This window comes from Paenibacillus sp. J22P277, assembly GCF_059383675.1.
The window spans coordinates 114,008-171,477 of the sequence record NZ_JBXENS010000010.1 but is presented as its reverse complement, the minus strand read 5'-3'; the positions used below and the strand labels follow the sequence as shown (position 1 = coordinate 171,477).

Below are 57,470 nucleotides of genomic sequence, written 5' to 3'. Positions count from 1 at the left end.
TAGTGGCTCACGCTGCCCATGACGAACTCGCGGATCGCGCCGAACCCGCGATTGCCCACGATGATCAAGTCGCATAGATGCCGATTGGCGTAATCGACGATCGCTTCCCCCGGACTGCCTTCCAGAAGCGCCGTGCCGGCGTTCGGAATCGGGGCGAGCCGCGCTTCCACTTCCTTCAACTGCTCCTGCGCCTCCAAAAACTGCTCCCGCTGGATGGAAACCGGCACCGATACGACCGAATCGGCGACCGCAACCGCCGCCACGCTGTATACGTAGATTACCGTCAATTTGGCTTCGGGATAATGCCGAACCATGTCGATCGCTTTATCGAGCGCCTTCACGGATGGCATGCCTCCGTCGTACGCGACCAAAATATTAGAGAAACTCATCGTTACCCCTCCTTCTATCAATGCTGTCCCTTCCCTATTACCCAACGTCGAACGGGGCTTAAACATCCACGCCAATGGAACGCGCGGAACCAGGGTTTCGGGATGACTGCCGCAACGGGTGCCCGGGGCAACGGAATCCGCGAGGGGTAGCATCAAGTAACAGGCCTGAGCACCATACCATCGTCTGACATGCAGCCCCGTGGACGAAAAAAACTGCCGTCCTAAACGGACAGCAGTCTTTTGAACGCCCTGATCGTGCTCAGATGCATGGCCTCGTGATACAGGTTGAAGCTGAGGAAATGCTCCGGCTTCTCCAGATACATCCCCGCCGAGGTGGTATACGGCGATGCGACCGGCAATTGCAGATTGCCCTCAAGCGTGCGGCGGATGCGCGCGATCTGGCTGCCGAGACGGTCTCTCAGCTCGTCCAACGTCGGCAAAGCGATGTCCGCCGGCGCCGTAAGCGGCGAGCTCCCGGACTCGAACCGTTCCGTCCAGCCAGGCGGCACGTCGAGCGGCATGGCGTCGTATTTGAATGCAAACCGCTCCAGGACGACATAAATATGTCCCAGATGCCAGCGGATATTGTTGCGGAAACCGTCCGGAACGAGATCGGCCGCTTCCTCCGACACGCCCTCCGCCAGCTTCAGCGTTTGCGAACGCACGAATTCCAATTGGTTAAACACGTAATGATCCATTTTCGTCACTCCTTCATTCGCCTCATACTCGTACGGGCCCCATGCGTCCTCCGCACGTTAGCCGGCACGTTTCATCGGCCTTGATGTCCAAATTAGTATACGAGGTCCGGACAAGGCGCGTAAACTAAATATTTCGCAAAGTTCCGCTCCGAGAAGCGGGCGGCCAGCTTTCCGGTTGCCGTGGTTCGTCCGCCCTTGCACCCGAGCAGGCAAGTCTCGCAGCCGAACGAACACCTAGCCCGAACGCAAACCATGCACGACAAAAAAAGCCGCGGCAGCTGCACATCAGCAGCACCTCCGCAGCCTTTTCATCCGCCCGATTCCGCTCCGTCAGAAGCCGAAATCCAGCGTTTTCCCCGTCTCCGCGTACGTCTTGATGTTGCTGACGATGATCGGCCAGCTTTGCTTCGTGCTCTCGTAGGACGGATGGTTGTCCGGCCATTGGTCGTTCACGAGCGTCAGCTTCGTGGTGGCGCCGACGACCTCGAGCGTCAGCGAGACGCGCGTCTCCAGCTCCGCATGGTTGGCCCGGTAGGACGGGCCGGCATGCTCCGTGTAGCTCATGCGTTTACCCGGCTCGTATTCGAGCACCTCGCCGTAGACATGGATCGTATGCTCGCCTTCGTTGCCGGGTCCGACGTACTTGTAGGGAGAGCCGATCTCGAACGTGGATTCCAGCACGCTGCCGAAGAAGATCGCTTTGGTTCCTTCCGGCGTCACGAATACGTTCCATACGTCTTCGGGCTTGGCCCCGATATAAATCTCGTACTTGAGCGCTTCCATTTTGTTGCCCTCCATTCAAGCTTGGGGATGAGTTACTGCGGGAATTGCCATTGCGCTGCATGGACCGAAGTGCTAGTCTCGATTATAAGGGTTTCCGCAAGCCAGGTATTGTAAATACGCGACAACCGTTCGCCGAAGGAGGCACACGATGAGCGACAAGCCTATCCAGCAATCCGATCGCGGCATTTTGAAAGCGGAGTTGGCCCGGCAAAAGTTCGCGCTGCGGCGCATTGAGCCGTCGCCCGACCTCGCCCCCTATATCGAGCATTATTGGACCGTCCGTTGGGATTTGAGCGGACAAGCTCCCTACTCGCAAGTCATTCTCTCTTACCCCAACATCAACCTGTCGTTCGAACGCGACCATAACGGCCCTTTCGCGGGCGTATACGGCGTTCCGAGAAGCACCTACACCCGTTATCTGCAGGACGAGGGCGAAGTCCTCGGCATTAAATTCCGCCCCGGCGGGTTCCATCCGTTCTGGCGCCGGCCGGCGGCTCTGCTGACCGGACGAATCCTGGACGTGAAGGAGGTTTTCGGCGAGGAAGCGGGAGAGACGGCCGCGCGGATATTCGCGGCGGAGACGGACGAAGATCGCATCCGGCTGGCGGAAGCGTTCCTCCGCTCGCGGCTTCCCGAACCGGATGACCAGATCAGGCTGATCGGCGACATCGTGCAGCAGGTTATCGACGATCGAACGATTACGAAGGTCGAGGAAGTCGTCGATCGGTTCGGGCTGAGCAAACGATCGCTGCAGCGGCTGTTCAGCCGGTACGTCGGCGTCAGCCCCAAATGGGTTATCCAGCGCTTCCGCCTCCAAGAGGCCGCGGAGCTGATCGAGCAGGACCGGGGCATTCCCGACTGGACCCGGCTCTCGCAGGATCTTGGATTCTATGACCAGGCGCATTTCATCAAGAGCTTCAAAGCGATGATCGGCAAGTCGCCGGAAGCGTACAGCCGGGAGCTCAACCCGTCCTCGTCCGAGGAGGCCTAGACAATGGAAAAGGCTGCGTCCGACTGCATGCATACAGTCGAACGCAGCCTTTTTCGCGGCGATGTCGGCCCCTCCGGCGGCATCCAGGCCGATCGCAGCGGCACGGGTCTGGGGCAGCCGCTCCGTCACGCGACAGACGCGGCCGGCTTCCCCGGAAAAAGCCGGATCGCGACCTCCCCCGCTATCAACAACAGCACGATGGCGCCATATACAGCGGCTGCGTAGGCCTCCGGATACGACAAGCCCGTCCCGCGATCCAATGCGAAAGCGAGCGAATGCACCGCCAGATTGGTGAAACAAAACGCATAGCTGCGCGCCATCCACTGCCGGTGGCGCTCGATGCGTTTTCGGCGGATATTGAGAATCGCCAGTACCGTGAAAGCCGGCCAGATGATATTCAGCATATTGAACGCGAAGCTGACCGCCTCGCCTCCCGTCGCATACGGCGCCATATAGCCGGACGTCAAGGACACGACGAGCACGGCAATCAGGTACGCATATCCGTTTCGCTTGTGGAACCGCCGATAACGACGCCGAACCCAAGATGAGAAGTTCACCGCTCCGGACAGCATGGCGAGGCAGGCGAAGCCGAGATGCACCCGCATGACGGACAGCCAAACCGGCAAATGGATCGGATGGGCGGAATTGCCCTTATGACGCAGGAAGCCCGAGGCTTCGGGATCCTGGAGGACGTTTTTGTATAGCGCATAGACGACGAAAGCGGCCGCCGCGAACAGCAAGAGTACATAAGGCAGTTTGGATTTGGACATCGGTCTGTTGACCTCGTTCGTTAGAATACGATCGCCGCGATCGGCACCTGGTCCGGCACCGAAGCGACCCTGAAACCCAAGTATACCGTCCGGGCGGCGATTAAGAAAGCGGCCCAAGGGCTCGTAACTAAACGTTCACAGAGCCTTTTCCTCCATTGACCGTTCGCAGCGGATTCGCGCCGATTCGACACGCTTAAGCGCTGCCTCAGGCGGAGGAATAAAAGAATCAGCTCTCCCTTGGCCCGAAACGCTTGACGGAACGGATGCGCGCGCGTTCGATCTCGATCTGGCGGTTGCGCTGCGGACTGTTGGTCACGAGCGTCGACAGCAGCTTCTCCGCGGCCGCGGTCACTTCTTGAACGGCCAATTGGAAGGCCGCCTCGTTCGATTTGGAGGGCTGGTTAAAGCCCGACAGCTTCCGCACGAATTGCAGGGAAGCCGCCTGAATCTCGTCCTCCGTTGCCGGCGGGTCGAAGTTGAACAAGGTTTTGATGTTTCTGCACATGTCGCGTCACCATCCGTTTCATCGTTTTTTTAGCGAAATACGGGAAGCAGCAGCAGCCCCAGTCCAACCAAGGCGAACAAGCCTGCCAGGATGCGCTGGAAAACAAAATAGGCCGCGGGTGGCTCATGCCTCGCTCTCCATCCTTGCGCGATCTTCCACATGCGATATGGCCAGATCGCAGCTACCAACGCCGCTGCCGTCCAAAGCACGATAAAGATCGTAAACAGCACCGAAATCGCCTTTACCTCCGGCGGCATCTCCATCACGCTCCCATGCTGCCCATCATAGCATCGAATCACATATTTTGGAAAGTGACCGGGCGCGGCTGAAGCCGACAAAGGCTCCCCGGAATAGGGAGCCTTCTTCATCGTCGTATTAACTTACTTCGTGATCCGGAACAAGCGTTTTCTAAGCAGGAACACGCCGAGAAGGATGACGGCCAGGCCGGCCAGCCTTATGCCCATATGACTGCTTTCCCCCGTCTTCGGAAGCGTCGCTCCCGTTCCGGGGTCGATCGTGCCGAGCGGCACGTCTCCGACCGTGATCGTGATCAAGGTTTCTTCGGCATTGCCGTCCTTGTCCTTCACGATAATGGAGAAATTGTCTTTGCCCGTGTAGCCTTTGCCCGGCTTATAGGTCCAGTTGCCGTCAGGCTTCACCGTCACTTGGCCGTGCTTCGGACCTTGATTCACGACGGCGATGCCGCCGAGCGGCACGTCCACGCTGCTTTCGATCAGCTCGTCTTTGCCGGTCGTTTCATGAATCTCGGGTTGTTTCACCGGCTTCGCAGGCGTCGTCGCAGGACCCGTCGGCGTCGTTGGCGTCGAGGTATCCGGACCTGTCGGCGTTGTCGGCATCGAAGTGTCCGGACCCGTTGGCGTCGAAGTATCCGGGTCTGACGGCGTCACCGGCGTGGATGGATCCGTATCCGTCGGATCCGTCGTCGGATCGGACGGCGGCGTCGACGTCGGCGGTGCCGGCAATCTGTTATTGTCTACCGTCACCTCGATATCGGACGCTGAATCCACCTTGACCGGATGCTCTGTCGGATCCGTTCTGTAACCGACAGGCGCGGAAGTTTCGATCAGCACATAATCCCCGAATGGCAGGTCTTTGAACTGCACTTTGCCATCCGTGACCGCGGTGAGCTTACCTATAAGCGCGCGATCCGCTCCGACTTGGCTATAAAGCGCGAAAGTGGCTCCGTTCAACGGGCTATGCGTGTCGATATCCCGCTTCAACACCGTCAAATTGACCAGAATTTTAGCGTCATTTACGGTTAGATCGATATCGGTGTTCGAAACAACCTTGACGGGGTGCTCCGTTGCATCCAACTGGTAACCAAGCGGCGCCGCGGTTTCGATCGCGACATAATCCCCGACCGGCAGATTGTCGAACTGGGCTTTGCCGTCCGCGCCCGTCGTCAGCGTATCGACAAGCGTGCGAACCGCGCCCGATTGGCTGTACAGCTCGAAGGTGGCTCCGCTCAAAGCGGCATGCGTGTCTTTATCCTGCTTGAGCACCGTCAACGCGACCAAGATTTTGGAGTTGTCGATCGTCAAGCCGACATCGGTCGCCGAATCGATCTTGACGGGATGCTCCGTCGTATCCCGTTCATAGCCGGCCGGCGCGGACGTCTCGATCAGCACGTAATCTCCGAACGGCACATTCGTGAACGGCGCTTTGCCATCCGCGCCCGTCGTCAACGTACTCACCAGCGTTCGAACCGCGCCCGACTGGCTGTAAAGCGCAAAGGTCGCCCCGCTCAAAGCGGCATGCGTATCCCTGTCCTGCTTCAACACCGTCACCGTGACCACGATTTTGGCGTTGTCGACGGTCAAATTAACAGTCGTCGTCGAATCGATTTTGACCGGATGCTCCGTCGTATCCAGCTGATAGCCCGCCGGCGCAATCTTCTCGATTAATACATAGTCCCCGTACAACAATTTCTTGAACTCGATTTTACCGTCCGCGTCCGTCGTCAGCGTGTTCACGAGAATGCGGTCCCCGCCGGATTGGCGGTAGAGCGCAAAAGTGGCTCCGCTCAGCGCGAGATGCGAATCTTTATCCTGCTTCAGCACCGCGAGACCGCCGCGCACGCCGCTGCCCGTTCCGGAGCCGCTCGATACGCCGACGATAATGTCTTTCGTGGTTTCCTTCGTGACGCTATGCACGTTATTGCCGCTGAAGCTCACTTTATTGGAAACGGTGTCGCCGTTCTCGGCAACGATCAGCGATTGGTACTCCAATACGTACGCGCTCGTGATCGGATGCAGGAACGCGAGTTTGAAGAGCTGCTCGCCCGTCTCGAGATCCGTTTCGATCGCAAGCGTATAATCCGTGTCTTTAACAAGCTCCGTGCCCGTTTTCGACACGTCGCCGTTCGCGGCGACCGTCGTCGGATAGAGATGGAACGATTCCGGTATCAGCAGCTGATTGTCCGTAGGCTCGTCCGTCACGAGCGCATCGTTGACGGTCGATTGCCCGCGGTTGATATTAACGGTCCAGTCGATTTTGCCGCCGTTCTGCTTGCCGGTCTTGTTCACGTATTCGCCGCCCTGCGGAATGTTGACGGTGGCCTTCAAGTCTTGGGATTCCGGCGTCGTGCCGTCCAGCAGCTTGGCCGTGTTGCCAATCGACGCATCGATCAGATCGTCAGCAAGGCTAGTCGTGAAGACCATGATATAACCGGTCGTGATCGGGTTCTTGAAACTGATTTTAAGCAGATCGCTCGCATAGCTCATCGTGTAGTCGGCGGCATCCACTTCCGTCCCTTGACCGGGAGCGCCGTTAGACGGAATCGTCATGTTATACACATGCAGGGAGCCTGCAACCAGCGTCTGGCCGGCCAACAGTTGATCCTCGATGAAGGCGTTCGCCAGCGATTTGCGGTTATAGTTCGCGCCGACCGTCCACGTGATTTGTTTGGTCGTTGCGTTGTATGAACCTTTCTTGTAGCCGTTGGCCTTCGTCTCGTTGTTCGGATTGAACGTCGCGTCCGCCTTCAATTCAGTATGAGTCGCATTTTCGTCCCAAACCACCGTGGCGTGGTTCGGATAGGAGGCGTTATTCGTAATCCAGTCCGAATTGAGCCAATCATTGTTGTACGTCGTCGTATACGTAATGGTATAAGGCACGGTGATCGGTTCCGTAAATTCAATCCGGAAGCCGTCGTTGGCTGCCGGGGTCGGGCTTGCCGTATACGTAATGTTGTGCGCGGCGGCAGTCCCGCTGTCCGGCGTCACCGTCAGGGTTCCCGGAACCAGCTGCATTCCGCCGTTCGTAAACGTATCGGTTAGGACGGCATGGGTCATCGTCTGACTGTCTTCGTTCAAACGAATCTTCCATGACTCGGTCTGAGCGATATAATCGGTGCCCGTGGTACTCTTCTGCAGAATAACCTGGCGAATGCCACGGCTCGCGGTAGTCGACGTTCCGTTCGCGGATACCTTGTTCACGATGTTCGTCGTCGCCGATCCGTCTACGCGGCTCGAGGCTTTCGTCTGGTACTCCACTTTATAGGCGGTCGTGATCGCGTTCGCGAATTGAAGGTCAAAACCGTTCAGATGCTGGTCGGGATCGTTGGTCAGCGTCACCGCATAATCGGAACCCGGTATAGGGGAACCTTTCGTTTCATGACCGTTGATGTCCAGCGTGATCGGGTACACGACGACGGATCCCGGCACCAGGACCTGCACGTCGTTGAACGTGTCGACCAGCTTCGCATCGGTTTGCGGAATGGATTGCTCTTTATAGTTGTAATTGATCGCCCACGAGATCGTCTGGGTGTTGGAATCATAGCCCGTCGACGATTTCTCGAGCAGCTTGCCGTAGTTGACGTTGACCGTCGAGTTCGAGGCGGCTTCCGGCTCGGTGTCGCCTTTGAACTTGGCCGTGTTGGTAAAGGAGCCGGCACTGACATCGACGATGTCCGTCGTGAATTTAATACGGTAAGCCGACTTGATTGGGTTCTCCGGAGTAGCCGGATTATCGACGAAATGAACGCTCAGCACGCCATCCGTAACATCCGCCGTGTACCGGGACGGATCCAAGGCGCTTCCCGATGACACCGAGCCATCGAGATTCACCGTCAAGTCGTAGACTTGGACCGAAGACGTATCGGCCATCGAGAGACCCGCCGGCAGCTCGTCCGTCATGACGGCGTTGTTCACGGTATGCAGCATCTTGTTGACGTCGACCGTCCACTCGATCGTCTTCGGATTGAAGCCCGCGGGCACGCCGCCCTTCTCGATCGTGGACGTGACCGTAGGCTTGAAGTGGAGGGGAAACTCCAGCGGTCCGCTTTTTACCGGAATCGTGATCGTATATTCCGTGCTTCCGGTGATTTTCTGCTTGTCGAACTGCGAGGAAAACTTCAGAATTCCGGCTACGGCGTCATGCGATTCGATGTAATCGTTGAACGTCATGACGACATCGTGGTTCGCGGCCGTTGCCGTAAACGTACCCACGGATATATCTTCGTCCAGCATCAGATCTCCGTTAAGATCATTGAATAGCAGGAATTCGTCCGGAATGTGGAACGTATACGTATCGCCGGCAACGTAGCCATGTCCGTTAGGAAGGGACCAACTATAGTCCAGGTTTACTTTCGCGCCCTGGTCCAGCATGTCGGTCGGCAATACCGGATTATCATGGGCGTCGAACACCGTCAACGCCGCGCTGTCGATAATGTTGATGTCGTTCTCGATGGCAGCCGCATCCGCCTTCGAGAAGAATCCGATTCCGTTCGCCACCTGGAAAAGCACCAGCAGGGCCACGGCAAAGCCCGCTATTTTTTTGAAAACCATTTTTCGTCATCAACCTCTTTTCGTAATGAATCGTCTAGCGATTTGCGCAATTCTACCTAATAAAGGTAAACTAACTAGGCAGATAGCACCTATCCAGTTTATACTAGGATTCGACACGATCGCAACCAATTAAATCCATTTTCGTCCTTAAAAAGGCAGGTTTCGACACGATGATTAAAAAAATTGCACCTTATGCCCTAATTCTCGCAGGTCTTCTGATCTTTCTCTCTCCGACGATCAAGGACCGCTATGAAACCTATCAGCAACAGCGAATACTAGCGGCCTGGGAGGATAACCTCCGGCAGATCGAAGAAATGCCCGCCGATCCGCAGGACTTGTCCGACGAGGAGACTACTCCGCCGACCGCCTCTGTTACCCCCTCGCCGACCGGCGTCAAGCCCGCGGCGCAGCAGGATCCGATGGAAGCGAAGCTTCAAGCCAAGGGCATCGGCAAGAAATCGATCGAAGGCGTGCTCCTGATCGACAAAATCGATCTGAAGCTCCCGATCATCACGGACGCCACGCAGGCGCATCTCGCCTTGTCGGCAGCCAGCATCCTGCACACCGGCAAGCCGGGCCAGATCGGCAATTACGCCATCGCCGGCCATCGCAACCATACGTACGGCAAGAACTTCAACCGGCTCGATGAGCTCACGGTCGGCGACCGGGTCCAGGTGCAGACGGCAACCGACACTTACACCTACGTGGTTCAATCGAAGCAGTATGTAAAGCCTACGCAGGTCGACGTCCTCAAGGGCAACGGCAAAGACCGCGAAATCACGCTGATCACCTGCCATCCGCTCTATCACCCGACCAAGCGGATCGTCATCAAAGGACTTCTCGTAGACGATCGGACCTAGGAAACTTGTAAAATTTTGCTATGCAAATCGACAAGCCTATAGTACATTAATGCTAACCAACTTAATCTGCCGGTGCTTTCCACCGACAAAGGCAAATTTAGCGAAAGCTAAAGACGCAAAGCTACAGGGTCTTCCTCGCGCTCCCAGCGAGATGACAGCCAGCCGCCGAAAGGAGAGTTTTTTTGTGTTCAAAAAGTCGTTTTCCCTGCTGCTCGCCGCCGTAATCGCCCTCTGTCTGATCGTGCCGAACACGTACGCGGATCAAGCCGCCGCCGCACTGATCGGCAAGCAAGGATTGCCCCAAGGCTACATTACCGTGGCCTACAAACCGGCCAATGGCGCGAAAGCCATCGTGCGCATCGCCAAAGGTTCGACGCAATACGACTACGCGCTGACGAGCGGGGCCAAATATCCGCTGCAGTTGGGCAACGGCAGCTATTCGGTGTTGATCGCCGAAGCCGTAAGCGCCACGCAGTACAAGGTCGTCGCGCAAGAAGCGCTGACGGTAAAGCTCGCGGACGACAAGCAGGTCTTCACGTTGTCCAATCCGCTGATCAACTGGACAAGCCAAACGTTGGCCGTCAAGAAAGCAGCCGAGCTGACGAAGACCGCCAAGACGGATCGGCAGAAGGTTCAAGCCATCTATGACTTCATTACGAAGAAATTCGTCTACGATAACGCGAAAGCCAAGACCGTCAAAGCCGGCTACGTGCCGAACCTGGACACCGTGTTCAAAGCGTCCGGCGGGATCTGCTACGATTACGCGTCGACCTTCGCGGCCATGGCGAGAAGCGTCGGCATCCCGACGAAGCTGGTCACGGGCAAAGAACGCACGCACACGAACGTGGAGCATGCGTGGAACGAAGTTTACCTTGAAGATCTGAAGAAATGGCTCGTCATCGATACGACCTATGATGCGGCCCGCATCCAAGGCAAGCAAAAAACAAGCTTGTTCAAAGCCGCGGCCGACTACGCCGGAACGAAGTTTTTCTAAGCCGCCTCGGCGCAGACAGATCCGATACCGAAAGCCGGGAACCTTATTGCGAGGTTCCCGGCTTTTTTGCGCGCAAGGCAATCTTGGCCTCCGCGAAATCCGGGATGAACGGCGGGAAGTTTGAGGATACTAATCCTCGCTATGGAAAGCGGGCGACTATCAGACTCAATGCCCAAATTATATGTCTGTATTGACATAGATAACAAATGAGCGGATAATAATTCGCATACGAAATAATTTGCCGGGGGAGATGTACGGTGGAAGACCAGCGGATTTTGCAGTTATTCCAGACCTACCGCGAGGTTAACCAAGCTTTCTTCCAGCTGATGGCCAAAGCCGCCGGCAAGCACCGGCTCACGGCGCTTCAACTCATCGTGCTGCGCGTGCTGCAGGAGCATCCGGGGATCCGCTTGTCGGAGCTCGCCGAGCAACTCAATCTTGGCAGCAGCACGACCAGCGGCATCGTGGAGCGGATGGTCAAGGCGGGCCTCGTCGACCGGGAACGTACGATAGCGGATCGGCGGGCAATGACCCTTTCGCTGTCCGAGAACGGGATGAGGCTTTGGCGCGAAACGGACGCAACGCGGCTGAATATGCTGCGGCCGCTGCTCGAGCTTCCCGAGGACGATCAACGGGAGCTTAGCCGGATCCAACAAGAAGTACTGCGCATTTTAAGACAATCAAGGGAGGAAGCATAACGTAATGACTACTATGGTATCCAATCAATTGCGCAAAGGGCCGATCATGGCTTCCTTGCTCATCGCCGCTTTCGTCGCGCTGCTAGCCCAAACGGTGCTTAACGTCGCGCTGCCGCAAATGATGGTGGATCTCGACGTCGGCGAGAGCACGATCCAGTGGCTTTCCAATGGCTACATGTTGGTCAACGGCGTACTCGTGCCGATCAGCGCCTACCTCATTAATAGGTTCACGACCCGCAAGCTGTTCTTGGTCGCTTCGGTCTTATTCGCGATAGGCACGACCATATGCGCCGTGTCCAGCGGTTTCGACGTTCTGCTGGCCGGCCGCCTCGTGCAGGCCTGCGGCGCCGGCATTCTCATGCCGCTGATGACCATCGTCATCCTGACGATCTACCCCGTCGAAGAACGCGGCAAGGCGATGGGCATGATGGGCGTCGCGATGATCTTCGCGCCGGCCGTCGGACCGACGTTATCCGGCTGGATCGTCGAAAACTACGACTGGCATGTCCTGTTCTACATCATCTTGCCGCTGGCGATTTTGGCGGTCGTGTTCGGCGCCTTCTCGATGAGGGACGTCATTAAGACATCGCGTCCGAAGCTTGACATATTCAGCGTCATTTTCTCCACGCTCGGCTTCGGCGGGCTGCTGTACGGCTTCAGCGAAGCGGGAACGGCAGGTTGGGACTCCATCGAAGTCATCGTCTGCCTCGCCGTCGGGGCGGTCGCGCTCCTCCTGTTCGTCGTCCGCTCGATTCTCGCGAAGGCGCCGCTGCTCGAGATGCGCGTCTTCAAGTATCCGATGTTCTCGCTTACGGCACTGATCAATGCCATCATCACGATGGCGATGTATTCCGGCATGATTTTGCTTCCGATCTTCTTGCAGAATATCCGCCACTTCACGCCGCTCGAATCCGGCTTGCTGCTGCTGCCGGGCGCGATCCTGATGGGCATCATGTCGCCGATCACCGGCATGGTCTTCGATAAGATCGGCGCGCGCTGGCTGGCTGTCATCGGCCTTATCATCACGACCATTACGACGTATGAGTTCAGCCATCTCGAAATCGATTCTACGTACAATCATATGATGCTGTTCTACACGCTGCGGATGTTCGGGATGTCCATGCTGTTGATGCCGATTCAAACGGCCGGCCTCAATCAGCTGCCGCGCCGCCTGAACGCGCACGGCTCGGCCATGTCCCAGACGCTGCGGAACGTCTCCGGCGCGCTCGGCACCGCCATTCTCGTGACGATCATGACGAACAGCGCGGCCTCGCATGCGAAGTCGCTGGCCATCGAAGGCAAAGTCGATCCGTCCGACACCGTGAAAATGGGCGAGATCGCGCAGCAAGCTACGATTTATGGGATTAATCATTCCTTCGCCATCGCCACTTGGCTGACAGTCGCCGCGCTCGTGCTGGCATTCTTCATTCGCAAGGCGTCGCCGCGCGAGGATGCGGTGAGCGAGCCGATTAATGTGCCGGTAGAAATGCAGGCGCCGCCCGTGGCGGAAATTGCCGAGAATCGGGACCGCCCCGATCGGCAAAGCGCGGACAGCGAATTCCGCGATGCCATCCGAGGGTTTCTCAAGCCTGAACCGGCGAAAGACAACGAGCATTTTAACGATAGCGAATATCGGAAGGCGCTTATGCAGTTGAGGGGCAATGCCCCGGAAGAGGACCGTCAGGAAGAAATGAACGATAAGGCATACCGGGAAACGCTTAAGAAACTGGCTGAACCCGTCAAAGAAAACAAGTGAGGCATCAAGGTCGGTTTTTCGACAACGAGAGGAGCTTGAACGATGAAAATTTATATTGTTTTCGATAGCGAAGCAGGCCATACGGAACAACTTGCAAGGTCCATTGCCAAAGGAGCCGAACGCGTAGAAGGAGCCGAGGTTTTCATTAATCACGTCAAAAAGGCGGACGTAAACGATCTCAAAGAGATGGATGCGATTATCTGGGGATGTCCCGGACACTTCGGCACCATCAGCTCCGGCTTGAAAGAATGGATCGACAAACTCGGTTATTTATGGGCGAACGGAAAGCTGGTCGATAAAATCGGCGCCGTATTCTGCACCACGGCAACCATCCACGGCGGGAGCGAAGCCACCTTGCTGAACCTGATTACGCCGATGCTCCACCAAGGCATGATGATCGTCGGCTTGCCGGCCAACATTCCGGAGAATGCGCTGTACGGCAGCTATTACGGCGTAGGGGTTACGTCTCCCGTCGAAGATACCCATGACGCGCTGAGCCAATCGCTATTTGCGAAGGGTCTCGCGCTGGGAGAAGCCCTCGGAACGCGCGTGGCCAATGCGGCTACTATCTATGTTGCGGGCAAGACGAATCGGGCAACGAATTAAGGTTAACAACGCAAGAGCGCGGACCGACGCATGGTCCGCGCTCTCTGTCTTTTCGATGCCTGACGGGAGCGTTGGTTGCCCCGTCACGAGGAAATCGTCTTGAGCTTGCGGTTTATCTGCACGATCCCGATCCCGAGCAGCAGGAAGAGGAGCGCATAGATTGCAAGCACGGGCACGACGATTCCCCATAAGTGATCGTTCGCTCTCGGCAGCAAACTAATGCCGTTCAAGCTCATGACGAACAGGTTGAGCAGCAGCATGACGGTGATCATGCGCCGCAGCCGCATATAATGCGTGACGAGCGACTCCCGATCCGTATAGAGCTGCGGGTCCTCATGCGGCCGCCATTCCCGGCGGAAATAGTACCAGGCCTGGGTGCAGTTCCCTGCAAACTCCCAGCCGGCATCGCGATAAAGCTCCAGGTATTCTTGGAGCTTCTCCTTCCCCAGTCCGAGCTGATAATCCAAACGATACGTGTACCGAACCGATGCGTCCCGTTCGAATTCGCTGCGTATGACTCCGCCGCGCTTCCAATGCAGCCCTTGCCGGGACATTTCGTTGATCCAGTGCTCCTCCTGCTCGTACTGCCAGCTGAACCAAAGACGATACTTGCGCTCCATCCGCGCGTGATTCCCCATCCCCTACGCCTCCTCCGAATGCACGATTCGCCGCCCGGCAACGAGCAGCTCCTCCAGCCTGTTCATCTCGGCAGCGACCACTTCCCTGCCGTCCTCCGTAATCCGGTACATCTTGCGCCTCGCATCCGTGCCTTCCGGACCCGGATAATGATCGATGAGCCCTTTGCCCAGCAGCGCGTTCAACGCGGTATACAGCGTCCCCGCCCCGATCTTTACCCTGCCGCCGCTCATCTCCTCGACATCCTGCATGATGCCGTAACCGTGCGAAGGCTGCGCATGCAGAGCGATCAAGATGTAGTAAAACGCCTCCGTGAGCGGAAGCATGCTTTTCAAATTGGCCACGGCGGATCTGCCCTCCCCAACTATTCTGACTAACGATATATCGTGTATTGATACATTAACATTAGATATATCGACTGTCAATATAGTATGTAAAAGCTGATCTTTTTTGGGACAGCCAAAAATAGACGCTCGGCCTAGCGCTCCCGTCCAACGAGACTCATAGACTGCTTGAAAGGGAAGGGGATGGAACGTGGCAAAAGTAGGTATCGTCATGCCCGCTTATTATCAGCAAGAAGCCTTGATTCGGCTCGCGGTGCAATCCGTGCTGAACCAGACCTGGCGGGATTTTAATTTCGTCATCGTCGTGGACGGCGCGCCCGACCTGGTGCCGCTCTTCGACGAATTGACGCAAGGGGATCCCCGGGTCAGCATCGTCGCGTATCCGGAAAATCAAGGCGTGGCGTACGCGCTGAATTACGGCTTCGAAATCGTGATGGACCAGGGCTGCGAATATTTGACCTGGGTCTCGACGGACAATATCTATTATCCGAATTTCCTCGACGCGCTCGTTCGCGAGATGGACCGCTCGCATCCGAACGTCGGCATTGTCTACAGCGCGTTCCGGCATGTCCTGGAGAACGGCCTCGCGGCGCATCCGCCGGAAGTGATCCGTGAGGTTCGGGAATTTCAACATCGGCCCAAGGAAGCGCTGCTCGAAGGATGCATCATCGGCCCCAGTTTCCTGCAGCGCACGAAATACTGCCGGATGGTCGACGGCTACCGGTTCAAGTACATCCAGGATTACGATTATTGGATCCGGCTGACGGATTACTGCGACATCCAATACATTCCGGTCGAGCTGATGGATTACCGGATCAATTCGCCGTTCAGCCTCTCGACGCATATCAACGACGATCCCGCCAAGCATCGCGTCTGCTGGAACGAGGTCCATCAGTCGCATTACGAGACCCGGCAGCGCAGGGGGATAAAAGCCGACATCAGCGCGCTGTTCTTGATCCGGCCGGGAGAAGTGCAGCAGGCGCAGCAGGCGCTGGCGAAAGTCGTCGACCAGTACGAAACGAACTTCGAGCTGATCATCGTCGGCCTGACGACGCAGCGCGAGGTCGAAGCCGTGCTCGCGCCCTATTCGGATCCGCGGATTCGCGTGCTCTATTATTCTTACCACCGGGACATTAACGCGCTGCGCAAAGTGCTGGCCAAAACGAAATCCGACTGGTGCGTCGTTTACGACAGCGCCCATGTGACGGCCGATCTTGGCTATCTGCGGTCGGTCCGCAGGTCGGGAGTGCTGGATAAAAGCAAAGCGTCGGCGATTACGATGCCCGGCCGATCGGTCGTCGCCTCCAACGAGATCGTCAGCCTCTATCAAACCCTTGCCGTGCGTCCGGCGCTCATGAAGTTCGTGGAGAACGCGATTCACAACTCCTGAGCCGGAGAACGCCGCGAAAAAAAGCACGCCCCTCCTCGTCGACGTCCGCCTGTCGCCATGCGGAATACGATGAGAAGCAGCGTGCTTATGGGCCGTGCGGAGCAAGGGGCTCCGCGCCGCTTACTTGGCGAATCCTTGTATTGGCGCGGCGCGCCAGGTCGGCTCGAAGCCGCGGAGCTCCTCGAACCTTACGGCTACGACTTGATCCGTGCGGATGCGGTACGCGACCGTGACGCGGATAAGCCGGTTGTAGCCCGCGTGCCTGATCCGGAACCGGAAGGTCTGGCTGGCGGCTTGTCCGTCCGCGCAATCGCATCCGAAGGGCTTGGCGCCGACGATCTCGGCGCCGGGATATTTCCTTTGGACCGCCTCGACCGCGTAACGCTCCCATTTTCCGTAGGACGGCACAGGCCCTTCCGACTTCTCGATCCGCTTGACTCGGGCTTTGTCCGTACCGGTCGCGGCTTCGACGGTGACGTAAGCGCCGAACTCCGCGGCGCCTTCCCGCAGCCAGAATAGGTAGACGAACTGTTTGGACGAGGACGATACGGCTTGGCAGCCGACATAGCGCATGTCCGTCAAGGATGCCCCGGGATAGCGCTCGGCCGCGGCTTTGCGCGCGAGATCGCTCCATTGGACGTATTGGCGGTAGCCGTCTTCGGGGTCGTACTTGGCCGGCTCCGCCGACGCGAGCGGCGGACGGACCCACAGGACAAGCACCAGGGCCAGTAGAGGCAAAATCAACCTGAGCATGGCGATCCTTCCTTTGCAGCCGGATGCCGGTTAGGATGCCACCGCCGCGTCCGTCCTATCCGGGCCTGTCAGCCGTGCAGCGCCGCCTGCCGCTTGTAGTGGTCCTCCAGCACGAGGCAAGCCATCGCTTCGATCACCGGCACGACGCGCGGGCAAATGCACGGATCGTGGCGTCCTTCGGTGCGGATCGTGCGCTCTTCGCCCTGCGTGGTCACCGTCTGCTGCGGCGAAGAGATCGACGAGGTCGGCTTGACCGCCACGCGGAACACGATATCCGCGCCGGTGCTGATGCCGCCCAGGATGCCGCCGGCATGATTGCTTACGAATCCGTCGGCGTTCATGCCGTCGTTATGCTCGCTGCCCAGCATGCCCGCCGCCGCGAAGCCCGCGCCGAATTCGATGCCCTTCACGGCGCCGACCGACAGCATGGCCTTCGCGAGATCCGCGTCGAGCTTGTCGAACACCGGCTCGCCGAGGCCCGAGGCCGCGCCGCTGATCCGGCATTCCACGATACCGCCCACGCTGTCGCCCCGCGCGGCGAGCGTCTTGACGTAATCCTCCATCCAGCCCGCCGCCTCGGGATCGCAGGCCCGGACGCTGTTCTTCTCGATCTCGTCCGGCTGATACGTCCGGCAGGCGATGCCGCCGATTTCCTTCGTATACGCGACGACGCTTACGCCCCTGTCCTCCAGCAGCTTGCGCGCGACGGCGCCCGCGGCTACCCGCGCCGCCGTCTCCCGGCCCGACGCCCGCCCGCTTCCGCGATGGTCGCGAATCCCGTACTTCTTCAAGTAGGTATAATCCGCGTGCCCCGGACGAAACGTCTCGTCCATCCCGTCGTACGCGCTCGGCCGCATATCCTTGTTGTCGAGCAGGATACACAGCGGCGTGCCCGTCGTCCGCCCCTCGAACATGCCGGATACGATGCGGATGACGTCGTATTCCTTGCGCGGGGACGTCACCGCCGATTGTCCCGGCTTGCGTCGGTCCATCTGAACCTGAATATAAGCCTCGTCGAGCTCGACCCCGGGCGTGACCCCGTCGACGATGACGCCGACCGATACGCCGTGCGACTCCCCGAACGTCGTGATTTTGAATGCTTCCCCAAATGTGCTGCCTGCCATGATGAGACACCTCCGCGATTGTTCATTTCCGTTAAGGTTGATTATAATAAACGCATAACGATAAATGAAATCGCGATTTCCCCAGTCTGCCATAGAGGTGATTGATATCAGTGCAAAGCTGCATTTGGAATGGTACCGCATATTCCTGCATACCGCGCTAACCGGCAACCTGACGCGGGCCGCCCAGGAGCTGCATGTCACGCAGCCTTCCGTCAGTTATGCCATCAAGCAGCTGGAGGAGGGCTTGGGCGTCAAGCTGTTCGACCGGCTGTCCAAAGGCGTCGTGCTTACCCCGGAGGGCAAAGACCTGATGAGCTTCGTGGAGCAGTCGCTGTCGCTGCTGGATGCCGGCGAACGCAAGATGGCCTCGCTGCGCAACCATGCGTCCGGCGAGCTGCGGATCGGGTCCAGCGGGCCGATGATCAAGCATCTGCTGCTGCCTCCGCTCGACCGGCTCCGCGATGCGCATCCGAACATCGAGATCCGGCTCTACCAAGGGAGAACCGACCAGATTCGCGCTTGGCTGAAGGAGATCCGCATCGACATCGGGATCGTGCATTTGCCGGCGGACGACCCCGAGCTCGACATTCGTCCGCTCGCCGCCATTCAGGACTGCTTCGTCGTCGGGCCGCGTTACCGGCATTTGGCGGATCGTCCGATCGCCGCCGCGGAATTGGCCAAGCTGCCGCTGCTGCTGCTGTCCGCCGGCAGCAGCACGCGCGTGTTCGCCGAGCGCTGGTTCGCCGCGCAAGGGCTCGCCGTCGACGCGGCCTTCGAGCTGAACAGCTCCGACATGCTGGTCGAATTCGCCCGGCGCGGCTACGGCGCCGCCTTCGTGACGCGCGCGTTCGTCCGGCGGCAGCTGGCGGAGGGCGAGCTGTTCGAGCTTCGCGCCGCCGAAGCGATCCCGGAGCGCCGCGTCGGCCTGGCGACCCGCCGCGGCATGTCGCTGCCCGCCGTCGGGCGGCTGTTCGCGGACCTGCTGACGCAGGTCGAACCGACATGAATTTCGCTTAGGCAGCGCTTAGGCAGCACCATTCAATTTTGCGTTGACCAATATTTTCCCGCGACTTATAGTGAAGGTATCTTACGAAACGGAGTGATGATCATGCAAATGCTTCTCGAATCCGGCCCGTCGGCAATCAAACAGGTGCGGAAGGGGTAATCCCGCTCTCGCTCCCTCCTTCCGCGCACTTACATTCCATGGAGGGAAACGAATATGTCGTTCAGCTATTACGGCGAGCTCTGTACGGAAGTCTATGATTTCACGAAGAAGGTCGGCCAGTCCATCGACGGCGACATCGAGTATTACCGCGACAGATTGCGCGGCTGCAAGGGGCGCATCCTGGAGGCCATGGTCGGATCCGGGCGCGTGCTGATTCCGCTGCTCGAAGCGGGACTTCGCGTGGACGGGGCGGATTATTCGCCCGACATGCTGGCTTCCTGCCGGCAGCGCGTCGAAGAGCGCGGTCTGCACGCCGAGCTGTATGGGTCGAGTCTGCAGGAGCTGTCGCTGCCGGCGCGTTATGAAGCGATCATCGTGCCGGCGGGATCGTTCCTGCTTATCGAGCGCCGGGAGGAGTCGCTGCGGGCGTTGGCGCGCCTGCATGAGCATCTCCTGCCGGGCGGGCGCCTGATCCTGGATTTGTTCCTGCCCGACGAGAACTTTGCAAGCGGCCCGTTCGCGGGCGCGTCGACCTTCCGGCTGCCCGGCGGCGACATCATCACGATGGAGGGCAAGCTGGTCGAAGCCGACCTGTTCGAGCAATATAAAATCTCGTACATCAAGTACGAGAAATGGCGGGGCGGCGCGCTGATCGCGACGGAATTGCAGCGATTCGCGCTGCGCTGGTACGGCGTCGAGGAATTCAAGCTCGTCCTGGAACGCATCGGGTTCGCGGACGTGACCGTCAGCGCCGATTACGAGCACGGCAAAGCGCCGACGCACGCCAAACAGACTTTCGCGTACGAAGCGGTGCGCAGGTAATCGCGGGGCGAATGCCGTGCTGCGTTCCCCGCGGCAGGCAGCCTTTGCCGGACAGCCCGGTCCATCCAGCCAAGCACGGCGATTGCTAGATGACTCGCGAGCCGCGAGGTCGCCTGCTGCGACGCCGTTGCTTTCGCGCGGCGCACCCGCTGCTGACCCGTTCCGTTCCGATGTGCTGCGCCATCGGAGACAACGGCCCCCCGCCAGCAGAGCCGCGCATCCAACCATCGGCTCGGCAACGACAAAACGCATTCGCCCCGCAAGGGCGAATGCGTTTTTTTCATTTTAAGCGATGCGAATTCGTCCATGCGCCTCCCGCCGCTAACCCGCACCGCGCGCTCGCCGGAACCCGGCGCCTCTCCCTCCGCTCCTCAGCCCTTGACGGCCGAGCTCGAGATGCCCTGGATGATGTATTTCTGGCCGAGGAGGAAAATGACGATCATCGGGATGATCGCCGCCGACGAAGCCGCCATCATGCCGTTGTAGTCGACGTTGTTCTCGAGGATAAAATTTTGCAGGCCGAGCGGGATCGTATACAGCTTCGGGCTTTGCAGGAACACGAGCGCGTTCTCGTAATCGTTCCACTGCCAGGAGAAATCGATGATCGCGAACGTCGCGAGCGCCGGCTTCGCGAGCGGCAGCACGAGCCGGAAGAAGATCGTGAAATGCCCCGCCCCGTCCAGGAACGCCGATTCCGTGATCTCCCTCGGAATGCCCATGAAGAACTGCCGGAGCATGAAGACGCCGAAGATCGAGAACATGGCGGGCAGGATAAGCGCCCAGTGCGTGTTGTAGATATGCAGCCAATTGAACATCACGAACTTCGGCACGAAGATGACCTGCGGCGGAATCATCATCATCGACAGGTAGACGAGGAACATCGCGTCGCGGCCCTTGAATTCGGTCCTGGCGAAGCCGTACGCCGCGAGCGCGGACAGGAACAAGGCGCCGGCCGTGCCGATGACCGCGATCTTGAGCGAATTCAGATAATAGGGCAGGAAATTGTAATTGCCGGTCCAGATTCGCCGGTGGCTGCTCCAATCGAGCTTCGACGGCAGCCACTGCTTGAACACTTCGGCCGGGGTTTGCAGCGACGTGCTGATCATCCACAGGAAAGGAACGATCATGAACGCGCCGGCGACGAGCATCGCGACCGTGACCGGCAGCTTGGATTTCATCGTGCCTTCATTCATGGGACGCGCTCCTTTCTAGTAGTGAACCCAGCGCTTCTGGCCGATCCACTGGATGAGGGTAATGGCGAAGATGCAGGCGAACAGGAACCAGGATATCGTCGACGCATAACCCATCTCGTAATAGCTGAACGCCGTCTTGTACACGAACAGCGACAGGATCGTCGTGCTTCCGCTCGGTCCGCCCTGCGTGATGGCCTGAATGAGCGCGAACGACTTCATCGTCATGATCAGCCCGGTGATGAGCAGCAGGAACGTCGTCGGACTGACGAGAGGCCAGAGAATCCGCCAGGTGATCGTGCGGGTGCTCGCGCCGTCGATGCGGGCGGCTTCCAGCTGCTCCGCCGACACCTCCTGCAGCGCCGCCAGGTAGATGATCATGTTGTAGCCGAGCATGAACCAAACCTGCACGACGTCGATCGCATACATCGCCGAGTCGGAATCGGCGAACCAGCCCGGAGGCGAGACGACGCCGAGCCAGCGCAGCGTTTCGTTGATCGGCCCGTGCGAGGGCTGGAACAGCAGCATCCAGACGAAGGCGACCGCGACGCCGCTCGAGATGTACGGCAGGAAGAACATCCCGCGCAGCAGCCCCTTCAGATAGACGCTGCGGTTCAGCACGAGCGCGACGAGAAACGCCAGCACGAGCGCCGCCGGAACGGACAACAGGAAGATTCCGGTATGCTTGAGCGAATCGTAGAAATTGTCGTCGCCGAACAGGCGTCTCAGGTTGTCCAGCCCGGTGAACGACCAGCGCGGATTGGAGAATTGATAGTCGGTGAACATCAGACCGAACGAGAAGAGCGCGGGTAATATGAGGAAAATCAGTATGCCGAGCATGTTCGGCAGGACGAACGCGTATCCCACCCAGCCTTGTCTTCGAACCCAGCCTCGCCGTTTCACGGGATCGCCGCCTTTCTGCTATCGTAGGACGCCGGATGAAAGCAGCAAAGAGAAGAAGGAAGCGGGGTTCCCTTCTTCTCTTTGGCGTCGCGCTGCTATGACATTATTTCTTGGTGAGCTCCTCGTGCTCCTTCGCCATGTTAGCCAGCGTCGTGTCGAGGTCCTGCTTGTTCAGGAAATACTTCTCGTACTCTTCCTTGCGGGCGTCAAGCACCTGCTGCGGCACGGCTAGCTGGAACGAAGGGAACGAGCCGAAGACGACCTTGTTCATGGAATCGGCGTCGTACTTGTCTTCCACGCCCTTCAGCATCAGATCCATCGCCTGTTTGTTGTCCACGCTCTTCGAGGACGGGATCCGCCCGCCGCTCGCCATCGGCAGCATGCCGCCGTCCGCGTACCATTCGGCGAATTTTAGCGCCGCTTCCTGATGCTTGGATTTCGCGTTGACCGACAATACGTCGCCGAGGCCGCCGGCGTATTTGTAATCCTTCTGGTCGGCGGTCACCTTCGGTATCGTGGCGAACGCGATCTGGAAGTCATGCGGGTAATCCTTCAGGTTGTTGGCGTTGCGGAAAATAAACTCGCCCGCGCTCAGCATCGCCGCCTCGCCCTGCAGGAACATCGTGTCGACCGGCATCTTGCTCGTCAGCTGCTCGCCGTATTCCGGCGTGGACTTGTCGACGAACATCATGTCGTGCAGGATCTGGAACTGCTGCTTCCACAGGTCGTTGTCGAAGTTCGACGAGCCGTCCGGCTTCGTCAGGCCGAGACCGGCGACCGTGCCGTCGATCGTCGCCGTGAACATCGCGTCATGCTGCAGCAAGCCGTAGACGCCGTCCTTCGTCAGCTTCTTCGCGTAGTCCCGCAGGTCGGACCAGGTCCAGTCGATCGGCGGAACCGGCAGTCCGGCATCGTCGAGCTTCTTCTTGTTCAGCCAGATAAAGCCCATGTTCTTCTTCGTCGGGATGCCGTAATATTTATCGCCGATCTTCCACTGCGCCGCATCCGGTCCCATCTGACCGTCGATGTCGTAGCCGGAGCCGCTCAAGTCGACCGCCGTGCCGGCATCTACGCGCTTCTGCAGGCGGTTCAGCGTGTAATTCATATACAGATCCGCGTCCTGCCCCGTCAAGAGCGCCGTGTCCAGCTTCAGGTTGCCCGGGTCGTCGTTGACGTAGCGGACGTATTCGACCTGGATATCGGGATTCGCCTTGTTCCAGTCGTCGAGGACCGCCTGCGCGCCTGCCTCTTCGGGAACCGCGCCCCAGAGCGTCAGCTTGATTTTCTCGCCGGTGCCCGCGTCTGCGCCCGAGCCGCCGCCAGCGGCCTGCGCGCCATTGCCTTCTGCCGCGTTGCCGTTCGCGTTGCCGGCGTTATTGCCGCCGTTGTTGCTTCCGCAGCCGGCGAGCAGTCCAGCGACCATCATGACGCTTGCCGCGCCAAGCAGCCATTTTTTCTTCATTCCGCATTCCCCCTTAGGAATCATCGTGCCGTGCTCTACGTCTATAACTGTAACATCGGGCGCGCCCTAGGGGGATGAACGGCGTTTGGGCATTCATAGAACGATTTTTTGTTCTTGATCCGGCGTTTATGGGGACAGCTCCGAGCCTTGCTTCCGGTATTCATTCGGCGTCACCTCGCACCAGCGCTTGAAGATTTTGATGAAATAGTTGTCGTTCTCGAAGCCGACCCGCCGCCCGATGTCGCTCACCGTGCCGTCCGTCTCCGCCAGCAGCATCTTCGCCGCTTGGACCCGGCGCTGCTGGATATAGTGGGTCAGCGTCGTGCCGGTTTTCTTCTTGAACAGGTCGCTCACGTAGCTGGCGTCCATGCGGATGAATTCCGCCAGTCCCTTGAGCGTGATGTCCTCGGCGTAATGCTCCTCGATATAGCCGATGATCCGGTTCATCTCGGGATGGTCGGTCGGGCCCGTCCGTTCTTTGTCGGGGAACCATTTGTCCGCCTTGCGCAGCTTCGCCATCCGCTCGAGCTCCAGGGCAACCTTGTCCATCGCGCTTTTGATGCCCTTCAGATCCAGCGACAGCTTCAGCAGGTATCCGGACGCCCCATGCTCGACCGCCTGCCGCGCGTATTCGAATTCGCTCATCGCCGTCAGCATGACGAAGCGGCATTCGTAGCCTTCCTCCCGCGCCGCCTGGAGCAGGCGCACGCCGTCCATCGCGGGCATGTCGATATCGGAAATCACGACGTCCGGCCGCAGCTCGCGAATCAGCCGAAGCCCTTCTTCCCCGTCCTCCGCCTCGCCTACGATCTCGAACGGCAGATTCGCCTTCTGCATGAGCTTGCGGATGCTCGCCCGGGCAGGCCGCTCATCCTCCACGAGCAGCGTTCGCCAGCGCGCCGCTCCCGCTCCCGTCGTTCCTGTCGTCGTCATGGTCGTCTCCCTCCTTCAAGTACGGCTTCGATAACAGCAGGGGCATATGCATAACGACCCGCGTGCCTGCGTCCGTCGAATCCATCGCCAGCCCCGTGCTCTGGTATTTGAACAGCAGCTCCAGGCTCTCCCGGATGTTCTGCACGCCGATGCTCTTGCGCTTGCGCGCGACCTTCTTCGCCTTCGCCCGTTCGACGCCCATGCCGTCGTCGGCGACCTCCAGGTACAGATGCGGCTCGCGCGCCGTCGCCCGGATATCGATATGGCCCTCCTTCAGCGACTGGCCGAATCCGTGCAGCAGCGCGTTCTCGACGAGCGGCTGCAGGCAGAATTTCGGGATAAGCGCGTCTCCCAGCTCGTCGCCGATGTCGTAGCGCAGCTCGATGCCGTGCCCGAAGCGCCGGCGCTGAATGGCCATGTACGATTCGATCAGCACGAGTTCGTCCTTGAGCCGGATCAGATCGACCTCGGTGTTGAGCGTCGTCTCCAGGATCGTGCCCAGCGCCACGCAGATGTCGTAGATGTCGTCCTCGTCCTTCTCCAGCGCGATGCTCTTGATCGTATTGAGCGTGTTCAGCAGAAAATGCGGATTCATCTGCGACAGCAGCACCTGGAACCGCACGTACTGCTTCTGCCGCTCCTCCAGCTGCAGCCGCTCCAGCAAGCCGTTGATGTCGTCGATCATCGCGTTGAAGCTGCGGGTAAGCGATAGAATCTCGCCGCGTCCGTGCTCGGGCAGCTTGACCTTGAGGTTCGCTTTGACGGAGGAGTCCATCTTCTTCTGGAACAGCTTGAGCGGCACGGTGATCGTCGAGGATATGAAATACGTGAGCAGGACGAACGCGAGCAGAATCGCGCCGAACCCGATGAAGAACCGCTGCTTCTGCCGGTCCACTTCCTTGAACAGGAGCGCGAGCGGGACCTTCTTCACGAAATACCCGTTCAGCTCCTGAATCCGGCTGTACGTGTACAGCGCCTCCTCCTTGCCGTCGACGACGGACGACGCCTGCGCCGCGGCATCGCCGCTCTCGGCGGAGCGCTCGATCGCCGCTGCCACCGCGGGAGAGATCGCCTCGCCGGGCACGGACGTCAATAATTCCGTCCCCGAACCGTCCGCGAGGAAATAGGCGCCTTCCTGTCCGCCGTCCTTCGTCGTCCGGCTGAACCATTCCTCGTAATCGATGCTCAACCGCCCGTATGCGAAGGGCTTCAGGTTGTCGTCGCGAAGCAGCAGGTACAGGCTCAGCATGCGATCGCTCGCCGTGCTTTCGCGGATGACGACGCTCTCGTCGTTCGGGTTCCAGACGTAGCGCTCGCCGCCTTGCTCCTGCAGCTGCTTCACCCACGGCTCGGCGCGGATCTCGTCGTAATCGAGCGCGTTCTTCGGCATGAAGGACGTGTAAGCGTGTCCATGAAGGTCGATCAGGGTATAGTATACCGTCGCGCCCGTCATGAAGAACGTATTCTCGATGCCCGCGAATTTATTCTCCACGAGCTTCTTCCGGGTAATGTCGTCGGCCGAGCCCGGGTCCTCCATCGCTTGCCGGAGCGACGTGTCCTGTTCCAGCAACAGCCCCGTCTTCATGACGAGGGCCATCAGATCGACGAAGCCGTTCTTGAAGCCCTCGAGCTGCTCGGTGTTTTTCTTCGCGGCGTTGTCCTGGAGCACCCGCTCGGTGCCCTTGAAGTTGTACACCACGAGCAGCGCGATCGGCAGCAGCACGAACAGCAGGAAAGCGAACAGGATCCGGTTCTTGAACGTGCCCGGCGTCAACCGGCGGAACAGCCGCATGAGCATGGGGGGTCATCCTCTCCCTGGAATGAGTTAGCCGTGCTGATCTCGTTGTTCGTTATCTTAATGCATTGGCCGGCGTTCAACAAGCGGGAGATTGGAGGATAACGGCTAAAGATCGCGCGCTGCAAGGCGACTTTCAAATCACGCTGAGGTTGGCTGGGGTTGTCGTGTATTTACAATACCGCCTGCTGCAGGTTTGTTATATTGGAGGCAGGATTCCTTCGTAATTGCCGGCAAGCCATCATTCGCACGGAAAGGGAGCGAAGACATGCAAGTATCGCAAATCAGGCTATTCGCGGAAGATTTTCATAAGAGCGTGGCGTTTTACAGAGACGTCATGGAATTCCAGATCGGGTATTTGGCCGAGGAGATGCAATTTGCCTCGTTAAATACCGGCGAAACCAAAATCGAAATCATTTCCCGCCAAAGCATGGCCGAAGTGATCGACGAGCGGGATGTTCCGATCGGCGCGGAGTCGCCATCGAAGTTCTTGCTTGCGTTCGCGGCGGACAACGTCGATGAGGCTTGCGCCCGTCTGAAGGCTAAAGGGGCGGTGCTCCTGAACGAACCCCATGACCGCCCGGCGTGGAATGCCCGGGTTGCACATTTGCGCGATCCAGACGCCAACATCATCGAGCTCTATAGACATCCGTTGTAACGGACCCTTTCTCACGCAAAGGATATCAAGATCAGGCTGCCCGCATCATCGGCGGCCTTCTTTGCGTTAGCCGGGCAGGAAGGATTAGCCTCCTATGGGCTTACGCATCCCCGCGTTAAAACGGGAAGAACCGCATGCCCGCCCTCCGGATCGGCTTTCCGGCTTGCCCGATCGCCGCAATCTGGTATCATGACACTATATCATTCGCGTTCTTCCGCGGCGGCCCGGCCGGATCCGGTCCGTTTTCCCGAGCCGCCGGCGAAGAACGCGCGAAGAAGAAAGGAATCCTTCATCCCATGTCCCAACAAGCATCACGGCCATCCGCCGCCACGACCCCGCTGTCCAAAGGTCTGCTGCTGCTGATGGCTTTGTCCGCCGGCATGACCGTCGCCAATTTGTACTACAACCAACCGCTGCTGGCCGATATCGGACGCACGTTCGGCGTCGGCCCCGATGCCGTCGGCTTCATCTCCACGTTCACCCAGATCGGCTATGCGCTCGGCATGTTCCTGTTCGTCCCGCTCGGCGACATCAAGAAACGCAAAGGCCTGATCACGATTCTCCTGGCCCTTGTCTGCGTATCGCTGATCGGCGTCGCGACCGCGCAAAGCCTGCCTTGGATCTACGCGGCCAGCTTCGCGGTCGGCATCACGACGATCGTGCCGCAAATCCTCGTGCCGCTGGCCGCGACGCTCGCCGCGCCCGGCGAACAGGGCAAGGCCGTCGGCACCGTCATGAGCGGCCTGCTGCTCGGCATCCTGCTCACGCGGACCGTGTCCGGCCTGATCGGCGGAACCTGGGGCTGGCGCCTGATGTATGCGCTGGCGGCCGCCGCCATGCTGGCGCTGCTCGTGCTGCTGCGCATCAAGCTGCCGTCCAACCGTCCGACGACCGAGCTCCGCTACGGACAACTGCTAGGTTCCATGGGCAGCCTGATCAAACGGTATGCCACGCTGCGCGAATCGGCGCTCATCGGCGGCGCGAATTTCGCCGCGTTCAGCATTTTCTGGACGGCGCTCTCCTTCTACCTGGAAGGCGATCCGTATCGGTACAGCAGCCAGATCGCCGGCTTGTTCGGCCTCGTCGGCGCGGCCGGAGCGCTTGGCGCGCCGATCGTCGGAAGAATGGCGGACCGGCTCCGTACGGAATGGATCATCGGTTTCCTGCTTCTGCTCAACCTGCTCTCCTACTTGCTTTTCGGCTTATGGGGCGGCTACCTGTGGGCGCTTATCGCGGGCGTCATCCTGCTCGATCTGGGCGTGCAGGGAACGCAGGTCGCCAACATGGCGCGCATCTATGCGCTCGAACCCCCGGCGCGGAGCCGCTTGAATACCGTACAGATGGTGACGACGTTCCTCGGCGGCGCGATCGGGTCGTCGCTCGGCAGCTTTGCGTGGCGGCATTGGGGCTGGCGGGGCGTGTGCCTGGCCGGCGGCGCGACCGTGCTGTTCGGCGTCATCGTCTGGGCCCTCCACAGGCTTCGCCGCGAAGGTATCGGCGCGCAAGCCCGTCCGACGAATCCATGAGGCAGCGCGCAGGCCTTCGTCCGAGACCGACGGAGTAAACTCCCCTGCGGATACGCGCAACTATTGCGGGATCGAAAGCTTGCGCCAGCAAAAATGCAAAAAAGAGCAGCCTTCCCGCCTTGGCGCAGGATTGCTGCTCTTTTCTCTATTCCGCGGCCGGCCGAACCCGCCCTAGCGGGCGTTCTGCCTGGCGGATTCGCGTGCCAGCCGGCGCGCGACGCGGACCGACGGCAGGGCGCAGATCCGCCCGATGTACTGATCGAACCTATCCGCGAGCACGTCATGCTGAAACTCCGTTTTCGCGCGATGATACCCGTCGCGCACGAGCCGTTCCCGCAGGACTTCGTCGCGCGCGAGGCGGACGACGCTGTCCGCGATTTGGTTCACGGATTCCGGATCGACGAGCAGGCCCGTCACGCCGTCAAGCACCGCTTCCGAAGCGCCGCCCGAGCGTCCGGCGATCACCGGCACGCCGGCCGAAGCCGCCTCCAAATACACGATGCCGAACCCTTCCGCGTCCCCTTGCTCCAGCTCCCGGCACACCATGATGAATTGCTGCGACAGGCTGTAATAGTCGTTCAACCGTTCGCTCCCGCTCACGCTGCCCACGAACACGACGGCATCCGCGACGCCCGTCGTCCGCGCGAGCTGCTCCAGGCGCTCGCGCGCGGGACCGTCCCCGACGATGACGTAGACGGCATGCGGAATTTGCTTCAAGATCGCCGGCATCGCCTCGATAACCCGGTCATGACCTTTGCGGGTGACCAGCCGTCCGACGGACAACAAGACGTACTTGCCTTCCAGTCCGAGCTGCTCCAGCAGTTCTTCGTCGGCCGGCTTCCGATCGTACACCTGCTCGACGCCGGGATTGACGATGCCGATCCGGCGCGGATCGACCCCGTAATCCTCCACCAGCCGTTTGGTGAATTTGCTGTTCGTCAGCACCCCGTCGGCTTTGCGCAGGATCAGCTTCACGACCGCGTTCAGCCCGATGAACCGCCGGAACATGAGCATATCCATGCCGTGGGTCGAAATCACGTACCGGCGTCCGCCGAACACCCGGAACAGCAGCCCGATGAATCCGATCAGCACGTAGCCGTACAGCGTAACGTCCGGCTCCTCGCCGCGCAGCGTGCGCCGCACCTGCCGGAACAAACGACCCCAGCTCGAGATATCCGCCCGCTCGCCCCGCATGAAGGCGCCCCGCACGATCCGAAGCTGCTCCTGCTCGTCGAACGCGTCGCTTCCCGGGTACTCCGGCGCAACGACCGTCATGTCATGCTTCGTATGTTTGGATAAATTATAGTAATAGTTTTGCATGCCGCCGATGCCAGGCGGAAACACGCCTGCCACGAGAACGATTTTTCTACGTTTCATCATAGGACTTCACCCTTCTCGCCGAGTAGCTGACCGCTCGCACGATCGCCCAAAACATGATTTCCGCCATCATATTCCACAATCGCGCGATCACGGAAATATAAATCGCGGTCTCCGCACCTAATTTCAAGGACAGGAAATAGACCAGAAAGCCTTCCCGTACCCCGAGCCCGCCCGGAAGCGGACTGAATAAGCCGAGCAGCCAGGAGGTCGCGAACGTCCCCGCGGCGTATAACAAACCGATATCGCCCCTGCCGAAGCTGTTGATCAGCATCCAAAAGGCGATCCCCATCACGAAATGACTGCCGAGAAAACAAACGAGGTACCCGAAAAACTGATTGCGGGTCAACCCTGCGTCCAATCCCGTTTCGGCCGCGGCCTTCCCGGTTCCGATCGAAGCCATCAGCTTGCCGATGATGCGCTGCAGCGCCTTCCAGCGAGAAGCGCGGACGAACAGCGTGCGAATGCGGGCTGTGCCCCGGTCGTAATAGACGTAGGCTAGCGCGAAGACCGCAAGAACGGCGGCGATGCAGAGCAGCGGAGCAATGTTCAGGCTTACCAGGAGGATCAGCGCATAACTGAGCGCCGCGGAGACGAGCAGAATGTTCTCGTAGACGATAGACGCGAGCTGCGCATCCAGCGGGACGCCCGCGCGCGTGGCAAGCACGACCCGGCCCGCGTAATTCCAGAACCCTCCGGGGAGGTATTTGGCGAACTGCGAGTCGATGAACATTCGCAATCCGTCGAGCAGCCGCAGCTTGACGCCGGCCTGCCGTTTGACGGCTTCCGCTCCGGCCGCATTGACGATCAGCACCCAGATGGCGGCTTGAAGCATGAGGAAGAAAGCAAAAACCAGCATGGAGGAATAAAATTGCACGTTCGCATGCACCAGGAAGGATTCGATATCCGCCAATTTCAGCGGCACGTTCCGCACGACGAAGAAGACAATGATTCCGACAAGCGCGAGCTTGAGTACCGGCGGCGCCACTCTTCGCATCACTGCCACCTCTTCACCACCTCTCGGGCTCGGTAGAAATCATCCTTCAATTGTAACCGCGAACTGTTTACGTAATGTCAACCGAAACGCCGATTCGAATTAAATCCTGCCGGGCCGCGTCCGGAGCGGCCCGTATTCGCGTTCGAACCATTAACGTGCCGAATGGTTAATGAAATAAATATTTCCAACGCGTATTGACAATAAACGGGGATATGAGTAGAGTTAGTCTATAATTCCAATTATTCTTATCGGTTTAGGAGGGTATAACAACAATGGGGCAAATAGACAACAATTTCCTGTCCGCCATTGAATCGAACTGGTACAGCTTCGCGACTTCGATTTTCGTCTTTTGGATCTTATTCTCGCTTGCCCGCAAACGGATCAGCTTCGGCAAACGGGTCCTGATCGGACTCGGCATCGGAGTGGTCACCGGCATTCTGTTCCAAAATCTCGACTTCGATACGAAGGCCATCTCGACGTTCGGCAGCATTTACGTCAGCTTGATCCGCATGCTCGTCGTGCCGCTCGTGTTCATTCTCGTGTTGAACAGCATTTCGTCGCTCACCAACCTGGAGTACCTGCGCAAGATCGGGCTCAAGACGTTCGCCTGGTTCCTCGGGACGACCGGCGTCGGCTCCATCATCGGCCTGCTCGTCGCCCTGCTGCTGAACCCGGGGAGCGGCATCCAGCAAGCGGCTCCGGCGGATTTTCAGGCGCGCGAAATTCCGACCTTCTCCGAGGTCATCCTGGACATGGTGCCGTCCAACCCCATTAACGAGGCGGCCGAAGGCAAAGTGGTGCCGCTGCTCATCTTCGCGATTTTCCTGGCCGTGGCGATCATTAAGATCGGCTCGCGCAACGCGGAGGCCGTCAAGCCCGTACGCGATCTGATCGGCTCGGTCACGCAAGTGCTGCACCAAGTCGTCAAATTCATCATCCGCCTTACCCCTTACGGCGTCTTCGCCCTGATCGCCGGCGTAACGTCGCATTACGGCTGGGACACGCTGCAAGAGCTAGGCAGGGTCATCATCACGTCGTACGTCGCGCTCATCATTCATTTCGTCTTGGTATTCGGCGGTCTGGTGCTGCTCGTTGCCAAAGTGAATCCGATCAAATTCTTCCGCAAGATCTACCCGACGATCACCGTCGCGTTCACGACCCGAAGCAGCTATGCCACGCTTCCCGTAAATCTGGAGGTCATTACCAAACGGCTGCACGTCTCGCCGCGGATCGCAAGCTTCGTGGCTCCGCTCGGCGCTTCCGTCAACTTCAACGCCTGCGGAGGGATCTGGCCGGCGATCGTGACCGTCTTCACCGCACACGTGTATAACATCGATCTGGCGTTTACGGACTACATCGTGCTCGTCTTCGTCAGCATTATTTCGTCCATCGGCGTTGCCGGCGTACCGGGCCCGGCCGTCATCTCGACCACCGTCGTTCTGACCGCGCTCGGACTGCCGCTGGAAGGCATCGCGATCGTCGCGGGCGTCGAAGCTTTGATCGACATGGGCCGCACGGCCGTCAACGCAACGGGCACGACCGTCACCTCCCTGCTCGTGGCCAACTCCGAAGGCGAGTTCGACCGCGAAGCCTTCAACAACCGGGATGACGACGAGGAAATCTCGCTCCAGCCCGCGCACTGATCCGCTGCCCTGAGGCAGCCGAATGAAAGCCCTTCGTTTCCCGCCAGGGATGACGGAGGGCTTTCTGCCGCGAAACGTACCGCAGGGCGAACGAAAAGCGCCGCCGCAGCCTAGCCGCGGCGGCATTGCGCTTCGGAATCGCGATACGGAATGCGAGTAACCGCCGCGATATTATTGCGCCAGCACGACCGGATCCAATGCCTCCCGCATCTGCGCCTCCGTCATCGCTCCGACGCGTTTATGCTTGACGTTGCCGAGCGGATCCACGATGATCGAGACGGGAATCGAGGTAATGCCGTACGCTTCCGTCAACTTCTTCTTCTCGTCGAGCAGGACGCGGAACGGATAGCCGTGCGATTGGATGTAATCCAGGGCCGTCTGCCGATTCTCGCCGACATTCACGGTCGCGACCACGACGTTCCGATCCTTGTACGCTTCGCTTACCTTCTGCAGGGCGGGCATTTCTTTCTTGCAGTATTTGCACCAGGTCGTCCAGAAATTGAGATATACCGTACGCCCTCTCAGCTCGCGCATGGACACATGGTTCCCTTCCAGATCCGTCAGCGTAAAATCAAGCGCGCGGGCCGTTTCCTCGGCGGAAGCCGCTTCCGATCCGAGGCTGGATGCCTCGCTCACGTCGTAGTGGCTGGTTACGTACACCGCGCCTGCCACGACGGCGGCTGCGGCAAGCGACGCCGCGCCCCACAGTACCCCTTTTCTCTTCATCGCTCCGACTCTCCTTATAGATTGAACAATCCGGCGTTTTGACTGATGAACGCGAGCTTGTCGGTAAAGACGAGCACTCCCATCGCGATCATGACGATGCCGCTCGCGACGGAAATCGCCGGGAGATGCCTTGTGATTTTTTTCAGATAGTTCGTTAGATTGCCCACCAGGAGCGCGGCCAGCAGCAGCGGCAGCGCCAAGCCCAACGAATAAACCGCGAGGAGCAGGACGCCTTTCCCGATCGTGGACATGCTGCCCGCGTAGATCAGAATGGACGAAAGAATCGGACCGACGCACGGCGTCCAGCCGGCCGCGAAAGCCATGCCGAGCAGCAACGAGCCGATGGCCGTCCTCTCTCTTCTTCCGCTCGTTTGGAACAGTCTCTTCTCGGCGTAGAACGCTTTGATCTTGAAAATCCCCGTCGTGTGCAGCCCGAATACGATGATCAGACCCCCGCCGATCTGCTTCACGAGCGTCGAATTCGTCGCGAGCAGCCTGCCGACGGAACTGACGGACACGCCGAGCAGCATGAACACGGCCGAGAAGCCGAGCACGAAGAAACCGGCCTCGATCAACACGCGCAGCTTCGCTTGGCTGCTCTGCAGCTCGGGCAGCGACGCGCCGACGAGATGGCTGAGATAGACCGGGATGAGCGGCAGGACGCAGGGCGATAAGAACGAGAGCAGCCCGGCCGAAAACGCGAGTAGGATATCCATGCTTTCTTCTCCTCGTTGCAGGCGAGGCATCGCCTTCTGCGGAAATGGGTAAAATGGGCAGCCGAATGGATGCCCATTTTGATGAAATATGGCGTTCTATTCGTTCGAAAGCAGGTTGTACAGCACTTGCGCGACTTCCGCTCTCGTCGACAATCCCGCCGGGTTCAGCTTGCCTCCGCTGCCGGTTACGACGCCGCTTTTCACGAGCGCTTGGAAGGCATCCCCTGCATAGCCGGGAATTTGGCCCGCATCGGCGAAGCTCGACAATGCCGGACCGGCATCGCCCGCAGGCAGCTTGCCGAGCACGTCAAGCGCGCGGTACAACAGCGTGAACAAATCTTGGCGCGTGATGGCTTTGGACGGCGCATAGCGATTGTCGCCCAGCCCCGTCGTGATGCCGAGACGTTTCGCCGCGCCGAGGTATGGCGTGTAATACGTATCGCCCGCATCGGCGAAGTTGCTTGCTTCGGTTTCATTCGGCTCGATGCCGTACGCTTTCAGCAGCAGCACGAGGAATTGGCCGCGCGTCACGTTCGCCGACGGGCTGTAATGCGTGGCGTCGGTACCGGACGCAATGCCGTTCGCGGCTAGGTAGCCGACGGCTTCGCTATACCAGGCCGAGGACGGAACATCCGCGAAAGCCGCATTCGTCGCCGTCGCAGCCGGAACGACTACATTCACCGATTGGCCGGCCGCGTATGGCACCTGCACCGGCGCGATCAACGTCGTGACCCCGTCCGCTTTGCTGCTGATCGGACCGTTGAAGCCCGGTTTGGCCGCGTAACGGACATTGTACGTGCCCGGCGCAAGGCCTGTAATGGCCGTTCCCGTAACCGGCGCGTAGTCGGTCGCGCCTGCGGCTTTGTACTCCAGCGCCGCGTTCGCGCCCGTGATTTGTCCGTTATTGCCCGCCGTCGGCGCAACGCCCGTCAATCCGGACGGTACCGACTCCAGGCGGGAAAACAAGTTATCGAGCGCCGCCTTGTACGTGGCGTTCGGCGATACGCCGTTCGATTTGTAATCCGGCTGGATGTTGGTCCACGAGTACATCAGCTCCACGTGGCCCAGAATCGGCGCGCTCTTGCCTGCGGCGTCTTTATTGTCTTTGTTGTAAACGTACAGATAAGGGACCTGCAGCTTGTTGGCTACGACGTCTTTGCCGCTCGCATCCTTGTAGCTCACGTTCGTCGTATCTTTCACGTATTGCGTCTGGATATTCGTCAAATAGGTATTGGCCAGATCCACGTACAAGTTGGCGTACGGGTGACCGTTACCCCGAACCATCAGACGGTCGTTCTCATGGGAATCGAATGTCGGCAAGTCCGTCTTCGTCACGTCGACGCCGGCATCCAACCGCGGATCCCACATGTAGACCTTGTCGACCTTGTATTTATGGGCGTACTCGTTGATGAATTTGATGGCCGCCTGCGTATTCGGGCACCAGGATCCGCCGAAGAGGATCACGTAGTCGCCTTCGCTGCCGAGCAGCTTCGTCAGCTCGTGGTACGTGACATGCTCGAATACGAGCTGGCCGTCCGTGCCGTCGAAAATATCGCGGCCGACGTTCGGGGAATTGAACTTGACGTTCTTGTTGAACGCGGGTGCGATAAAATCGTTGCTCGCGATCGTCTTGTAGTCCGCGGCCGGCGCGGCGCCGAACACGTCCTTCGCTTGCGCCTTGAAGGCGTCGGCTTTCGCTGCGTCTTCGGTGCCGCCGATTTGGAAATCGGCGGCGGAGCTGCCGTTCTTGATGAATTTGACGATCGGCTGGCTGTTGGCGCCGTTCTTATGGTCTTTATTGTAGATAAACAGGAACGTTTGGTTCTTCACGTCCGCTGCCGGGCTCGTCGCGACCGCATTGCCGTTCGCGTCTTTCTCCGTCAGGTATTTGGCAACGAGATCGGTGTACAGGCTGGCGAACGGATTGGCGCTGTCCGCCAAATCCAGGCTGACGCCGTCGAGCTTCGTGTCGAAGTTGTAGATCGTGGAGACACCGTAAGCTTTCGCCGCTTGATCGATGTAGCCGATCTCGGCTTGAGTGCTCGGCACGGAAGCCCCGCCGAACAAGACGGCATAGGTGCCGGCGCTTTCGAAGATATGCGCGATATCCTCGTAGGTTGCCGTCTTGAACACATGGCCCGCATCCTTCAGATTCGGATAAACGTCGCTGAAATAGTCGAAATGGCCGGCCGGACTGACGGAATTCGGAACGGCTGCCGCATTATTCGCGGCGGCGTTCGCGGATAGAACCGGGATGGACAGGATAAGGGCCAGAAGCAAGGCAACGAGCCTTGCCGCGGAAACGGATTTTCTCATAAGGGCTGGGTCTCCTAGTCAAGTTAGTAGTGGGATTGCGGCTTATTGCGTGCTTCGGTCGTCGGCCGGTCCTTAAGGGCAAACTTCTTCTTCGGACGAACCGGAGGACGGCTGCGTGTCGGACGGCGCGGAGACCGGGTCCGAGGAATCAGTGGACGAAGACGGCTCCGACGAAGACGAACCGGAGGACGGCTGCGAAGGCGCGGATACGGTCTCCGGCGCTTTCTCTTCTTTGGAAGCGACGATCGATCCGACCTTCTTCGGACCCTTCTCGACAGGCGCGGATACAGTAGCCGTATCGGCTGCCGTAGTCACGGGAGCCGCGGACGCTGCCGATGATTTGGAAGGCTGGTTGTTTGCCGATGGCGTCGATGCTTTCGGCTGGGACGCCGCTGCCGCAGGCTTGTTTGTTTTCGGTTGTTCGGTTTTCGGCTGTTCGGCTTTCGATTGTTCGGCTTTATGCTGTTCCGTCGTCGACGGCGCAGGCGTCTGCTCAGCCGGTTTGGACGTGTCCGTCAAGACGGCCGTCTTCACTTTCGCTTGGCTGACGGCGGAACCTGCATCGACAACCGGGGAGGACGGCTTTTCTTGCGCCGCCGGCGTACTAGCGGTTTGCGGGTCGTTGGTTGCTTCCGGCGCGGCCGGCTGGCCGGCTGCCGCCGTGGAAACCGCGGCGTCGGAAGGCGTGACGTCCACTGCCGCCGATTCGGTCGTTGCCGGTTCGCTTTGCAACGAAGCGGCTTGATCTTGCGTAACGGCCGATTGCGTAGTTCCGGCAGTCGCCGGCGCCGCTGCCGGATCGTTCTGCGGCTGCTTATTCGCATAGACCGCCGCATAGGTCAGGACCAGGAATACGGCAGTTCCGATAATAAAGGACAACGTGGATTTGGTTACGAGTTTCTTTTTCATTCTGACTTCAACCCCTCGCGTAATAGTAGGAAATAACGGCTTTCGGATAAAAAAAGAAGATCCAACGAGGGACGCGACAAAGTCGCATGCGCTCATTGAATCTCTGGCGGTCCAGTAGAATCGATCGTTCCCTATTATCCGATAACGCTTTCGTTCGGTTTGCTTAGTCTTATATTAATTACCATGACTTTCCTTGTCAACTATTTTTCCTATAAATTTAGTCGGAATTAAATTTCCGCAGCTATTCTTCCTCGAACGAGCCTCGTCAGACTAAAACGCAAGGAAGGAACGGGTATCCGGTTGGATGCCCGTTCCTTGAGGAAAATCAAGATGCTATTCGTTCGAAAGCAGCTTGTACAGCACTTGCGCCACTTCGGCCCTCGTCGTCAATCCCGCGGGGTTCAGCTTGCCGCCGCTGCCGGTTACGACGCCGCCCTTCACGAGCGCTTGGAACGCATCCTGCGCGTAGCCGGCGATCTTGCCCGCATCGGCGAAGCTCGATACGGCCGGTCCGGCATCGCCCGAAGGCAGCTTGCCGAGCACGTCGAGCGCGCGGAAGAGCAGGGTGAACAAGTCTTGGCGGTTAATCGCCTTATCGGGCGCGAACAGATTGTCGCCGAGTCCCGTCGTAATGCCGAGACGTTTTGCCGCTCCGAGGTATTGCGTGTAGTACGTATTGCCCGCATCCGCGAAATTGTTCGCTTCGGCTTCGTTCGGCTCGATGCCGTACGCCTTCAGCAGCAGCACGAGGAACTGGCCGCGCGTCACGTTCGCCAGCGGGCTGTAGTGCGTATCGTCGGTGCCGGACGCGATGTCCCGCGCAGCCAGGAAGGTAACGGCCTTGCCGTACCAAGCCGCATCGGAAACGTCATCGAAGGCGACCTTGTTGTACGCCACGATGTATTGCGAGAAATGCGCCGTCACGAAATCCACGGTGCCCGTCGCCGGGTTGTACCTGCCGCTTACCGGCTCCAAGTACCCGTCATCCGTAATGTAATACACGATGATGGCATTCAGATCCTCGCCGGTTTTCGGCGCGTAAGGTACGCTGACCTTGACGATGCCTCCTCCAAAGTCGGAAACCAAGGTATCGCCTACTTTAACCGAGAGATCGTACACGGGTCTGTCGCCCAACACTTCTTTGCCTTCGTCGGTCAATTCGCGCTTGGCGATTTCGACCGTTACGTCGCCCGTTCCGGCGGCGCTGATGGTTTTCAACGCCTGCGCGTCGAATTGAATGGTGCCGACGGCGGCGTAGTTGATTTTCACTTGCGCTTTCGTGTTCGCCGCTACATCGTCGATCGCGGCGCGCGGAATGCTGATTTGGGCCGTCTGCGTGTCCGCTGTGGAGGCCACTTTAAGCTCGACGACCGCGGCATTGCCGGCCGTTTCCGTCTTCTTGGCGCTGTCGACCAGCGCGGCCGCGGCTTCCTTGGTTACGACGGCCGTCGTGTTGCCGTCGGCGTCGGTCTTGGTCGGAACGTCAATGGAAGAAGTCGTCGTCGATCCGGATGTTGTCGTCGTTACGCCGTCATCCTTGACCGGAGTCGTGCTCCCGCCCGTATTGCCGCCACCGGTATTGCCGCCGCCGGTTGGTCCGGCCGGAACGACGACGTCCACCGATTCGCCCGCCGCGTACAGCACCTGCGTCGGCGCGATCAGCGTGGTGACGCCGTTCGCTCTGGCGCTGACCGGACCATGAAAGCCCGGCTTCGCCGCGTAGCGGACATTGTACGTGCCCGCCGCCAGCCCGGCAATGCTCGTGCCCGTGACCGGCGCGTAGTTGGCCGCTCCCGCAGCCTTATACTCCAGCGCCGCGGTTACGCCCGTGATCTGGCCATCGTTGTTCGCCGACGTCGTCGGCGCTACGCCGGCTGCCTGCGCCGGAACGGATTCCAGACGGGAGAACAGCGCGTCCAGCGCCGTCTTGTAGGTCGCGTTCGGTGATACGCCGTTCGATGCGTAGTCCGGCTGAATGTTCGTCCACGAGTACATCAGCTCCACGTGGCCGAGAATCGGCGCGCTGCTGCCGGCCGCGTCTTTGTTGTCCTTGTTGTAGATGTACAGGTACGGCACTTGCAGCTTGTTCGCGACGACGTCCTGGCCGTTGCCGTCCTTGTACGTCACGTTCGTCGTGCCTTTGACGTATTGCGTCTGGATGTTCGTCAGGTACTTATTGACCAGATCCACGTACAGGTTCGCGTACGGATGGCCGGTTCCCCGCACCATCAGGCGGTCGATGTCATGGGAATCGAAATCGGGCGAATCGCTCTGCGTGACGTCCACGCCCGCATCCAGCCGCGGATCCCACATGTACACCTTGTCGATGTTGTATTTCTTCGCGTACTCGTTGATGAACTTGATGGCCGCCTGCGTGTTCGGGCACCAGGATCCGCCAAAGAGGATCGCATAGTTGCCGTGGCTGTCGAGCAGCTTCGTCAGCTCGTGGTATGTCACATGCTCGAACACGAGCTGTCCGTCCTCCGCTCCGAAGATGTCACGGCCGACGTTCGGCGAGTTGTGCTTCACGTTCTTGTTGAAGGCCGGTTCAAAGAGATCGTTGTTGGCGATCGTCTTGTAGTCCGCCGCCGGCGCAGCGCCCAACACGTTCTGAACCTGCGCCTTGAACGCGTCTACTTTGGACGCGTCCACCGCGCCGTCCGTCAGGAAGTCCGCCGCGCTGCCGTCGTTCTTCAAGGAAGCCACGATCGGCTGGCTGTTGTCGCCGTTCTTGTGGTCCTTGTCGTAGACGAACAGGAACGTCTGATCCTTCACGTCGGCCGCCGGGCTAGCCCCGACCGCCGCGCCAGCCGCATCCTTCTCCGTCAAGTATTTGTTGACGAGGTCGGTATACACGCTGGCGAACGCGTTGCCGCTGTCCGCGATGTCCAAGGTGAGTCCGTCCAGCTTGGTGTCGAAATTATAGATCGTGGAGATGCCGTAGGCCTTGGCCACCTGATCGATGTAGCCGATCTCGGCCTGCGTGCTCGGCAGAGACGCCCCGCCGAACAGGATCGCATACTCGCCCTCGCTGCCGAGGATATGCGCAAGGTCCTCGTAGGTAACCGTCTTAAACACATGGCTCGCGTCGTTCAAGCTTGGATAGACGTCGCTGAAATAATCGTAATGGCTCGTTGCGCCGGTGCCGCTGCCTGTCGAGACGACGGCCGAAGAATCGCCGGCATCGGCGTTTGCGGAAAACGCCGGCACCGAGATGAGCAAGGCAAGCAGCAAGGCAATGATCCTTGCCGCGAAAGTAGGTTTCCTCATATGGCTATAGCTCCTAGTTTAGATTGAGTGGGAATGGAATGGCTGGATTAGCCGCAATCTTCAATGCCGCAATCTTCGTCGTCCGAAGAACCGGGATCTGACGGCGCAGGTGCCGTATCCGGATTGGAAGCGCTCGGCGAAGACGAGCCGGAATTCGACGAAGACGAAGGGGACGATTGCGGAGAGGCGGATTCGACCGCCGTCTCAGGCGCTTTTTCTTCCTTGGCCGCTACGATGGAACCGACTTTCTTCGGCGCTTTCTCTACGGGCGCGGACACCGGTACCGTATTCTCTGCCGCATTGGAAGCAGGCGCGGACACCGCAGCCGCCGGTTTGGATGCTGACGGTGTGGATGCCGGCGCGGAAGCTTTCGGCTGAGACGCATTCGATGCCGCCGGTTTGGCAGGCGCTTTCGGCTGGGCTTCCGTTGTTTTCGGCGCTTCTTCCTTGGAAGCGGAAGGCTGCGTCAGCACGGCCGTCTTGAGCTTAGCTTGGTTCGAGACGGAGCTTGCATTGCCGGATGGCTGCGATGGCGTGCCTTGCGCCGCTTCCTTCGTGTCCGCCGGCTGCGTTGGCTCGTCTTGCGCAGCAAGTTGTTTTGCAGTCTCGGCCGGTTGTTCTGCCGCCGCAGGCTGCGCCGCGCCCGTTTGGGACGCGTCTTGCTGCGCGGTTTCCGTGACGGCAGCGGTTTCGGTAACGACGGCCGTTTCGGTCGCCGCAGGCTGCTCGGTTTCCGCGCCCGCGGATTGCGGGGCGGCCGCTTGGTTCGTTTCGGCCGCGGCCGGCGCGTCGGACGGATCGTTTTGCGTTTGTTTGTTCGCGTTGACGGCGGCGAACGTCAGCGCCAGGAAGACCGCGCTTGCGATAACGAAAGATAATGTCGTTTTGGTCAGCTTTTTCATGCGGTAGAACAACCCCTCTGCTATCGATTTTGGCAAGCTTGTTCGATGAATCTGTTCAACGTAACGACAGTTGCCTTGCATCTTGCGGTTAAATCTCTCGGTCGTCCCTCCCGTTAGGATAGTTCCGGATAAAAAAAGAAGATCCAACGAGCGCGCTGCGTTCAAGCGCTCATTGAATCTCTGGTTGGTCCAGTAGATAGATCGTTCCAAGTCATCCGACAAAACCGTCGTTGGTTTACATATCCATATCTTAAATACCTGACACCGCCTTGTCAATGCTTTTCCTATCGATTTTGTCGGAATTAAGTCTCCGCATTCGACATAGGAAAGGAGACTTCAAAGGAATATCGGTACTTCGCCCGCGGTTAACCCCGTGGCACGACAAAAAAAGGATACCGTCACCGTCGGTGACGACATCCTCGATATCAATCCTGCCGGCTTCCCAGCGTTCCGAGCGGCAAACCCGCCTCGTACAGCGCCAGCGCCTGGTCGACGACCGCGGTGAAATCCGCGTCCGGGTGCTCGGAGCAATACAGCTGCACCGCCATCATCGCCCCCATGACGGAGCCGGCGAACATCATGACTTCGAAGTCGTCCCGGGGGCGACCCAGCCGGTCCGCCACCAGACGCGCGATCATGAGCAGCGTATCGTTCAGTTGGATGAGCGAGGCGGCGCGCAGCTCCGGCACGGACATCATGAGCGCTACCCGCTCGCCAAGCGATTCTTGCTCCTCGCGCGTCATCTCCGCGAAGCCTTCCTTTACCGCCGCCCGGAACGCCTGAATCAGGCTCTTGCCGGCCGGCTGTTTCAGGAACGCTTCGATCAGCAGCTCATCGTCGTCGTCCTCCAGCACCAGCGCTTCCTTCGTCGGGAAGTAGCGGAAGAACGTGCTCGGCGAGATTTCGCTCGCCTCGGCGATCTGCTCGATCGTCGTCGCGTCGTAGCCCTGCTCGCGGAACAGGCGCATCCCTTGCTGCTGCAGCGTGCGGCGGGTCTTCAGCTTCTTCTTCTCGCGAAGTCCCATCTTCGCCGGCTCCGGAATATCCTCGGACATGGCCGCATCACCTCTTTCGTCCCATTGTACAAGCTTTAGCTTTGCGCATCCAGTACGGCGGCCGGCGATTGGGCTTCTTTGTCCTTATCCTTCTCTTGATCCTTGCCGGACGAGACGTTCAGCACTTCCCGCTTCAGGAACAGGCAGATGACGACCACGACGATCGCAAAGACGAACGATACCCAGTAGAGATGCTGGAATGCGTTGGAAAAGACGCCTTTGATCTGCTCTGCCAAGCCCGGGTCGAGCCCTTGCGGAATGCCGCCTTGCGCGGCGTTGCCGAGCTGCTGGGCGCTGTCGGCCGGCATATCGCCCGCCAGCTTGCCGATGCCCGACGTGATATTGGCGGCAAGCAGGCTGCCGAAGATGCTGACGCCGATCGTCATGCCGAACGATTGGAACAGGGTGACCGACGTCAGCGCGACGCCGCTGTTTTCTTTGGCGACGGATTCCTGCACGATCAGATTATTGTTGAATAAAACCCCGAAGCCGAGCCCCAGAATAACGAAGTACCCGACGAGCGCGATAATCTTCGTATGCATGTCGATGCTGGTCATCAGGAAGAAGGCCAGCGCCGGCAGCAGCATGGAGACGGCGAAAATATTGCGGTACGGCACCTTCGTCATGAGCCGTCCGGAGACGACGCTCGCGAGGATCGCGCCGACCATGAGCGGCAGCGTCAGGTAGCCGGATGCGATCGGCGTCAGGCCGAGCACGTTCTGCGCGAAGAACGGGAACGAAGCGAACGATCCCATGACCCCGAGCACGAGCATGAACACGATGAGCGACAGGACGACGAACGTCCGGTTCTTGAAGAGATGCATCGGCAGGATCGGCTCCTTGGCCTTCCGCTCGACGAAGACGAACACGGTCAACAGCACGGCGCCGAGCGTCCACAGGCCGATCAGCGTCGGCGAGCTCCAGGCATAGCCCTCCGTCTCGTGCAGCACAGGCGTCAGCAGCAGCGATACAATCGAGCAGACGAGCAGGAACGCGCCCGCCCAGTCGATGCTCGCGCTTTTGTTGCCCGTGGACTCCCGCAAGCCCGCGGAGAGCACGATCGCAGCCACGATGCCCACGGGAATGTTAACCCAGAAGATCCAATGCCATGAGATATGTTGGGTCAAATACCCGCCGATGAGCGGTCCCAGCAGCTGCGGCACGAACATGATCGCGCCGAAAATCCCTTGCATCTTTGCCCTTTGCTCAACCGTAAACGTGTCCCCGAAGATCACCATCGCAAGCGGCATCAGCCCGCCGGCCCCGATCCCTTGGATGCCGCGTCCCAGCAGCAGCACGGGCATGTTCTCCGCGAAGCCGCTCACGATCGAACCGGCGATGAACAAGCTCATGCTGAGGATGTAAATTTTCTTGCGGCCGTACAGATCGGCCAGCTTGCCGAGAATCGGCATGAAGGACGTCATCGTCAGCATGTAGATGCCGGCAACCCATCCGTACAGCGACAATCCGTTCAGATCGCGGATGATCGTGGGCATGGCCGTGCTGACGACCGTCTCGTCGAGCTCCGAAAATATAATACCGATAATCAAACCAATGACGATAAGCGCCTTATTGTTCGTTCTGGTCAAAACCGCAGCCTCCTCTTTCGCTTTCCTTCTACAGTGAGAGTTTATATAAAATAATAGTGACTGTCAATTTAAACATTGTGTCAAAATTATCAAGGCCTAAGCCTGCTCTCAACCGTTGGGTTCGTGAAAAAGATACCCTGCCAATATGAACGGGGAATGAACGGATTCGGGGCGAAGACGGTTTTTTTAACGATGCGTTGTTCATGAACGAAGAAGGTTTTGAACGTTGCCTATTAAGAACGAAGCCCGTTCCGCCGCGTCATCCAGTCTACCGCTCCCGCGAGCTGCGCCGTCAGCGAGAGGGGTTCCTCGCGGACCCAGTCGTCGGTTCCGGTCCAGACGTATATCACCGGTACCATGATTCCACCACCTCGTTGTCTCGCAATAAAGAAAGAAGTCCTCCGGCCGCGGCCGGAGAACTTTGGTTCGTTGGATCGCTATTATTTGCCGAGAAGCTTGATCGCGTCGTCCAATTGGGCGCTGAACGACATGACGTCGTAGGAGAACCACAGATCTCCGTCGACCGCGTACACCTTGCCGTTCTTCACGGCCGGGAGGTTCTTCCATAGGCTGCTCTCGCTGACCTCCTTGACGAAGTCCGGGTCATTGTCGAACGTCACGAGAAAGAGCCGGGGCAACAAGGCCGACAAACGGACGCGGCCGCATGTCCGGATTTTTCGGGGTTCAGCCTTTGGAGCGAACGAGCAGGTACAGGAAATACGGCGCGCCGATGACGGCGACGACCAGGCCGGCCGGAATCTCCGACGGCTGGAGCACCCATCTGCCGAGCGTGTCGGCCACCAGCACGAGCAGCGCCCCCGCGAGCGCGGTCGTCGGCAGCAGAATCTGGAAGCGCGCGCCGACCAGGCGCCGCGCGAGATGCGGCGTGATGAGCCCGACGAAGCCGATGCTCCCGCTCACCGCGACGCACGAGCCCGCGAGGCCGACGGCCGCCGCAAGCAGCAGCAGCTGCTCCCGGTTGACGAACGCGCCGAGTCCCGTCGCCATGGAATTGCCGAGGCTCAGCACGTTGACCGTATGCGCCTTGTAGAATACGTAAGGCAGCAGCACGACGATGAAGGGCAGCAGCGCCATGACGAAGTTCCAGTCCTTGCCCCAGATGCTGCCGGCCATCCAGGTCGAGACGAACTGGAACTGCTCCGGATTGAGCCGCAGCGAGATGACGATCGTCAGCGCGGAGATGCCGGAGTTGATGGCGATGCCGTTCATCAGCAGCCGGTTCGAGGACAGGCCCGTATGCTTGCGATAGGAAATCATGAACACGAGCAGCGCCGCGACGCCGGCTCCGGCCCAGGCCAAGATCGGCAGCAGGTATGCGGGCGCGGAAGCCGCGGACGAGTAGAAGGCGACGAACACCAGCACGGCCAGCCCCGCGCCGGCATTGATGCCGAGAATCCCGGGATCGGCGAGCGCGTTGCGCGAGATCGCCTGCAGCACGCTGCCGGAGACGGCGAGCCCCGCGCCGATCAGGACCGAGATGACGATTCGCGGCAGCCGGAAGTCGAACAGGATCAGATGCTGCTGATCCGTGCCGGAGCCGAACAGCGTGCGCAGCAGGTCGAGCGGCGATAACCGGATGAAGCCCGTGTTCATGCTGAGAATGAAAGCCAAGACGATGAGTGCGAGCAGCGCCGCCACGGTAATGACGTTGCGTTTGCGCCTGCGCAGCTCGGCGGACGTGAGTTCGATCGTGCGCATCGGCTACAGCTCCCTCCTTTCCTTGTTCGCGAGATACAGGAAGAAAGGAACGCCGATCAGCGCGATGAGCGCCCCAATGGGCGTCTCGTACGGCGGATGGACGGTTCTCGCGGCGAGATCCGCGAAGGTGACGAGCACCGCGCCCAGCACGCCGGACGCCGGGATGATCCACCGGTAATCGATGCCGACGAGCTTGCGGGCCACGTGCGGCGCAAGCAGGCCGACGAAGGAGACCGCGCCGACGACCGAGACGGCGGAGCCCGCGAGGACGACGACGATGACGGTGCAGGCGGCCTTCACGGGACCGGAGCGCAGCCCGAGCCCCTTGGCGATGTCTTCGCCCAGGCTGAGCAGCGTCACGGAACGCGAGAGGGCAAACGCGCCGGCCAGGGCGAGGAAGATCCAGGGCGACATGATCTTGAGATGCATCCATCTCGTGCCCGCGACCCCGCCCGCGAACCAGAACGCCATGTCCTGGCCGATGCGGAAATACAACTGCAATCCTTCGCTGAACGCCGTGAACAGCGCGGACAGCGTGACCCCGGCAAGCACGAGCCGGACGGGCGTGAGCCCGCCCTTGGCGACGGAGCCGAGCGCGAAGACGATCGCGGCGCTAAGCGCGGCGCCGACGAAGGAGAACAGAATGAGGTATGTATACGGCAGTCCCGGGAAGAACGCGAAGCAGATCGCGAGCGCGAAGCCGGCGCCGGCATTCAAGCCGAGCAGGCCCGAGTCCGCCAGCGGATTGCGCGTCATGCCCTGCATGATGGCCCCGGATACGCCGAAGCTGGCGCCGACCATGACGCAGCCGAGCACCCGCGGCAGTCGCAGCTCCTGAATGATCTGATGCGAGGTCAGATCAGGATTATAGCGGAAGACCGCCTCCCATACCGTCAGGATGCCGATGTCCGCGGCGCCGAACGAGACGGATATGCCGACGCCCGCCGCGAGCAGGAGCAGGCCGAAGAAGATGACCAGCATGGCCGTCCGCGGACGGGAATAGATCCGATTCAGCGCCTCGGCGGGTTCCTCCCGCGGAGCCTCCGCCGGTTCGTGCTGAGGGTGTTGTTGCGCGATGGTTTTCACGATTCCGAATCTCCAGTCTGTGTCGAATAGGAACATCCCGCGCGGGGACAATCCTTTTCTAATGATTGTAGTTGATAATGATTCTCAACGTCAATCAAAAATGTTGGCTTCCCTTGAACGCCGCTTCGGCATTCGGAAAATAGGGCCGCCACGGATGCCTAACTTTTCCGGCAGCCGCTCGCTCCCCTTTCCCGGTTTCCGCCGTTTTTCCGCGCGGACGGCAGGATTTCTCCCGAATCCTCCCGGTTTCCCCCGATGTCCTTTTATCCCGCGGCCGCATATCATGATCCCATTCCTTGACCAAATGGAGATGAAACTATGCCGGCCCCCATCACGAGCAAAATCAGCAGCAAGACCACGATAGATGTCCTGATCCCCGCGATCGAGAAGGATTTGTCCACGCTCCCCTACGTCATCGACGCCGTCCGGAAGCAAGTGAAGCATCCCCTCGGCAAAATCATGATCGTCGCTCCGAACCGGCCGCGGATGCGGAAGCTGTGCAAGCGGAAAGGCTGCGCGTTCGTCAATGAAAACACGGTTCTTCCGATCACGAAGAAAACCATCCGTTACCGCTCGAAGAAATGGGAACGGTCCGGCTGGCTGTTCCAGCAATTATTGAAGATGAGCGGCGATAGGCTGTCTTCCGCGAAGTATTTCCTGGCGATCGACGCCGACACCGTGCTCATTCGCCCGCATGCGTTCAGAACCGGCGGCCGGACGCTCTTCTATTGCCGGAACTGGAGCCAGCCCGAATACTTCAGAACCTACAAGAAGCTGCTGGGCAAGAAAGCAGCCTCGCCTTCGTCCTTCGTCACCCACTACATGCTGTTCGAGAACGCGAAGCTCCGGCAGCTCAAGAGGACCATCGCATCCAAGCACGGCATGAGCTGGCATGCGGCGATCCTGAAGAAAATGGACCGTTCGAAGCAGTTCGCCTTCTCCGAATTCGAAACGTACGGCAATTTCCTCTATGCCCAAAATCCAAGCGGACTCGCGCTCCGGAAGGCGCTCAACAAGAGCCTGTCGACGAACGTCGCGCGCGTCACGCCGAAGCGGATCAAGACGCTCGCCAAGAAATACCGCTCGATCTCGTTCCATAAACGCAAAGGGTATACGCGAAAATAAGCGCCCGCCAGAGGCCGCTCCAACCTTGAGTGAGGAGGGATGTACGTGCGGATTGTTCTATTGAGCGGCGGCTCCGGCAAGAGGCTGTGGCCGTTATCCAATGAGATTCGCTCGAAGCTGTTTTTGAAGCTCCTGCCCTCGGAAGACGGCGGCAAGGAATCCATGCTGCAGCGGATCTGCAGGCAGCTGGATGAGGCGGGCTTGCTTCCGCTCGCCTCCATCGTCGCGCACGAGAGCCAAGCGGAGCTGACGCAGCATCAAGTGGGCGATCGAATCGCGTTCCTGGCGGAGCCTCATCGCAGAGGGACCTTCACGGCCGCTGCGCTGGCCGCAAGCTACTTGCATGCGAAGGGGCTGGCCGCCGCGGATGAGACGATCTGCGTGATGCCGGCCGATCTGTTCGTGGAAGCGGCATTTTTCCGCCTGCTTCGCGAATTCCCCGGCATCCTGGCCCGATCGGGCTCGGAGCTGGCCCTGCTCGGCACGACGCCCGGACATCCGTCCAGCCAATACGGCTACATCGTGCCGCAGCCGCCGGATGCGAGTGGCGGCGAGGCGAAGGATTATCGACCCGTGGCCCGCTTCGTGGAGAAGCCGGGCGAGGCGGAGGCGCTCCTCCTGATGAAGAAGCAGGCGCTGTGGAATTGCGGCGTGTTTGCGTTCCCGTTGCATGTCATGCTCGCCCATTTGCGGCGCAAGGGGCTGCCCGCCGAGTACGAAAGCCTGCTCGCCTGCTACGGCCGGCTTCCCGAAGCCAGCTTCGACGTGGAGATCGCGGAGAAAACGAGGCGATGCGTCGTCATTCCCTACGATATGGGTTGGAAGGATTTGGGCGATTGGCGCGTGCTGACGGAGTATTTGGGAAGCAGCGTCGTCGGACGCGGAGAGATATCGAGCGATTCTCTTCATACGCACGTGGTCAATGAGCTGGAGTACCCCGTTCACGTCATCGGCCTCTCGAACATTATCGTGGCCGCGAGCCCGGACGGCATATTGGTCGCCGACAAAGACGGCGCAAGCCGAATCAAGCAGCTGCTGCCGGGCGGCGGCAAGCCCGCCAGCGGGGAGAAACGATGGGGAACCTACCGCGTGTTGGACCATGCGAAGACGGGCATGGGCACCGAGGCCCTCACGAAGAAGATCGCCATGCTGCCCGGGAAAAATACAAGCTATCACCTGCACCGGAAGCGGGACGAAACCTGGACGGTGCTCTCCGGAACCGGGGAATTCATCCTCGATGCCGCGCATGCCCGGATTCAAGCGGGAGACGTGCTGAGCATCCCCGCCGGCGCCAAGCACGCCCTGAAGGCGATCACGCCGCTGGTCTATATCGACATCCAGCTGGGCGCCGAATTGCTCGAAGAGGACAGCGAACGGTTCGCCATTGCCTGGGAAGAGATTCTCCGGCTCTGCAGGACGCGCTGAAGGCGCCGAAGCCGGTCCTGCGACGTCCTGCATGGAACCCCACGCCAGTCCATCGACCGATCGGCCGTCCGCGCACGTTAAACAGCCTTAATCCGGCGAACGATCCGGACGAAGGCTGTTTTTATTTGAGCGCGAACTCTAATATGACATACTGCTGTCCAATTATGCCTGATATAGTCATGCAAGAGACCCCTGGCTGACAGGGAAACAGAATGGAGCGATTACGATGGCCGATAATTCTGCGATTCGACACTTGCGGGATTTTACCGCTTGGGCGATGACATTGAACGATCTCGATCCCGATCTATGGCTGAAACCGATCGCGGCCGGGAAATGGTCGATCGCCGAGATCATCGCGCATCTCGCGAACTGGGATCGCCATATCATCTCGTCGATCCTGCCCGCCGCGCGGCAAGGCGGGGCGATACGGTTCCCGGACGAGGACGCGTACAACCGGCAAGCGTCGGATTATGCGAAGTTCGGCATCACGCAATCGGCCCTGCTCGCGGAGACGATTAGGACGCGGGAGCAGCTGGTCGCCGAGCTGCTGGAAATGCCGGAGGAATGGTATGCGAGGAAGCTGAACTATTCGCTGGACATGCTCATTCCCGAGTTCGCGAATCACGACGATCATCATCGCGATCAGATCATCCGTTTCCTGCGGACTAACGCGAAATAACCGGACCTCCATGAAGCGATTCGCGCCGGCTATCGGTATCGGCGCGATGCCCCCGCGTGAGACGCCGGAAGTAGATTGCGCAACCGGCTTGTCCGCCGACGCGCGGACGAAGCCCCGATTCGAAAAACCGGTCTATCTCCATAAGGGAGAAGACCGGTTTTTTTCGTTTCCGCATTCAAACAAGCCGCCGGCCGATCTCCCAGTGGTGGCCGAACGGATCGGCGATGCGCCCGATGCGCCAGCCATGGCCTTCGCCGACGGGCACGAGCTCGGCCGCGCCGGCTGCGACGGCTTGCCGGAATACGGCGTCCGGGTCGCCCACGGTCAGAATCATGCGGACCGAACCTTTGTCCTCCGGCCCGGGGCTCGAATCCGGATCCTCTTGCAACCAGAAACCCGCTCCGCCGATGGCGAGCTCGGCGATCGCCGGCTTGCCGTCGTCGTCGTCCAGGCGATACAATTCTTCCGCGCCGAACGCCGCTTTGTAGAAATCCAGCGCCGCCGCCGCGTTGCGCACCGACAACCACGGGGCGATCGAGGTCATGGACGGTCGATGGCGATCATGGGCTTGATTCATGCTCGGGTTAGCCTCCTCTTCGCCGACGGCAGAACCGCCGGTTCATTCTCCACCGTTATTCTACGCCGGGCACTCCTTCACCTGCGTTCCGCGCTATTTCAAGCGCAAGCCCCCTCCGGCCGCCTCGATTCCCGGCCAGCTAAGATTTCTCCCGGAACAAGCTCGCCTGCAGGACCCCCATGGCCGCCGACAGCTGCTCCAGCTGCTCTTCCGTCGCAGTCGCGAGCCGGATCCGGAACTGCCCTTCCATATGCCCGAACGCCGCGTTCATGAACGCCTGCCCATCCGGGGACAGCCGAATGTATTGCTTGCGTTTGTCGTCCGGGGCGTCGATCTTCTCGCACAGCCCTCTGTCGGTCAGCTTCTTCAGCTCCCGGCTCGTGTTGGGCATCGAGATATGCTTGCAGTCGCTGACCTGGCTGAGCGTCACCGGCTGCGCGACCGCGATATATTCCAATATCCCGTATTGAACGGGCGTAATGTCTCCTAGGGCAAAGTCCTTCGTCATCTCGTAGGTCACTTGATGCACCGACGTGATGAACGCGACCGCCTGGTCAAACAACGCTTTCCGATCCATGCCAAACTCACCTCTTATTCGTAACGATAACAAATCGTTTATCAAAAAACAATTATCATTTAATAATTATCAATTGACAACTATAGAAGACGATGTTATTGTTTAATTATCAAATGATAACTAATGAGGTGGAGAAAATGAAACTGCTCGTCATCTATACCCATCCTTCCCACGAAAGCCTGAGCTATGCGTTTTTGCAGCAGGTCGTCCAAGGCAGCGGGGAAAACGCGGCCGTCGAGGACGTGAAGGTGCTCGATCTGTACGAGGCCGGATTCGATCCCGTGCTCGTCTTCAACGGGGAGAAGCGCAGACGCGACATGCACGCCGATCCGGAGCTCGCGGTCTACCGGGAACAACTGCTGTGGGCCGACAAGATCGTCTTCGTCTATCCCATCTGGTGGGGACGCCCGCCGGCGATGCTCCTCGGCTACGTCGACCAGCTGTTCGCTTCCGGCTTCGCGTACCGGGACAAAGGCGGCCTCCTGCCGGAGGGGCTGCTGAAGAACAAATCCGTCGTCTGCGTCTCGACGATGAAGGGTCCGGCGCTCTATCCGCTGTTCTGGCTGCACGACGCGCACAAGGTGCTGATGCGCAAAGCCTTGTTTCGTTTCGTCGGCATCAAGAAGGTGAAGTTCTTCGAATTCGGCCGGATGGAAGTCAAGGGCGGCGCGCAAGCCAAGAAGCTGGCCAAGGTGTACCGCTACTTCAAGACGGTTACGGCTTGAGGCCGTCGTACCCACGGTATGCCGCGGCGTCCGCGATTGAACGGCAGGCCAACCGTTCGACCCATGGCGACGGATTTCGCTTATCGACGTTCTTGGGGCCGCATTCATGGATGTATCCTTCGACGCATCGGTCAAGCCGGCACTTAAGTGCCGGTTTTTTGCCGTTGCGCCTCCCCGTCGACGGCGACCGCGCCAGGCTTAATAGGGCCAACGGCCTGATTTTCCGGGTCTAATATTGTCGGCCGGGAAATTATAGTAAAATAGAAGCTGCGCCCAGTAGAATCGAAGGCGAATCCGAGCAGTCGAATCCTAAGAGATCATGCGCGAAGGGGAGGCTATCATGCAGAACGACAAACCGACAGAAACCAGCCGCCGGTCCAGAACCGTGCGCGCGAAAGAGAAGAAAGCCGGGTCCAGCGGCGTGCTGCTGGCGACGGGGGCTTTCCTCATCGTGCTTTGCGTCGTCTTATTCAGCATTTATTCTTCGCATAAAAATTCCGGGGACAAGCAGCTTGAGGCTGCCCGGCCGCCGGCCGGCAATGAAACGGCGGACGCCGGCGACGGCGCGCCGCAAGACCAAACGAATGCGGGCGGTTCGAACGCGGCCGGCGCGAATGATCCGGATACCCCGGTATCGTCGGGGAACGCCGACGGCGGCTCAGCGAACGATCCGTCCGATGCACCGGACGCGCCAGCCGGCGATGCGGCGTCAGGCGGAGACGGCGCTTCCGGCGGCGATGCGGCGGCCGGAGACGGCGTCAGCGGCAGCGCAGGCAGCGGCGCCGGATCGGAAGCTCCCGCCGAGCCCGGCAGCGGCGAGCCGGCGAAGACGGACCCGGGCAAGGGCGAAGCGTCCCCGCCGAAGCAAACGGATACCGGAATCAAAGCGCCGGCATCGTCCGGGCATTCGGACGCCAAGCTTCCGACGACGTACGTCGTCCGGAAGGGAGACACCCTGTCGACGATTTCCATGAAATTTTATCATTCCAAGCAGTACGTCTCCTTCCTCGCCGACCGCAACAAGATCGTGTTCGTCAACGATATGAAGGTCGGCGACACCATCAAGATTCCGGCTCTGACCGCAGGCGCCGGATCGGGTTCGGGCAAACCGGATACCGCGGACTATTCCGAGGTCAAGCTGCCGGCGACCTACCTCGTTCGCCCCGGCGACACGCTGTACCGGATCTCCGTGCAGTTCTATCAATCGGGCGATTACGTCGGCTTCCTGGCCAAGCACAACAACCTGGACGAGAAGGCGGGCTTGAAGGCCGGCGTCTCGCTCGACATTCCGGTCAAGCCGTCCGGAAAATAACCGGACAAACCGGGCGCATCCCGCCCGCTTGCCCGATGCAAGCTGCCTGATCGCATACGAAAGGCCGGAACGCCCCCGCGGGCATTCCGGCCTTTTTCGTCTTTCTTTCCTTGCTGCGCGACGATCGGCGACAGCCCCTTGCCGCCGCGTGCGCGAGTCCCCGCTTCCGCCTGCGCTCCGATCACGCTCCGCCCGGATGCGCTTGCGGGAAATTCAGCGAGATCACCGCCCCGCCGGCGGCGCGGTTGCCGGCCGCGATCCGGCCGCCGCAGCGTTCGACGATCGCGCGCGAGATCGCAAGCCCGAGCCCCGTCTCGCCGTCCTTGCCTTTCACGAACCGGTGGAACAGATGCGGCAGCAGGCTCTCCGGGAAGCCCTTGCCGTCGTCGGCGACCGCAAGCGATACTTGGCCCCCTCCGATGCCGACTTCGATGACGATGGCGCGATTCGCGTAGCGCGCCGCGTTCGACACGATGTTCAGCAGCGCCTGCAGCAGCTTGTCGCGGTCGGCGCTGACCGTCAGCCGCTGCTCCTGCACCCCTTCCTGGTACGCCGTGCGAAGCTCCAACCCCTTGGCGGCGAGCAGCGGATTGATGCGCTCGATCGTCTCCGTCACGATCTCCCGGACGCTCACGGAGGACGTTTGGAAGATATCCTCCTCGCTGTCGAGCTTCGCCAGCAGGGTCATCTCCGTCACGATCTTCGTGAGCCTGCCGCTCTCGCTCAGGATGATGTCGAGCCCCTTGCGCGAGCCCTCGCCCTCGAACACGCCGTCGCGGATGCCCTCCGCGTAACCGGCGATCGACATGAGCGGCGTCTTCAGCTCGTGGGAGGCGTTCTGGAAAAATTGCTTCTGCGCGCGGTTGTGGCGCTCCAGCTCGCCGGCCAGCTCGTACACCGTCCGCGCCACCGCTCCGATCTCCCCGCCGGCCTTCACGAGTCCGACCTCGCCGAACTGCCGCTCCCGGACTTTCTTGAGCTCTTCCCGCAGCTTCATCAACGGGCGGATAAGCTTCCGCGTGATCAGCAGGCTGAGCAGCAGCGCGAGCGCGCCGCCGATGCCGAGCACGATCAGCAGCCGGCCGAGCAGGTCCTGCTCGACCGCCCGGACTTTGCTGAGCGGCGTCATCAAGGTCAGCGTGCCCTGCGGGACCGCGCTCACGTTGACGAGATAATTGTCGGCTTTGGCCGCTTTCGTGATCGTGTTCACGTTCGCGGCGGTCTGCGTGGTCTGCGATATCCAGTGGCCCTGAACGGCGCTTCCGGCAAGCGGAACGGCATGATTGTTCTGCAGCACCTTGCCCTTCGAGTCCGCCAGGTAGACTTCGACCCCCTGAGGAGCGGCGAGCGCCACGTTCATGGACGCAAGCGGTGTTGCGGTGACGGCGATACTGCCCGGAACCGCCGCGAATGGGCCGGCTTGACCGGCCAGCGTCGACGCCATCGTGGTGCCGATCGACCGCAGCTCCTGCTTCTGCGTCGAGATGAAATGGTCCATTAACACGAAATGAATCGACACCGCCGTGACGCCCAATACGACGATAAGCAGCAGGCCGAAGGCCAGGTTGATTTGATGCAGCAGCTTCATGCTTCTTCCCCTCCACCGGATCGTAGTCGGTACCCATGTCCCCAGACCGCCTCGATCGGCAGCTGGTCGGCTTTCTTGCGCAATCGCTTAATGAGGTGATCCACCGCGCGGTCGCTGCCGAAATAATCGTCGCCCCATACCAGCACGAGCAGCTCTTCCCTCGTAAACGCGCGATTCGGATGTTCTGCGAATACCCGCAGCAAATCGAATTCCTTGAACGTCAAATCCAGCTCGTCTTTGCCGAGGAACGCGCGCCGTTCGTCCGGCAGCATGCGCAGCGATCCGACGTCCACGCCGTGCTGCGCGGCCGATGCCGCCTGTGCCGACGCCGGGTCGTCGGCCGGCCGCAGCTTGTACCACCGCTGCAGCTGGCGCTTCACGCGGGCGACGAGCTCGCGCGGGCTGAACGGCTTGACGAGATAATCGTCGCCGCCGAGCTCGAGCCCGAGAATTTTGTCGACTTCGTTGTCTTTGGCGGAAATCATGATGATGGGCACGTCCGCTTCGCTGCGGATGCGCCGGCACAGCTCGTACCCGTCCATGCCGGGCAGCATGATGTCCAGCACCCACAGATCCGGCGGATCGTTGCGCCACAGCTCCCAGGCTTCCTCCGCGGAGCCCAGTCCGATCGTCTGGAATCGTTCTTTATGCAAATACGCCTCCACGAGGCCTCTTATATTGGAATCGTCGTCCACGACGGCGATCATGTACTCGTTCAAAGGTGGCACCTCCCGCTTTCGCGCATCTCCCTCCCATTATACCAACTCGAACTCGGCGCATAGGGCCGTGCCATCGTTTTTCCACAATTTCACCAATGGCCTGCCACACTTGCCCGGTAGTATGGGAACTGCAAGAACAAATAACCCCTTAGGAGTGTGTATCATGCAAAACAAACGTACCGTCACCAAAATCGCCGCCGTCGCCCTCATGTTGTCCGCCTTCGCGAGCCCGCTGGCCGCGAATGCCGCAACCGCCCCGCTGTCGAACATTTATACGGCCGCGCTGACGGAAGCAGGCGAAGGCTGGTCCCTTCCGGACGCGGGCAACGTCGTCGCCGGCAAAGCCGTCGCGCTCGTCGATCCCCTGGCGCTTGCGAAGCAATACGCGCCGGATACGGTCTCGGAGTGGGAGAAGACGCTCGCGGCATTCGACAAGCTCGTCAAGAACGTAACGCTCACGGTGACCTCCGCTCCGCTTCCCGAGAACGTTAAGATTGCCGGACAAGCCGTAACCGTAACGGGGACGGCGGTAAGCGGAACCGAGTTGACGCAAGCCAACCGGACGACGTCGAAGCCGCTCGCCATCTCGGTCTCCAAGATCGGCGACGGCAAGCTGCAAAAGGTGCGCGACCTTACGCCGGAAGACCTTAAGGCAATCAAGGCGAAGCCCGCCCAAGCGGTTACGGTTACAAGCGGCGACATCACGATCGGCGGCGATCTCAAGGATGCCGACGGCAAGCCCGCAACGATCGCGATTCAAGCGACTCCGATCGACAGCCCGCTCCTCGAAGGCCAATTCGAGCTGAGCAAAGCGGCCGACTCCAAAGACGCCGAGGCGATCAAACAAGCGCTGTCCAAGCTCCTCGGGCTGTACAAGGCCGAGATCGAGCAGCTGCAGCAAGCGGAATAGGCACCTCGATATACAGGTTAAAAAAGTTAGCGTAACTCAAAAAGGCGGATGCGCAAGTGCGCATCCGCCTTTTTTGCCATTAAGGGCTTTTCGTTCCCATTGTGCCGTTCTTAAGCTCTTCCGCCGATACGTGAAATGTCCACGGTCCTCGAATAACGACGGAAGGTTCCGTCATCTTAAGCTTCAACTGCTTGCTGCCAAGCTCCGGCGTGTACACGAAAAATTCAATCGCTCCCGTTTGCTCGTTTAGTTTCGTCATGGGGCTGCCATCTATACGAAACTCGTACAGCGAGGTCGTCGCCCGCGCATCATAATGCAAATCCACGTATATTCGAAGCGCTGCCGAATTGTCCGAGTCCCGTTCAATCTTGGTAATCGTCACGGGAAACCCGGCGAGGTCGAATTGCCTTTCAAGATGTGCGTTCGGTACCGCCGGGATCCGAATTGTCTCTTCGTCGTTGTAGGTAACACTGACTTCCGGCAGCGTCAAAGAGTAGTTCTTCGCTCGCTCCGACAACGGAAAATAGAATTCGTCTGCCGGGCTGCTTAACCCTGGAATCATTTCGATCGGTGCTTGCTGTCCTTGGTCGTCGACTACCCTAAGTTTTAGATCATCGGCATGCATGTAGACGCCGAACAAGCCATAATCGCGCATCCGGAAGGATTTCCGCGGCGGCGTAACCAGCGTAACTCTTGCCTTGTCCCCTTGCCTGTCGACAATCGCGGTAATCGGCAGTCCGTTGACCGTTGCAGTCTCTCCCAGATCGGCATAGCTGGCGTAGGAAGAAGCCCTCTCCAGACGTACAGGCAGTTCTATGATGGGATCCGACGGAATGCGCAGTTCGATATTCCCTTTCAAGTCCAGCTTGCCCTTATGCCAGAACGACGCGGTCCAATCGGAAGAACCCCATATGGACATGGACCGATCTACCCGGAAAGACTCGCCTTGCTCGTTAATCAAAATCACAC

At 59.7% G+C, this 57,470-nt stretch carries 53 protein-coding genes and 1 riboswitch (2 of these 54 running past the window's edge); of the genes, 18 read left to right on the top strand and 35 right to left on the bottom strand.

The genetic code is table 11. The features are described from left to right. From AC50YL_RS31795 to AC50YL_RS31785, 3 genes are all read right to left on the bottom strand, one after another. Positions 1–389 carry the 5' portion of a universal stress protein gene (locus AC50YL_RS31795; RefSeq protein WP_494837365.1) on the bottom strand. Its footprint begins 43 nt before the window's first position, so only the first 389 of its 432 coding nucleotides appear in the window; the start codon lies at positions 387–389; its stop codon lies beyond the left edge, outside the window. A 221-nt stretch (positions 390–610) separates the two neighbouring features. Beyond that, positions 611–1,087 (bottom strand): DinB family protein, encoded by a 477-nt coding sequence (locus AC50YL_RS31790; protein WP_494837364.1) that lies wholly within the window; start codon positions 1,085–1,087, stop codon positions 611–613. A 330-nt stretch (positions 1,088–1,417) separates the two neighbouring features. Next, complete coding sequence (locus AC50YL_RS31785) at positions 1,418–1,870, bottom strand: SRPBCC family protein (protein WP_494837362.1); 453 nt, start codon at positions 1,868–1,870, stop codon at positions 1,418–1,420. A 148-nt stretch (positions 1,871–2,018) separates the two neighbouring features. Between AC50YL_RS31785 and AC50YL_RS31780 the strand changes: the two genes are divergently transcribed. Then, positions 2,019–2,861 (top strand): DUF6597 domain-containing transcriptional factor, encoded by an 843-nt coding sequence (locus AC50YL_RS31780; protein ID WP_494837360.1) that lies wholly within the window; start codon positions 2,019–2,021, stop codon positions 2,859–2,861. 125 nt (positions 2,862–2,986) lie between these two features. Here the strand turns inward: AC50YL_RS31780 and AC50YL_RS31775 are convergent, their stop codons facing one another. The 4 genes from AC50YL_RS31775 to AC50YL_RS31760 all read right to left on the bottom strand — a co-directional run bounded on the left by AC50YL_RS31775 (position 2,987) and on the right by AC50YL_RS31760 (position 8,944). Next, on the bottom strand, positions 2,987–3,631 hold the full coding sequence (locus AC50YL_RS31775) for a DUF2306 domain-containing protein (RefSeq protein ID WP_494837358.1): 645 nt from the start codon (positions 3,629–3,631) through the stop codon (positions 2,987–2,989). A gap of 226 nt (positions 3,632–3,857) precedes the next feature. Then, entirely contained in the window at positions 3,858–4,136 is a 279-nt protein-coding gene (locus AC50YL_RS31770; RefSeq protein WP_161746105.1) for a DUF2277 domain-containing protein, read from the bottom strand. A 29-nt stretch (positions 4,137–4,165) separates the two neighbouring features. Beyond that, a complete protein-coding gene (locus AC50YL_RS31765; RefSeq protein WP_494837356.1) occupies positions 4,166–4,393 on the bottom strand; it encodes a DUF6199 family natural product biosynthesis protein in 228 nt (75 codons plus the stop codon). Positions 4,394–4,516: 123 nt separating this feature from the next. Then, a complete protein-coding gene (locus AC50YL_RS31760) occupies positions 4,517–8,944 on the bottom strand; it encodes a SpaA isopeptide-forming pilin-related protein (RefSeq protein WP_494837355.1) in 4,428 nt (1,475 codons plus the stop codon). A 170-nt stretch (positions 8,945–9,114) separates the two neighbouring features. Here AC50YL_RS31760 and AC50YL_RS31755 point away from each other — a divergent pair, with 170 nt between their 5' ends. The 5 genes from AC50YL_RS31755 (at position 9,115) to AC50YL_RS31735 (ending at position 13,858) form a co-directional block, all read left to right on the top strand. Then, positions 9,115–9,804, top strand: coding sequence for a class D sortase (locus tag AC50YL_RS31755; protein WP_494837354.1), 690 nt, complete (start codon positions 9,115–9,117; stop codon positions 9,802–9,804). An 80-nt stretch (positions 9,805–9,884) separates the two neighbouring features. Continuing rightward, positions 9,885–9,974, top strand: a riboswitch (cyclic di-GMP riboswitch). Positions 9,975–9,988: 14 nt separating this feature from the next. Further along, on the top strand, positions 9,989–10,798 hold the full coding sequence (locus AC50YL_RS31750; RefSeq protein ID WP_494837352.1) for a transglutaminase-like domain-containing protein: 810 nt from the start codon (positions 9,989–9,991) through the stop codon (positions 10,796–10,798). Positions 10,799–11,055: 257 nt separating this feature from the next. Continuing rightward, positions 11,056–11,496: a MarR family winged helix-turn-helix transcriptional regulator gene (locus tag AC50YL_RS31745; RefSeq protein ID WP_494837351.1), complete on the top strand. Its 441-nt coding sequence runs from the start codon at positions 11,056–11,058 to the stop codon at positions 11,494–11,496. A 4-nt stretch (positions 11,497–11,500) separates the two neighbouring features. Further along, entirely contained in the window at positions 11,501–13,252 is a 1,752-nt protein-coding gene (locus AC50YL_RS31740) for a DHA2 family efflux MFS transporter permease subunit (RefSeq protein ID WP_494837349.1), read from the top strand. Between the two features lie 42 nt (positions 13,253–13,294). Beyond that, complete coding sequence (locus AC50YL_RS31735; RefSeq protein WP_494837347.1) at positions 13,295–13,858, top strand: NAD(P)H-dependent oxidoreductase; 564 nt, start codon at positions 13,295–13,297, stop codon at positions 13,856–13,858. Positions 13,859–13,941: 83 nt separating this feature from the next. Here AC50YL_RS31735 and AC50YL_RS31730 read toward each other — a convergent pair whose 3' ends face one another. Next, positions 13,942–14,496 (bottom strand): DUF2812 domain-containing protein, encoded by a 555-nt coding sequence (locus AC50YL_RS31730; protein ID WP_494837345.1) that lies wholly within the window; start codon positions 14,494–14,496, stop codon positions 13,942–13,944. 3 nt (positions 14,497–14,499) lie between these two features. Beyond that, the gene (locus AC50YL_RS31725) at positions 14,500–14,820 is read right to left on the bottom strand and encodes a PadR family transcriptional regulator (protein ID WP_494837439.1); all 321 of its coding nucleotides are present in this window, start codon (positions 14,818–14,820) and stop codon (positions 14,500–14,502) included. A gap of 208 nt (positions 14,821–15,028) precedes the next feature. Between AC50YL_RS31725 and AC50YL_RS31720 the strand changes: the two genes are divergently transcribed. Further along, a complete protein-coding gene (locus tag AC50YL_RS31720) occupies positions 15,029–16,228 on the top strand; it encodes a glycosyltransferase family 2 protein (RefSeq protein ID WP_494837344.1) in 1,200 nt (399 codons plus the stop codon). A 120-nt stretch (positions 16,229–16,348) separates the two neighbouring features. Here the strand turns inward: AC50YL_RS31720 and AC50YL_RS31715 are convergent, their stop codons facing one another. Then, complete coding sequence (locus tag AC50YL_RS31715) at positions 16,349–16,981, bottom strand: DUF3889 domain-containing protein (RefSeq protein ID WP_494837343.1); 633 nt, start codon at positions 16,979–16,981, stop codon at positions 16,349–16,351. Positions 16,982–17,049: 68 nt separating this feature from the next. Next, positions 17,050–18,105 (bottom strand): chorismate synthase, encoded by a 1,056-nt coding sequence (gene aroC / locus AC50YL_RS31710; RefSeq protein ID WP_494837342.1) that lies wholly within the window; start codon positions 18,103–18,105, stop codon positions 17,050–17,052. A 97-nt stretch (positions 18,106–18,202) separates the two neighbouring features. On the opposite strand from aroC, the gene AC50YL_RS31705 reads away from it, so the two are divergent. Further along, a complete protein-coding gene (locus tag AC50YL_RS31705) occupies positions 18,203–19,111 on the top strand; it encodes a LysR family transcriptional regulator (RefSeq protein WP_494837340.1) in 909 nt (302 codons plus the stop codon). 213 nt (positions 19,112–19,324) lie between these two features. Beyond that, on the top strand, positions 19,325–20,092 hold the full coding sequence (locus AC50YL_RS31700; protein WP_494837339.1) for a class I SAM-dependent methyltransferase: 768 nt from the start codon (positions 19,325–19,327) through the stop codon (positions 20,090–20,092). Positions 20,093–20,463: 371 nt separating this feature from the next. Here the strand turns inward: AC50YL_RS31700 and AC50YL_RS31695 are convergent, their stop codons facing one another. The 5 genes from AC50YL_RS31695 to AC50YL_RS31675 all read right to left on the bottom strand — a co-directional run bounded on the left by AC50YL_RS31695 (position 20,464) and on the right by AC50YL_RS31675 (position 26,378). Continuing rightward, complete coding sequence (locus AC50YL_RS31695) at positions 20,464–21,285, bottom strand: carbohydrate ABC transporter permease (protein ID WP_494837338.1); 822 nt, start codon at positions 21,283–21,285, stop codon at positions 20,464–20,466. 15 nt (positions 21,286–21,300) lie between these two features. Continuing rightward, a complete protein-coding gene (locus AC50YL_RS31690; RefSeq protein WP_494837337.1) occupies positions 21,301–22,185 on the bottom strand; it encodes a carbohydrate ABC transporter permease in 885 nt (294 codons plus the stop codon). Between the two features lie 103 nt (positions 22,186–22,288). Then, positions 22,289–23,647, bottom strand: coding sequence for an ABC transporter substrate-binding protein (locus tag AC50YL_RS31685; protein ID WP_494837335.1), 1,359 nt, complete (start codon positions 23,645–23,647; stop codon positions 22,289–22,291). Positions 23,648–23,773: 126 nt separating this feature from the next. Further along, positions 23,774–24,580, bottom strand: coding sequence for a response regulator transcription factor (locus AC50YL_RS31680; RefSeq protein WP_494837334.1), 807 nt, complete (start codon positions 24,578–24,580; stop codon positions 23,774–23,776). After that, positions 24,516–26,378, bottom strand: coding sequence for a sensor histidine kinase (locus AC50YL_RS31675; protein ID WP_494837332.1), 1,863 nt, complete (start codon positions 26,376–26,378; stop codon positions 24,516–24,518). Before AC50YL_RS31675 ends, AC50YL_RS31680 begins: the two co-directional genes overlap by 65 nt. 265 nt (positions 26,379–26,643) lie before the next feature. Here AC50YL_RS31675 and AC50YL_RS31670 point away from each other — a divergent pair, with 265 nt between their 5' ends. Both AC50YL_RS31670 and AC50YL_RS31665 read left to right on the top strand, forming a co-directional pair. Beyond that, positions 26,644–27,033 (top strand): VOC family protein, encoded by a 390-nt coding sequence (locus AC50YL_RS31670; RefSeq protein ID WP_494837331.1) that lies wholly within the window; start codon positions 26,644–26,646, stop codon positions 27,031–27,033. A gap of 296 nt (positions 27,034–27,329) precedes the next feature. Further along, positions 27,330–28,559, top strand: coding sequence for an MFS transporter (locus AC50YL_RS31665; RefSeq protein ID WP_494837329.1), 1,230 nt, complete (start codon positions 27,330–27,332; stop codon positions 28,557–28,559). A gap of 171 nt (positions 28,560–28,730) precedes the next feature. Here the strand turns inward: AC50YL_RS31665 and AC50YL_RS31660 are convergent, their stop codons facing one another. Together AC50YL_RS31660 and AC50YL_RS31655 are read right to left on the bottom strand one after the other, a co-directional pair. Then, positions 28,731–29,939 carry a glycosyltransferase family 4 protein gene (locus AC50YL_RS31660; protein ID WP_494837327.1) on the bottom strand — a complete coding sequence of 403 codons (1,209 nt, stop codon included), beginning with the start codon at positions 29,937–29,939 and terminating at the stop codon, positions 28,731–28,733. After that, positions 29,926–30,933, bottom strand: a complete 1,008-nt coding sequence (locus tag AC50YL_RS31655; protein ID WP_494837438.1) for a lysylphosphatidylglycerol synthase domain-containing protein — start codon at positions 30,931–30,933, stop codon at positions 29,926–29,928. Before AC50YL_RS31655 ends, AC50YL_RS31660 begins: the two co-directional genes overlap by 14 nt. A 272-nt stretch (positions 30,934–31,205) precedes the next feature. Between AC50YL_RS31655 and AC50YL_RS31650 the strand changes: the two genes are divergently transcribed. Continuing rightward, positions 31,206–32,576, top strand: coding sequence for a dicarboxylate/amino acid:cation symporter (locus tag AC50YL_RS31650; protein WP_494837326.1), 1,371 nt, complete (start codon positions 31,206–31,208; stop codon positions 32,574–32,576). Positions 32,577–32,747: 171 nt separating this feature from the next. On the opposite strand, the gene AC50YL_RS31645 is transcribed toward AC50YL_RS31650, so the two are convergent. From AC50YL_RS31645 to AC50YL_RS31590, 12 genes are all read right to left on the bottom strand, one after another. After that, a complete protein-coding gene (locus AC50YL_RS31645; RefSeq protein WP_494837325.1) occupies positions 32,748–33,302 on the bottom strand; it encodes a TlpA family protein disulfide reductase in 555 nt (184 codons plus the stop codon). A gap of 14 nt (positions 33,303–33,316) precedes the next feature. Beyond that, positions 33,317–34,018, bottom strand: a complete 702-nt coding sequence (locus AC50YL_RS31640; protein ID WP_494837323.1) for a cytochrome c biogenesis protein CcdA — start codon at positions 34,016–34,018, stop codon at positions 33,317–33,319. 96 nt (positions 34,019–34,114) lie between these two features. After that, complete coding sequence (locus tag AC50YL_RS31635) at positions 34,115–36,334, bottom strand: S-layer homology domain-containing protein (protein WP_494837321.1); 2,220 nt, start codon at positions 36,332–36,334, stop codon at positions 34,115–34,117. 72 nt (positions 36,335–36,406) lie between these two features. Then, positions 36,407–37,243, bottom strand: coding sequence for a hypothetical protein (locus AC50YL_RS31630; protein WP_494837320.1), 837 nt, complete (start codon positions 37,241–37,243; stop codon positions 36,407–36,409). Positions 37,244–37,576: 333 nt separating this feature from the next. Beyond that, positions 37,577–40,513 (bottom strand): S-layer homology domain-containing protein, encoded by a 2,937-nt coding sequence (locus AC50YL_RS31625; protein WP_494837319.1) that lies wholly within the window; start codon positions 40,511–40,513, stop codon positions 37,577–37,579. 47 nt (positions 40,514–40,560) lie between these two features. Beyond that, positions 40,561–41,415, bottom strand: coding sequence for a hypothetical protein (locus AC50YL_RS31620; RefSeq protein WP_494837318.1), 855 nt, complete (start codon positions 41,413–41,415; stop codon positions 40,561–40,563). A 425-nt stretch (positions 41,416–41,840) separates the two neighbouring features. Further along, positions 41,841–42,470: an acyl-CoA-like ligand-binding transcription factor gene (locus AC50YL_RS31615; RefSeq protein WP_494837317.1), complete on the bottom strand. Its 630-nt coding sequence runs from the start codon at positions 42,468–42,470 to the stop codon at positions 41,841–41,843. Positions 42,471–42,505: 35 nt separating this feature from the next. Then, positions 42,506–44,059 carry an MDR family MFS transporter gene (locus AC50YL_RS31610; RefSeq protein ID WP_494837316.1) on the bottom strand — a complete coding sequence of 518 codons (1,554 nt, stop codon included), beginning with the start codon at positions 44,057–44,059 and terminating at the stop codon, positions 42,506–42,508. A 233-nt stretch (positions 44,060–44,292) separates the two neighbouring features. Further along, positions 44,293–44,418 (bottom strand): hypothetical protein, encoded by a 126-nt coding sequence (locus tag AC50YL_RS31605; protein WP_494837314.1) that lies wholly within the window; start codon positions 44,416–44,418, stop codon positions 44,293–44,295. A gap of 81 nt (positions 44,419–44,499) precedes the next feature. Next, positions 44,500–44,709: a hypothetical protein gene (locus AC50YL_RS31600; RefSeq protein ID WP_494837313.1), complete on the bottom strand. Its 210-nt coding sequence runs from the start codon at positions 44,707–44,709 to the stop codon at positions 44,500–44,502. Positions 44,710–44,743: 34 nt separating this feature from the next. Then, on the bottom strand, positions 44,744–45,778 hold the full coding sequence (locus AC50YL_RS31595) for a FecCD family ABC transporter permease (protein WP_494837312.1): 1,035 nt from the start codon (positions 45,776–45,778) through the stop codon (positions 44,744–44,746). Positions 45,779–45,781: 3 nt separating this feature from the next. Then, positions 45,782–46,864, bottom strand: coding sequence for a FecCD family ABC transporter permease (locus AC50YL_RS31590; protein WP_494837310.1), 1,083 nt, complete (start codon positions 46,862–46,864; stop codon positions 45,782–45,784). A gap of 318 nt (positions 46,865–47,182) precedes the next feature. Between AC50YL_RS31590 and AC50YL_RS31585 the strand changes: the two genes are divergently transcribed. From AC50YL_RS31585 to AC50YL_RS31575, 3 genes are all read left to right on the top strand, one after another. After that, complete coding sequence (locus AC50YL_RS31585; RefSeq protein WP_494837309.1) at positions 47,183–47,989, top strand: DUF6492 family protein; 807 nt, start codon at positions 47,183–47,185, stop codon at positions 47,987–47,989. A gap of 45 nt (positions 47,990–48,034) precedes the next feature. Then, entirely contained in the window at positions 48,035–49,414 is a 1,380-nt protein-coding gene (locus tag AC50YL_RS31580; protein WP_494837307.1) for a sugar phosphate nucleotidyltransferase, read from the top strand. 226 nt (positions 49,415–49,640) lie between these two features. After that, entirely contained in the window at positions 49,641–50,093 is a 453-nt protein-coding gene (locus tag AC50YL_RS31575) for a DinB family protein (RefSeq protein ID WP_494837306.1), read from the top strand. A gap of 175 nt (positions 50,094–50,268) precedes the next feature. Here the strand turns inward: AC50YL_RS31575 and AC50YL_RS31570 are convergent, their stop codons facing one another. Together AC50YL_RS31570 and AC50YL_RS31565 are read right to left on the bottom strand one after the other, a co-directional pair. Further along, positions 50,269–50,670 carry a VOC family protein gene (locus AC50YL_RS31570; protein ID WP_494837305.1) on the bottom strand — a complete coding sequence of 134 codons (402 nt, stop codon included), beginning with the start codon at positions 50,668–50,670 and terminating at the stop codon, positions 50,269–50,271. A 139-nt stretch (positions 50,671–50,809) separates the two neighbouring features. Further along, complete coding sequence (locus tag AC50YL_RS31565) at positions 50,810–51,247, bottom strand: MarR family winged helix-turn-helix transcriptional regulator (RefSeq protein WP_494837304.1); 438 nt, start codon at positions 51,245–51,247, stop codon at positions 50,810–50,812. 137 nt (positions 51,248–51,384) lie between these two features. On the opposite strand from AC50YL_RS31565, the gene AC50YL_RS31560 reads away from it, so the two are divergent. Both AC50YL_RS31560 and AC50YL_RS31555 read left to right on the top strand, forming a co-directional pair. Continuing rightward, complete coding sequence (locus AC50YL_RS31560) at positions 51,385–51,972, top strand: NAD(P)H-dependent oxidoreductase (protein ID WP_494837302.1); 588 nt, start codon at positions 51,385–51,387, stop codon at positions 51,970–51,972. A 340-nt stretch (positions 51,973–52,312) separates the two neighbouring features. Further along, positions 52,313–53,284, top strand: coding sequence for a LysM peptidoglycan-binding domain-containing protein (locus AC50YL_RS31555; RefSeq protein WP_494837301.1), 972 nt, complete (start codon positions 52,313–52,315; stop codon positions 53,282–53,284). A gap of 181 nt (positions 53,285–53,465) precedes the next feature. On the opposite strand, the gene AC50YL_RS31550 is transcribed toward AC50YL_RS31555, so the two are convergent. Together AC50YL_RS31550 and AC50YL_RS31545 are read right to left on the bottom strand one after the other, a co-directional pair. Continuing rightward, positions 53,466–54,872, bottom strand: a complete 1,407-nt coding sequence (locus AC50YL_RS31550; protein WP_494837300.1) for a sensor histidine kinase — start codon at positions 54,870–54,872, stop codon at positions 53,466–53,468. Further along, positions 54,869–55,591 (bottom strand): response regulator transcription factor, encoded by a 723-nt coding sequence (locus tag AC50YL_RS31545; protein WP_494837298.1) that lies wholly within the window; start codon positions 55,589–55,591, stop codon positions 54,869–54,871. The genes AC50YL_RS31550 and AC50YL_RS31545 overlap by 4 nt, the downstream gene beginning before the upstream one ends. 163 nt (positions 55,592–55,754) lie before the next feature. Here AC50YL_RS31545 and AC50YL_RS31540 point away from each other — a divergent pair, with 163 nt between their 5' ends. Next, a complete protein-coding gene (locus AC50YL_RS31540; RefSeq protein ID WP_494837297.1) occupies positions 55,755–56,501 on the top strand; it encodes a hypothetical protein in 747 nt (248 codons plus the stop codon). 79 nt (positions 56,502–56,580) lie between these two features. On the opposite strand, the gene AC50YL_RS31535 is transcribed toward AC50YL_RS31540, so the two are convergent. Beyond that, positions 56,581–57,470: the 3' portion of a hypothetical protein gene (locus AC50YL_RS31535; protein ID WP_494837295.1), read on the bottom strand. 226 nt of this gene lie beyond the right edge of the window; the window shows 890 of its 1,116 coding nt (coding positions 227–1,116); its start codon lies off the right edge, out of view; it ends in the stop codon at positions 56,581–56,583.

Bases quoted from the DNA above. Each gene is read 5' to 3' on its own strand.
- AC50YL_RS31645 (WP_494837325.1), bottom strand. From the start codon at position 33,302: ATGAAGAGAAAAGGGGTACTGTGGGGCGCGGCGTCGCTTGCCGCAGCC.
- AC50YL_RS31775 (WP_494837358.1), bottom strand. From the start codon at position 3,631: ATGTCCAAATCCAAACTGCCTTATGTACTCTTGCTGTTCGCGGCGGCC.
- AC50YL_RS31660 (WP_494837327.1), bottom strand. From the start codon at position 29,939: ATGATGAAACGTAGAAAAATCGTTCTCGTGGCAGGCGTGTTTCCGCCT.
- AC50YL_RS31760 (WP_494837355.1), bottom strand. From the start codon at position 8,944: ATGGTTTTCAAAAAAATAGCGGGCTTTGCCGTGGCCCTGCTGGTGCTT.
- AC50YL_RS31635 (WP_494837321.1), bottom strand. From the start codon at position 36,334: ATGAGAAAATCCGTTTCCGCGGCAAGGCTCGTTGCCTTGCTTCTGGCC.
- AC50YL_RS31565 (WP_494837304.1), bottom strand. From the start codon at position 51,247: ATGGATCGGAAAGCGTTGTTTGACCAGGCGGTCGCGTTCATCACGTCG.
- AC50YL_RS31650 (WP_494837326.1), top strand. From the start codon at position 31,206: ATGGGGCAAATAGACAACAATTTCCTGTCCGCCATTGAATCGAACTGG.
- AC50YL_RS31765 (WP_494837356.1), bottom strand. From the start codon at position 4,393: ATGCCGCCGGAGGTAAAGGCGATTTCGGTGCTGTTTACGATCTTTATC.
- AC50YL_RS31755 (WP_494837354.1), top strand. From the start codon at position 9,115: ATGATTAAAAAAATTGCACCTTATGCCCTAATTCTCGCAGGTCTTCTG.
- AC50YL_RS31640 (WP_494837323.1), bottom strand. From the start codon at position 34,018: ATGGATATCCTACTCGCGTTTTCGGCCGGGCTGCTCTCGTTCTTATCG.
- AC50YL_RS31725 (WP_494837439.1), bottom strand. From the start codon at position 14,820: ATGCTTCCGCTCACGGAGGCGTTTTACTACATCTTGATCGCTCTGCAT.
- AC50YL_RS31740 (WP_494837349.1), top strand. From the start codon at position 11,501: ATGACTACTATGGTATCCAATCAATTGCGCAAAGGGCCGATCATGGCT.
- AC50YL_RS31605 (WP_494837314.1), bottom strand. From the start codon at position 44,418: ATGGTACCGGTGATATACGTCTGGACCGGAACCGACGACTGGGTCCGC.
- AC50YL_RS31540 (WP_494837297.1), top strand. From the start codon at position 55,755: ATGCAAAACAAACGTACCGTCACCAAAATCGCCGCCGTCGCCCTCATG.
- AC50YL_RS31770 (WP_161746105.1), bottom strand. From the start codon at position 4,136: ATGTGCAGAAACATCAAAACCTTGTTCAACTTCGACCCGCCGGCAACG.
- AC50YL_RS31585 (WP_494837309.1), top strand. From the start codon at position 47,183: ATGCCGGCCCCCATCACGAGCAAAATCAGCAGCAAGACCACGATAGAT.
- AC50YL_RS31790 (WP_494837364.1), bottom strand. From the start codon at position 1,087: ATGGATCATTACGTGTTTAACCAATTGGAATTCGTGCGTTCGCAAACG.
- AC50YL_RS31655 (WP_494837438.1), bottom strand. From the start codon at position 30,933: ATGCGAAGAGTGGCGCCGCCGGTACTCAAGCTCGCGCTTGTCGGAATC.
- AC50YL_RS31625 (WP_494837319.1), bottom strand. From the start codon at position 40,513: ATGAGGAAACCTACTTTCGCGGCAAGGATCATTGCCTTGCTGCTTGCC.
- AC50YL_RS31700 (WP_494837339.1), top strand. From the start codon at position 19,325: ATGTCGTTCAGCTATTACGGCGAGCTCTGTACGGAAGTCTATGATTTC.
- AC50YL_RS31555 (WP_494837301.1), top strand. From the start codon at position 52,313: ATGCAGAACGACAAACCGACAGAAACCAGCCGCCGGTCCAGAACCGTG.
- AC50YL_RS31665 (WP_494837329.1), top strand. From the start codon at position 27,330: ATGTCCCAACAAGCATCACGGCCATCCGCCGCCACGACCCCGCTGTCC.
- AC50YL_RS31670 (WP_494837331.1), top strand. From the start codon at position 26,644: ATGCAAGTATCGCAAATCAGGCTATTCGCGGAAGATTTTCATAAGAGC.
- AC50YL_RS31560 (WP_494837302.1), top strand. From the start codon at position 51,385: ATGAAACTGCTCGTCATCTATACCCATCCTTCCCACGAAAGCCTGAGC.
- AC50YL_RS31735 (WP_494837347.1), top strand. From the start codon at position 13,295: ATGAAAATTTATATTGTTTTCGATAGCGAAGCAGGCCATACGGAACAA.
- AC50YL_RS31620 (WP_494837318.1), bottom strand. From the start codon at position 41,415: ATGAAAAAGCTGACCAAAACGACATTATCTTTCGTTATCGCAAGCGCG.
- AC50YL_RS31630 (WP_494837320.1), bottom strand. From the start codon at position 37,243: ATGAAAAAGAAACTCGTAACCAAATCCACGTTGTCCTTTATTATCGGA.
- AC50YL_RS31680 (WP_494837334.1), bottom strand. From the start codon at position 24,580: ATGACGACGACAGGAACGACGGGAGCGGGAGCGGCGCGCTGGCGAACG.
- AC50YL_RS31695 (WP_494837338.1), bottom strand. From the start codon at position 21,285: ATGAATGAAGGCACGATGAAATCCAAGCTGCCGGTCACGGTCGCGATG.
- AC50YL_RS31785 (WP_494837362.1), bottom strand. From the start codon at position 1,870: ATGGAAGCGCTCAAGTACGAGATTTATATCGGGGCCAAGCCCGAAGAC.
- AC50YL_RS31685 (WP_494837335.1), bottom strand. From the start codon at position 23,647: ATGAAGAAAAAATGGCTGCTTGGCGCGGCAAGCGTCATGATGGTCGCT.
- AC50YL_RS31595 (WP_494837312.1), bottom strand. From the start codon at position 45,778: ATGCGCACGATCGAACTCACGTCCGCCGAGCTGCGCAGGCGCAAACGC.
- aroC (WP_494837342.1), bottom strand. From the start codon at position 18,105: ATGGCAGGCAGCACATTTGGGGAAGCATTCAAAATCACGACGTTCGGG.
- AC50YL_RS31675 (WP_494837332.1), bottom strand. From the start codon at position 26,378: ATGCTCATGCGGCTGTTCCGCCGGTTGACGCCGGGCACGTTCAAGAAC.
- AC50YL_RS31575 (WP_494837306.1), top strand. From the start codon at position 49,641: ATGGCCGATAATTCTGCGATTCGACACTTGCGGGATTTTACCGCTTGG.
- AC50YL_RS31730 (WP_494837345.1), bottom strand. From the start codon at position 14,496: ATGGGGAATCACGCGCGGATGGAGCGCAAGTATCGTCTTTGGTTCAGC.
- AC50YL_RS31615 (WP_494837317.1), bottom strand. From the start codon at position 42,470: ATGTCCGAGGATATTCCGGAGCCGGCGAAGATGGGACTTCGCGAGAAG.
- AC50YL_RS31550 (WP_494837300.1), bottom strand. From the start codon at position 54,872: ATGAAGCTGCTGCATCAAATCAACCTGGCCTTCGGCCTGCTGCTTATC.
- AC50YL_RS31715 (WP_494837343.1), bottom strand. From the start codon at position 16,981: ATGCTCAGGTTGATTTTGCCTCTACTGGCCCTGGTGCTTGTCCTGTGG.
- AC50YL_RS31570 (WP_494837305.1), bottom strand. From the start codon at position 50,670: ATGAATCAAGCCCATGATCGCCATCGACCGTCCATGACCTCGATCGCC.
- AC50YL_RS31780 (WP_494837360.1), top strand. From the start codon at position 2,019: ATGAGCGACAAGCCTATCCAGCAATCCGATCGCGGCATTTTGAAAGCG.